Annotated in this window: 51 protein-coding genes, 1 tRNA gene and 2 riboswitches (2 of these 54 only partly in view); of the genes, 26 read left to right on the plus strand and 26 right to left on the minus strand. The window is 51.5% G+C overall.

Annotation, left to right across the window (positions count from 1 at the left end):
- The 5 genes from B152_RS22360 to B152_RS0103645 form a co-directional block, all read left to right on the plus strand.
- A protein-coding gene (locus B152_RS22360; RefSeq protein WP_020591023.1) for an SURF1 family protein crosses the window boundary here: on the plus strand, positions 1-748 show its 3' portion. 8 nt of this gene lie to the left of the window's left edge; only the last 748 of its 756 coding nucleotides appear in the window; its start codon lies off the left edge, out of view; its stop codon occupies positions 746-748.
- Positions 749-794: 46 nt separating this feature from the next.
- Positions 795-2,288, plus strand: coding sequence for a carboxypeptidase M32 (locus B152_RS0103630; protein ID WP_157230790.1), 1,494 nt, complete (start codon positions 795-797; stop codon positions 2,286-2,288).
- A gap of 101 nt (positions 2,289-2,389) precedes the next feature.
- Positions 2,390-3,787, plus strand: coding sequence for a threonine synthase (gene thrC, locus B152_RS0103635; RefSeq protein ID WP_020591025.1), 1,398 nt, complete (start codon positions 2,390-2,392; stop codon positions 3,785-3,787).
- A 3-nt stretch (positions 3,788-3,790) separates the two neighbouring features.
- Entirely contained in the window at positions 3,791-5,050 is a 1,260-nt protein-coding gene (locus B152_RS0103640; protein WP_020591026.1) for a M16 family metallopeptidase, read from the plus strand.
- 29 nt (positions 5,051-5,079) lie between these two features.
- A complete protein-coding gene (locus B152_RS0103645; protein ID WP_026261252.1) occupies positions 5,080-5,667 on the plus strand; it encodes a GNAT family N-acetyltransferase in 588 nt (195 codons plus the stop codon).
- Positions 5,668-5,695: 28 nt separating this feature from the next.
- On the opposite strand, the gene B152_RS0103650 is transcribed toward B152_RS0103645, so the two are convergent.
- Positions 5,696-6,268, minus strand: coding sequence for a YqgE/AlgH family protein (locus B152_RS0103650; RefSeq protein WP_020591028.1), 573 nt, complete (start codon positions 6,266-6,268; stop codon positions 5,696-5,698).
- Positions 6,269-6,557: 289 nt separating this feature from the next.
- Between B152_RS0103650 and B152_RS0103655 the strand changes: the two genes are divergently transcribed.
- Positions 6,558-8,603, plus strand: a complete 2,046-nt coding sequence (locus B152_RS0103655; RefSeq protein ID WP_033405694.1) for a protein-disulfide reductase DsbD family protein — start codon at positions 6,558-6,560, stop codon at positions 8,601-8,603.
- Positions 8,604-8,657: 54 nt separating this feature from the next.
- The gene (locus tag B152_RS0103660) at positions 8,658-9,140 is read left to right on the plus strand and encodes a peroxiredoxin (RefSeq protein ID WP_020591030.1); all 483 of its coding nucleotides are present in this window, start codon (positions 8,658-8,660) and stop codon (positions 9,138-9,140) included.
- Positions 9,141-9,217: 77 nt separating this feature from the next.
- Here the strand turns inward: B152_RS0103660 and B152_RS22365 are convergent, their stop codons facing one another.
- Complete coding sequence (locus B152_RS22365; RefSeq protein ID WP_020591031.1) at positions 9,218-9,967, minus strand: DUF1194 domain-containing protein; 750 nt, start codon at positions 9,965-9,967, stop codon at positions 9,218-9,220.
- A gap of 348 nt (positions 9,968-10,315) precedes the next feature.
- Here B152_RS22365 and B152_RS0103670 point away from each other — a divergent pair, with 348 nt between their 5' ends.
- A complete protein-coding gene (locus tag B152_RS0103670; protein WP_020591032.1) occupies positions 10,316-11,119 on the plus strand; it encodes a flagellin N-terminal helical domain-containing protein in 804 nt (267 codons plus the stop codon).
- Positions 11,120-11,156: 37 nt separating this feature from the next.
- On the opposite strand, the gene rnhA is transcribed toward B152_RS0103670, so the two are convergent.
- Genes rnhA through ispH form a run of 3 tightly spaced genes read right to left on the minus strand, consistent with a single transcriptional unit; the run spans position 11,157 to position 13,537 of the window.
- Entirely contained in the window at positions 11,157-11,600 is a 444-nt protein-coding gene (gene rnhA / locus B152_RS0103675) for a ribonuclease HI (RefSeq protein WP_020591033.1), read from the minus strand.
- On the minus strand, positions 11,597-12,562 hold the full coding sequence (locus tag B152_RS0103680) for a homoserine kinase (protein WP_020591034.1): 966 nt from the start codon (positions 12,560-12,562) through the stop codon (positions 11,597-11,599). The genes rnhA and B152_RS0103680 overlap by 4 nt, the downstream gene beginning before the upstream one ends.
- A 6-nt stretch (positions 12,563-12,568) precedes the next feature.
- On the minus strand, positions 12,569-13,537 hold the full coding sequence (ispH, locus tag B152_RS0103685; protein WP_020591035.1) for a 4-hydroxy-3-methylbut-2-enyl diphosphate reductase: 969 nt from the start codon (positions 13,535-13,537) through the stop codon (positions 12,569-12,571).
- A gap of 245 nt (positions 13,538-13,782) precedes the next feature.
- On the opposite strand from ispH, the gene B152_RS0103690 reads away from it, so the two are divergent.
- From B152_RS0103690 to B152_RS0103710, 5 genes are all read left to right on the plus strand, one after another.
- Positions 13,783-14,349 carry a hypothetical protein gene (locus tag B152_RS0103690; protein WP_157230791.1) on the plus strand — a complete coding sequence of 189 codons (567 nt, stop codon included), beginning with the start codon at positions 13,783-13,785 and terminating at the stop codon, positions 14,347-14,349.
- Positions 14,350-14,587: 238 nt separating this feature from the next.
- Positions 14,588-14,698, plus strand: a riboswitch (glycine riboswitch).
- A riboswitch (glycine riboswitch) is annotated at positions 14,699-14,810 on the plus strand.
- Between the two features lie 51 nt (positions 14,811-14,861).
- Entirely contained in the window at positions 14,862-15,965 is a 1,104-nt protein-coding gene (gene gcvT, locus B152_RS0103695) for a glycine cleavage system aminomethyltransferase GcvT (protein ID WP_020591037.1), read from the plus strand.
- Between the two features lie 69 nt (positions 15,966-16,034).
- Positions 16,035-16,409 (plus strand): glycine cleavage system protein GcvH, encoded by a 375-nt coding sequence (gene gcvH / locus B152_RS0103700; RefSeq protein ID WP_020591038.1) that lies wholly within the window; start codon positions 16,035-16,037, stop codon positions 16,407-16,409.
- Positions 16,410-16,490: 81 nt separating this feature from the next.
- Positions 16,491-19,379 carry an aminomethyl-transferring glycine dehydrogenase gene (gcvP, locus tag B152_RS0103705; protein WP_020591039.1) on the plus strand — a complete coding sequence of 963 codons (2,889 nt, stop codon included), beginning with the start codon at positions 16,491-16,493 and terminating at the stop codon, positions 19,377-19,379.
- Between the two features lie 348 nt (positions 19,380-19,727).
- The gene (locus B152_RS0103710; RefSeq protein ID WP_020591040.1) at positions 19,728-20,495 is read left to right on the plus strand and encodes a class II glutamine amidotransferase; all 768 of its coding nucleotides are present in this window, start codon (positions 19,728-19,730) and stop codon (positions 20,493-20,495) included.
- Between the two features lie 160 nt (positions 20,496-20,655).
- Here the strand turns inward: B152_RS0103710 and B152_RS24735 are convergent, their stop codons facing one another.
- The 8 genes from B152_RS24735 to B152_RS0103750 all read right to left on the minus strand — a co-directional run bounded on the left by B152_RS24735 (position 20,656) and on the right by B152_RS0103750 (position 28,302).
- The gene (locus B152_RS24735) at positions 20,656-21,144 is read right to left on the minus strand and encodes a F0F1 ATP synthase subunit B family protein (protein ID WP_020591041.1); all 489 of its coding nucleotides are present in this window, start codon (positions 21,142-21,144) and stop codon (positions 20,656-20,658) included.
- 2 nt (positions 21,145-21,146) lie between these two features.
- Positions 21,147-21,638: a F0F1 ATP synthase subunit B family protein gene (locus tag B152_RS0103720; RefSeq protein ID WP_020591042.1), complete on the minus strand. Its 492-nt coding sequence runs from the start codon at positions 21,636-21,638 to the stop codon at positions 21,147-21,149.
- A gap of 117 nt (positions 21,639-21,755) precedes the next feature.
- Positions 21,756-21,983 carry a F0F1 ATP synthase subunit C gene (locus B152_RS0103725; protein ID WP_020591043.1) on the minus strand — a complete coding sequence of 76 codons (228 nt, stop codon included), beginning with the start codon at positions 21,981-21,983 and terminating at the stop codon, positions 21,756-21,758.
- Positions 21,984-22,060: 77 nt separating this feature from the next.
- Positions 22,061-22,771, minus strand: a complete 711-nt coding sequence (locus B152_RS0103730) for a F0F1 ATP synthase subunit A (RefSeq protein WP_020591044.1) — start codon at positions 22,769-22,771, stop codon at positions 22,061-22,063.
- Positions 22,772-22,820: 49 nt separating this feature from the next.
- Positions 22,821-23,270 carry an AtpZ/AtpI family protein gene (locus B152_RS0103735; protein ID WP_083921791.1) on the minus strand — a complete coding sequence of 150 codons (450 nt, stop codon included), beginning with the start codon at positions 23,268-23,270 and terminating at the stop codon, positions 22,821-22,823.
- Between the two features lie 165 nt (positions 23,271-23,435).
- Positions 23,436-26,897, minus strand: a complete 3,462-nt coding sequence (gene smc / locus B152_RS0103740; protein WP_020591046.1) for a chromosome segregation protein SMC — start codon at positions 26,895-26,897, stop codon at positions 23,436-23,438.
- 221 nt (positions 26,898-27,118) lie between these two features.
- The gene (locus B152_RS0103745; RefSeq protein WP_020591047.1) at positions 27,119-27,733 is read right to left on the minus strand and encodes a DsbA family protein; all 615 of its coding nucleotides are present in this window, start codon (positions 27,731-27,733) and stop codon (positions 27,119-27,121) included.
- A gap of 101 nt (positions 27,734-27,834) precedes the next feature.
- Positions 27,835-28,302, minus strand: a complete 468-nt coding sequence (locus tag B152_RS0103750) for a DUF721 domain-containing protein (RefSeq protein ID WP_020591048.1) — start codon at positions 28,300-28,302, stop codon at positions 27,835-27,837.
- On the opposite strand from B152_RS0103750, the gene B152_RS25945 reads away from it, so the two are divergent.
- Positions 28,283-28,543, plus strand: a complete 261-nt coding sequence (locus tag B152_RS25945; RefSeq protein WP_051082929.1) for a hypothetical protein — start codon at positions 28,283-28,285, stop codon at positions 28,541-28,543. The genes B152_RS0103750 and B152_RS25945 overlap by 20 nt on opposite strands.
- 34 nt (positions 28,544-28,577) lie before the next feature.
- Positions 28,578-29,717, plus strand: coding sequence for an A/G-specific adenine glycosylase (gene mutY / locus B152_RS0103760; protein ID WP_020591050.1), 1,140 nt, complete (start codon positions 28,578-28,580; stop codon positions 29,715-29,717).
- Between the two features lie 63 nt (positions 29,718-29,780).
- On the opposite strand, the gene B152_RS0103765 is transcribed toward mutY, so the two are convergent.
- The 6 genes from B152_RS0103765 to B152_RS24925 form a co-directional block, all read right to left on the minus strand.
- Positions 29,781-30,809, minus strand: coding sequence for a site-specific DNA-methyltransferase (locus B152_RS0103765; protein ID WP_085954796.1), 1,029 nt, complete (start codon positions 30,807-30,809; stop codon positions 29,781-29,783).
- 142 nt (positions 30,810-30,951) lie between these two features.
- Positions 30,952-31,599: a ribonuclease HII gene (locus B152_RS0103770; RefSeq protein ID WP_020591052.1), complete on the minus strand. Its 648-nt coding sequence runs from the start codon at positions 31,597-31,599 to the stop codon at positions 30,952-30,954.
- Positions 31,600-31,616: 17 nt separating this feature from the next.
- The gene (locus B152_RS0103775; protein WP_020591053.1) at positions 31,617-33,032 is read right to left on the minus strand and encodes a cation:proton antiporter; all 1,416 of its coding nucleotides are present in this window, start codon (positions 33,030-33,032) and stop codon (positions 31,617-31,619) included.
- Between the two features lie 68 nt (positions 33,033-33,100).
- The gene (moaB, locus tag B152_RS0103780) at positions 33,101-33,637 is read right to left on the minus strand and encodes a molybdenum cofactor biosynthesis protein B (protein ID WP_020591054.1); all 537 of its coding nucleotides are present in this window, start codon (positions 33,635-33,637) and stop codon (positions 33,101-33,103) included.
- The gene (locus B152_RS22370; RefSeq protein WP_020591055.1) at positions 33,621-35,564 is read right to left on the minus strand and encodes a lytic transglycosylase domain-containing protein; all 1,944 of its coding nucleotides are present in this window, start codon (positions 35,562-35,564) and stop codon (positions 33,621-33,623) included. Before B152_RS22370 ends, moaB begins: the two co-directional genes overlap by 17 nt.
- Before the next feature lie 227 nt (positions 35,565-35,791).
- Positions 35,792-36,715 (minus strand): uracil-DNA glycosylase, encoded by a 924-nt coding sequence (locus tag B152_RS24925; RefSeq protein WP_020591056.1) that lies wholly within the window; start codon positions 36,713-36,715, stop codon positions 35,792-35,794.
- A 462-nt stretch (positions 36,716-37,177) separates the two neighbouring features.
- Here B152_RS24925 and B152_RS0103795 point away from each other — a divergent pair, with 462 nt between their 5' ends.
- The 3 genes from B152_RS0103795 (at position 37,178) to B152_RS0103805 (ending at position 41,732) form a co-directional block, all read left to right on the plus strand.
- Positions 37,178-38,836, plus strand: coding sequence for an electron transfer flavoprotein-ubiquinone oxidoreductase (locus B152_RS0103795; RefSeq protein WP_020591057.1), 1,659 nt, complete (start codon positions 37,178-37,180; stop codon positions 38,834-38,836).
- A gap of 171 nt (positions 38,837-39,007) precedes the next feature.
- The gene (locus B152_RS22380) at positions 39,008-40,795 is read left to right on the plus strand and encodes a tetratricopeptide repeat protein (protein WP_020591058.1); all 1,788 of its coding nucleotides are present in this window, start codon (positions 39,008-39,010) and stop codon (positions 40,793-40,795) included.
- Between the two features lie 61 nt (positions 40,796-40,856).
- On the plus strand, positions 40,857-41,732 hold the full coding sequence (locus B152_RS0103805) for a 4-(cytidine 5'-diphospho)-2-C-methyl-D-erythritol kinase (protein ID WP_020591059.1): 876 nt from the start codon (positions 40,857-40,859) through the stop codon (positions 41,730-41,732).
- 13 nt (positions 41,733-41,745) lie between these two features.
- Here B152_RS0103805 and B152_RS0103810 read toward each other — a convergent pair whose 3' ends face one another.
- Positions 41,746-42,453 (minus strand): peptidoglycan-binding domain-containing protein, encoded by a 708-nt coding sequence (locus B152_RS0103810; RefSeq protein WP_020591060.1) that lies wholly within the window; start codon positions 42,451-42,453, stop codon positions 41,746-41,748.
- A gap of 281 nt (positions 42,454-42,734) precedes the next feature.
- On the opposite strand from B152_RS0103810, the gene B152_RS0103815 reads away from it, so the two are divergent.
- Together B152_RS0103815 and B152_RS0103820 are read left to right on the plus strand one after the other, a co-directional pair.
- A tRNA-Gln gene (locus B152_RS0103815) sits at positions 42,735-42,809 on the plus strand.
- 241 nt (positions 42,810-43,050) lie between these two features.
- Complete coding sequence (locus tag B152_RS0103820) at positions 43,051-43,734, plus strand: nitroreductase family protein (RefSeq protein ID WP_020591061.1); 684 nt, start codon at positions 43,051-43,053, stop codon at positions 43,732-43,734.
- An 11-nt stretch (positions 43,735-43,745) separates the two neighbouring features.
- Here the strand turns inward: B152_RS0103820 and B152_RS0103825 are convergent, their stop codons facing one another.
- Positions 43,746-44,510 (minus strand): GNAT family N-acetyltransferase, encoded by a 765-nt coding sequence (locus B152_RS0103825; RefSeq protein WP_020591062.1) that lies wholly within the window; start codon positions 44,508-44,510, stop codon positions 43,746-43,748.
- A 278-nt stretch (positions 44,511-44,788) separates the two neighbouring features.
- Between B152_RS0103825 and B152_RS0103830 the strand changes: the two genes are divergently transcribed.
- The 5 genes from B152_RS0103830 to B152_RS0103850 all read left to right on the plus strand — a co-directional run bounded on the left by B152_RS0103830 (position 44,789) and on the right by B152_RS0103850 (position 51,590).
- Positions 44,789-45,685 (plus strand): spermine/spermidine synthase domain-containing protein, encoded by an 897-nt coding sequence (locus B152_RS0103830; protein ID WP_020591063.1) that lies wholly within the window; start codon positions 44,789-44,791, stop codon positions 45,683-45,685.
- A gap of 51 nt (positions 45,686-45,736) precedes the next feature.
- Positions 45,737-46,174 carry a YaiI/YqxD family protein gene (locus B152_RS0103835; RefSeq protein WP_020591064.1) on the plus strand — a complete coding sequence of 146 codons (438 nt, stop codon included), beginning with the start codon at positions 45,737-45,739 and terminating at the stop codon, positions 46,172-46,174.
- A 26-nt stretch (positions 46,175-46,200) separates the two neighbouring features.
- A complete protein-coding gene (locus B152_RS0103840) occupies positions 46,201-48,009 on the plus strand; it encodes a sensor histidine kinase (RefSeq protein WP_020591065.1) in 1,809 nt (602 codons plus the stop codon).
- A 358-nt stretch (positions 48,010-48,367) separates the two neighbouring features.
- A complete protein-coding gene (locus B152_RS0103845; protein WP_020591066.1) occupies positions 48,368-49,387 on the plus strand; it encodes a TAXI family TRAP transporter solute-binding subunit in 1,020 nt (339 codons plus the stop codon).
- A gap of 85 nt (positions 49,388-49,472) precedes the next feature.
- A complete protein-coding gene (locus B152_RS0103850; RefSeq protein ID WP_026261262.1) occupies positions 49,473-51,590 on the plus strand; it encodes a TRAP transporter permease in 2,118 nt (705 codons plus the stop codon).
- A gap of 71 nt (positions 51,591-51,661) precedes the next feature.
- Here B152_RS0103850 and B152_RS0103855 read toward each other — a convergent pair whose 3' ends face one another.
- The 5 genes from B152_RS0103855 to B152_RS0103885 all read right to left on the minus strand — a co-directional run bounded on the left by B152_RS0103855 (position 51,662) and on the right by B152_RS0103885 (position 55,920).
- A complete protein-coding gene (locus B152_RS0103855; RefSeq protein ID WP_020591068.1) occupies positions 51,662-52,318 on the minus strand; it encodes a hypothetical protein in 657 nt (218 codons plus the stop codon).
- Between the two features lie 1,414 nt (positions 52,319-53,732).
- Positions 53,733-54,221, minus strand: coding sequence for a copper chaperone PCu(A)C (locus tag B152_RS0103870; protein WP_020591071.1), 489 nt, complete (start codon positions 54,219-54,221; stop codon positions 53,733-53,735).
- A gap of 82 nt (positions 54,222-54,303) precedes the next feature.
- Positions 54,304-54,780 (minus strand): hypothetical protein, encoded by a 477-nt coding sequence (locus B152_RS0103875; protein ID WP_020591072.1) that lies wholly within the window; start codon positions 54,778-54,780, stop codon positions 54,304-54,306.
- A 56-nt stretch (positions 54,781-54,836) separates the two neighbouring features.
- Positions 54,837-55,523 (minus strand): tetratricopeptide repeat protein, encoded by a 687-nt coding sequence (locus B152_RS22385; RefSeq protein ID WP_020591073.1) that lies wholly within the window; start codon positions 55,521-55,523, stop codon positions 54,837-54,839.
- 127 nt (positions 55,524-55,650) lie between these two features.
- The gene (locus B152_RS0103885) at positions 55,651-55,920 is read right to left on the minus strand and encodes a hypothetical protein (RefSeq protein ID WP_020591074.1); all 270 of its coding nucleotides are present in this window, start codon (positions 55,918-55,920) and stop codon (positions 55,651-55,653) included.
- 488 nt (positions 55,921-56,408) lie between these two features.
- Here B152_RS0103885 and B152_RS0103890 point away from each other — a divergent pair, with 488 nt between their 5' ends.
- Positions 56,409-57,671: the beginning of a phosphoenolpyruvate carboxylase gene (locus B152_RS0103890; RefSeq protein WP_020591075.1), read on the plus strand. 1,725 nt of this gene lie beyond the right edge of the window; the window shows 1,263 of its 2,988 coding nt (coding positions 1-1,263); it begins with the start codon at positions 56,409-56,411; its stop codon lies off the right edge, out of view.

Here is a 57,671-nt window from a genome sequence, read left to right on the forward strand (position 1 = left end):
GGGCACAACACGCCGCTTCCAGCCTACTTTTTGGCCGACCGTTTTTTCCATTCCCGTATTTCTATTGGCCCTTGCCTTGGGCACTTGGCAACTTCAACGAATGGAGTGGAAGAAAGAGCAAATTGCCCTTAGACATGAACGCTCTGCGGCGGAAGCCGTTTCTTTTGACGAGATAAATTTAACCAGTATTACAACTCTGGCAGAAGAAGAGTTCCGGCATGTGTGGGTTGAGGGAGAGTTCCTGCATGACCAGGAGCTGCTTCTGGGGGCGAGATCTCTTGATCGCCGTCTCGGTGTCCAGGTTGTGACGCCTTTTGTGCTTGGCAATGGAAAAGAGATTCTGGTGAACCGGGGCTTCGTGCCATCAGAACTCAAGGATGCCGCTACGCGCCCTGCGGGACAAGTTGAGGGGATTGTCCGGATCGAAGGTCTGCTGAGAATTCCGGGCTGGAAGGGATATGACTTTGTAAAGCCGGCGAATGATCCTGTAAAAAATTTCTGGTTTTACGTTGATATTCCTGCAATGGCCCAACATGCGGGTCTGAAAAATCCCGTACAGGATATTTATCTTGATGCAGGACCTGCTGCCAATCCCGGTGATTATCCCCTGGGTGGGCAGACACGGATCGAGCTGGTTAATAATCACCTGGAGTATGTCATCACCTGGTATGCGATGGCCTTGATCCTTGCGGTGATCTATTTTGTTTTTCATTATCGTCCTGTGGGGAAACCAGAAGACGAAGTCTAAGCCAGTCTCCCCCTGTTCCCTGTAATGTCGAATGAACGAGAAGAAAATGTCTGCCTATTCCACACTTGAAAAAAGATTTCGCCGGATGAATGCCCTTACCGAAGCCAGTGGTGTATTGGGCTGGGACATGTCGACAGTCATGCCTTCTGGCGGTGCGGAAGCAAGAATGGAACAGCTGGCTGTTCTTAGTGGCGTATGTCACGAAATTCTGACAGGGGCCGAAGTAGGAGAGCTGTTTGATAAAGCGGTTGAGGCCAAGGGCGAGCTTAATGGCTGGCAGCTTGCGAATCTGAGAGAGATGCAACGGATCTGGCGCCATGCAACGGCACTTGAAGGCGACTTTGTTGAAGCGAAGATCAAGGCCTGCAAACGCTGTGAAATGGTCTGGCGCTCTGCAAGACCTGAGGGGGATTTTGCAGCAGTACTTCCTACTTTGAAAGAAGTACTCAATCTGACCCAGCAGGAAGCCAGGGTTAAATCAGAAATCTTTGGCTGTAACAGCTATGATGCTCTGCTGGATCACTATGAGCCGGGCGGGAAATCAGCCCGTATCGATGCAATTTTTGATGATTTTTCCAGCTTCTTCCCTGATTTTCTGCAAAACGTGCTGGATAAACAGGCTACCCGGTCAAAGCCTGTTATGCCGGATGGCCCTTTTCCTGTTGCGGTTCAGGAAAAACTCGGACGTGAAATGGTACAAGCTGTCGGGTTTGATTTTAATCATGGCCGGCTGGATGTCAGTCTGCACCCTTTCTGTGGCGGTGTGCCGGATGACGTACGTATCACCACCCGCTATGACGAAGCTGATTTCATGATCTCGCTGATGGGCGTACTGCATGAAACGGGTCATGCTATGTATGAAAGAAATCTTCCGCCTGACTGGCGCTTACAGCCCGTTGGTGCAGCACGTGGCATGACCATGCACGAGAGCCAGTCACTTATTATCGAGATGCAGGCCAGTCGTAGTCCGGAATTTATTTCTTACATGGCCGGAAAGGCCCAGCACGCCTTTGGGGCTAGTGGAACTGCCTGGTCGGTGGATAACATGCGCGGAATTTATAATCAGGTTCAGCCTGATTTTATCCGCGTAGATGCCGATGAAGTTACCTACCCTGCGCATGTAATTCTCCGGTACCGTCTGGAGAAAGAGCTGATCAGCGGCAACATGCAGGTGGAAGACCTGCCGCAAGCCTGGGGGGATGGTCTGGAAGGTCTTCTTGGTATCCGCCCACCGAATAACAGACTTGGCTGCTTGCAGGATATTCACTGGTACGATGGTGCCTGGGGCTATTTCCCGACCTACACACTGGGAGCGATGGCCGCGGCACAGCTCTTTGAAGCTGCAAAAAAAGCAAACCCTGAAATTCCACAAGCCCTGACCAGAGGGGATTTCTCTCCCCTGATGTCCTGGCTCAATGTCAACGTTCATAACTGGGGTTCCTTCCTGAGTACAGACGAGCTCTTGACGCGGGTTACAGGACATCCGCTTGATCCCCAGATTTTCAAGAAACATCTGAAAGCGCGCTATCTGGATTCTTGAGAAGCTTCGCAGCGTTAAAATCTGTAACTGGCTTGCCGCCTCGGGTAGGGAGCAGTAAGGTTGCGGGAAATTTTGTTAAACGAGTGTCGGTCTAGGAAATCATGAAATATATCAGCACCCGCGGTCGGGCTGAGAGCCTCAGTTTTGATGACGTTCTTCTGGCTGGATTGGCTCGGGATGGCGGTCTTTACCTGCCCGAGAGCTGGCCGGAGTTTTCGGCAGGGGAAATCCGCGAGATGGCGGGGAAACCTTACAGTGAAGTCGTCTTCAGGGTGGTTAAACCATTTGTTGCCGGGGTGATTCCTGATGCAGCTCTCAGGTCCATTGTGGAAGAGAGCTATGCCAGTTTCCGTCACCGGGCTGTTGCGCCGCTCAAGCAGATGAACGAACGGCTCTGGGTGATGGAGCTGTTTCATGGGCCGACCCTGGCTTTCAAGGACTTTGCGCTTCAGATGCTTGGCCGTCTGTTTGACTACGTGCTGCGCGAACGCGGTGAGCGGATCACCATTGTCGGGGCGACCTCGGGGGATACAGGGTCTGCGGCCATCGAAGCCTGTCGGGACAGGGATCAGATTGATATCTTCATCCTCCATCCCCACGGGCGGGTTTCCGAGGTTCAGCGCCGCCAGATGACCACTGTGAAATCTGCCAATGTTGTCAATGTTGCTCTCGAAGGCACGTTTGATGACTGTCAGGATCATGTGAAGGCAATGTTCAATGATCAGGCCTTCCGTGACAATGTGAAGCTTTCTGCCGTGAACTCGATCAACTGGGCGCGTATCATGTCCCAGATTGCCTATTATTTCGCAGCTGGTGTTGCCCTTGGCGCACCAGACCGTCCAATCGGATTTTCCGTACCCACCGGAAATTTTGGCAATGTGTTTGCGGGTTATGCAGCCGGACGTATGGGCTTGCCAGTTTCTCAGCTGGTAATTGGCTCAAACCGCAACGATATTCTGACCCGTTTCTTCGAGACCGGGGCCATGACCATGCTGCCGGTTGAGCCCAGCCTCTCTCCCTCAATGGATATCCAGATATCCAGCAATTTTGAGCGACTGCTTTTTGATCTGCTTGATCGTGACGGTACAGCTGTTGAAGCAACACTGACCAGCTTCAGGGAGACCGGGAATTTCGCTCTTTCTCCTGATCGTCATCAACGTGCCTTGCGTCTGTTCGATGCTTTCCGGCTTGATGATGACCAGACCCTGTCAGAGATACGCAAATATCATCAACAGACGGGTGAGCTACTGGATCCCCATTCGGTTATTGCCGTGGCTGCGGCCGATGCCATGATCCGGGATGATGTCCCGGCAATGGTCTGCATGGCGACAGCGCATCCGGCGAAATTTCCAGATGCGGTCCATAGAGCCTCTGGTGTGACGCCTGAGCTGCCGGAACATATGGCAGATCTTTTCGAACGCGAAGAGCACTGTACAGTTATGGCAAATGATCTGGGCAAGCTGAAAGATCTGGTTCTGTCGCGGCGGAGAAACAGTTAATTCATGACCATCGAAATTTCTACACTGCCCAACGGACTCAGGGTTGCTACCGACAGGCTCGATAGTGTTGAATCCGTTTCTCTGGGGGCCTGGATCGGCGTGGGAACGCGGAATGAAGAGGCAAAGGTCAACGGCGTTGCACATCTGCTGGAACATATGGTCTTTAAAGGTACCGAGAAACGCACGGCCTATGATATTGCCGAGGAAATCGAGGCTGTCGGGGGCCAGTTGAACGCCTATACTTCCCGTGAAAATACGGCCTTCTATGCCAAGGTGCTCAAGGATGATGTGCCTCTTGCTCTGGATACGGTCGCGGACATTTTGCAACGTCCCCTGTTTGATGCTTCCGAACTGAAGCGTGAACGACAGGTCGTTTTACAGGAACTGGGGCAAGCCAATGATACCCCGGATGATATCATTTTTGATCATTTTCAGGAAACAGCCTACCAAAATCAGGCTCTGGGGCGTCCGGTTCTGGGGAAGAGCGAGATTATCAGCCGTCTCTCGACAAAAGACCTGAGACACTACATGGGAAGTAACTATGGCAGTAACTCCATGGTTGTCTGTGCATCTGGCAAGATTGACCACGCCGAGTTTGTAACGCTGGCTGAAGAGCAGTTTGGGGGCTTGTCTGCTGTTGTTGAACAGAAGCTGACACCCTCAATTTATTCTGGTGGCAGTTATCGTGAAGAGCGGGTCCTGGAACAGGCCCATTTTCTGATCGGTTTCGAGGGCGCTGATTATCTAAGTCCGGACTATTATGCTGCAAATGTTCTGGCGACGCTGTTTGGGGGCGGGATGTCCTCGCGACTGTTTCAGGAAATCCGTGAAAAACGCGGTCTGGTCTATACGGTTTATGCTTTTGCATCCAGCTTCATGGATAGTGGGTTATTTGGTGTCTATGCCGGGACGGGGGAAAAAGAAGCAGGTGAGCTGGTTCCGGTGGTCGCAGATATGTTGGGTGATTTGACCAGCACGATAACCGAGGAAGAACTGGTCCGGGCCAGAAGCCAGCTCAAGGCATCTATTCTAATGGGACTTGAGAGCACAGGTGTGAGGTGTGAACAGCTGGCTCAGCAGCTGTTGATCTTTAACCGCTCGATTCCTGTTGAGGAAACTGTTGCGATGATCGAGGCCGTTGACGTGGCTGCGGTACAGAATTTTGCTCAGAAAATCCTGTCCAGTCCTGTGACCCTGGCGGCACTTGGGCCTATTGGTCAACTGGAAAGCCAGGAGCTGCTTGAGAAGAGGTTTGCGTCCTGATGTTGTTCAGCGGGCTGACACAATGGGAGATGCGGCGGCTTCGTTTGGTGAATAAACGGGTTTATCTCCGGGTGCCACAGATGGGAGACTGGAGAGAGTGGGCCGAGTTAAGGCACATCAGCCGCGAGTTTCTCACCCCCTGGGAGCCAACCTGGTCAAGTGATAGCCTGGATAAATCGTCCTTTCGCGACAAACTCAGGGTTTACTGGCTCGATTGGCGTCAGGGAATGAGCTATTCGTTTTATGCTTTTTCGCGTGAAACTGATGAACTGTTGGGCGGTATCACGATTGGCAATGTCCGCCGAGGGGCTGCCCATATGGGCACGATCGGTTACTGGATGGGAGAACCCTATTCGGGCAAGGGATATATGACGGAAATCCTGTCGTCTGCCCTGGATTATGCTTTTGAGGAACTGGCGTTACACCGGCTTGAAGCGGCTTGTCTTGAACACAATGAAGCCAGCAAGACAGTCTTGCGTAAAGTCGGTTTTGTTGAAGAAGGCAGGGCGCGGGGATATTTGCGGATCAATGCCCTCTGGCAGGATCACATTACCTTTGGGTTATTACGCAATGATTCCCGTCTTTCTGCCAAGGGCTGGATCGAGAGTAAACACTGATTGACGGGCAACAGGGAAGACGCATCATCTAAGCGTGTCCAGCCTCGCCAGAAAGTAATCCGGGATCGACACCTAGTTTTGACATTGCCTTCTCCCATTTTTCCATAAGATTTTCACCAAACAGAATATCTTCATCAGGATCAACCACAAGCCAACCATTGTTCTGGAGTTCATCGTCGAGTTGTCCGGGGCCCCAACCGGCGTAGCCCAGGGCAAGCAGACTGCTTTGTGGCCCGGCGTTATTGGCTATATCGTTGAGAATGTCGACTGTCGCAGTCATCGCCACTGAATTGGCGACGTTCATGGTACCGTCTTGCTGATATTCGCTGCTGTGCAGAACAAAGCCTCTGCTGCATTCCACCGGACCGCCGAAATGAACCCGAATTTGCCCGGCTGTTTCTGTCTCGGGAATTTCCAACTGTTGAAGAAGATCAACAAAAGAGAAGCTTTTTATGAGCTGATTGATGACAAGTCCCATTGCGCCGTCTTCGTTGTGTGCACAAAGATAGATGACGGATTTGGCAAAACGGGGATCACTCATTTGCGGCATGGATACCAGAAGTTTTCCGGTCAAATAACCGTTACTCTGAAAGCCAGTCATTGCAATCTTAAACCTCCTGGGCAGATATAGAAGAAATCAGTATAGCGCCTGGAGAGGAATTTGACTCGGATCATTCCCTAAACACGCCATATTTACTATATAGGTGATGATCCTCGTAAGTTCAAAATATGCTGTGGGCAGGTTTTTAAGTTATCTCCTGGCAGCAGGATCTCTTGGCGCTATCAGACGTAGCAAGGTGAAAAACGAAAGAAACGGGTATTACGTGAGAGTGTTTCAAAATTTAGGCGTTTTCTTTTCAAGACCGCGGGCATTGCTTCCGCTGGTCTTTATGCTCCAATGCGTTTGGGTCTCAGCAGCCTTTTCTTCAGCCACTCCCTGGGTCGAGACAGACTACTCCCGTGTACGTTTGATTTCTGCTCAGGAAACGCTGGGGGAACAGGGCAGCTTGATGATGGGCCTTGAGTTCAAACTGGAAGAGGGGTGGAAAACTTATTGGCGCACACCGGGAGACGCGGGTTATCCGGTTTCTCTTGGCCTTGAAGGAAGCGATAACCTGTCAGAATCAGAGTTTTTCTGGCCTGTACCTCATCGGTTCACTCTTTTTGGTCTGGAGACTTTTGGCTATAGCGAATCTGTTATATTTCCTTTTGAGGTCAAGGCAGCTGATCCCGAGCGAGACCTTCTGCTGAAGGGGCAGGTAAGTTATCTCTTGTGCAAGGAAATCTGTATCCCCTTTGATGCTGAAATTTCTATAGGGATACCTGCTGGAGACGCTTTCCCGTCGCTTGAAACTTCCTTGATCGATGCTGCAGTTGGGCTGGTGCCGGGCAAAGGGGCAGAAGCAGGGCTGGCTGTTGATCAGGTTTTTCTGCAGGGATCGAAAAATTCGCTTGAGTTACGAGCAGTTGTCTCTTCGACCAAAGAAGGATTTGTTGCGCCGGATCTTGTTGTTGAAGGCCCCCCTGAGTTTTCCTTTTCGAAGCCTGAAGTGGTGGTTGGCGATGATGGCACAACGGCTGTTCTGACCCTTGCTGTTGCGGTTGATCCACAAAGTGAAACCGTGGTGGAGGGGAAGCAGCTTCGCCTGTTGCTGATGGATGGTGCCCGAGGACTCGAGGTTGAAAATATAGCGCGGTTTGATCCTGCTGCTGTTGCAGATACATCTTTTTACGAATTTTCTGTGATCTTGGCTGTTGCCTTGCTGGGAGGCTTTATTCTGAACCTGATGCCCTGCGTTCTTCCCGTTCTGTCGCTCAAGATGCTTTCGGTTGTGAAGCACGGGGGACGTGAAGGATCTGCTTTGCGCCGCAGTTTCCTGATGACCAGCGCGGGCATTGTCAGCTCTTTTCTACTGCTTGCCAGCCTGGCAATCGGGGTAAAGGCCCTCGGCGTTTCGGTCGGTTGGGGGATACAGTTTCAGCAACCGCTGTTCCTGATTATCATGGCAGTTGTTGTTACACTCTTTGCGGCCAATCTTTTTGGCTGGTTCGAAGTCCTGGCACCTTCTGCCCTGAATGACAGGGCGGTAGCGGCATCGGGTTCTCCCAGCCTTAGGGGGGATTTTTTTACCGGAGTGTTCGCAACCCTTCTGGCCACGCCTTGTTCTGCACCTTTTCTCGGGACGGCCGTCGGCTTTGCTCTGGCAAGGGGGAGTTTCGAGATCCTGGTGATCTTTACCTTTCTTGGTCTGGGGATGGCTATCCCCTATCTTCTTGTCGCCTTAAAACCCGGCTTTGCAACCCTGCTGCCAAGACCAGGGGCCTGGATGGTTCGCCTGAAGGTCTTTCTGGGACTTCTGTTGCTTGGAACCGGGGGCTGGTTACTTGCCGTACTGCAGGTCCAGATCGGTACTCTTGCTGCCCTGCTTGTTGCTGGCCTGCTACTGGCAGGTCTCTGCGTGATGGCATTCCAGTCTCAGCGACTGCTTCGCAGAGGAATGGTGATGACTGTTCTGGGGGTTATGGCCCTTGTGGTGCCAATGGGTTTTGCAGAGGTACCAAAGGCCGAAATCAAAGATGATCTTTGGCAAAATTTTGATGTTAAAAGTATTCCGCAAATTGTGGCTGATGGCCGTATTGTTTTTGTTGATGTGACAGCAGACTGGTGCCTGACCTGTCAGGTTAACAAGAAGCTGGTGCTGGAGCGGGAAGAAATACGCGATTTTCTTGCCACCGAGCAGGTGGTGCCGATGTTGGCTGACTGGACTCTGCCAAGCGAAGAGATTACGGCTTATCTGAAAAGTTATGGTCGCTACGGTATCCCCTTTAATATTGTTTACGGCCCGGGGGCGCCTGATGGAATAGTTCTGTCTGAACTTTTGACCATGGAAGAAACACTTGAAGCTTTTAAAAAGGCATCTGCTCGGCAAGAATGATCAAGAGTAACATTACAACATGGCCCAAAGCAGGGCTCAAAACGGGGAAATAAAATGACAATTACTGTTGGAGCGAAGGTCCCTTCGGCGACCATCTGGAATAAAGATGCCGAGGGAATGAACAAGATTGATTTTGCAGAGTTCTGCGCTGGTAAAACGGTTGCTCTTTTTGCCGTTCCAGGCGCATTTACGCCGACGTGCCAGGACAACCATTTCCCGAGCTTTAAAAAGAATGTTCAGTCTTTTAAAGACAAAGGCGTTGATACCATTGCCTGTCTTTCCGTGAATGATGCCTTTGTCATGCGTGCCTGGGGCCAGAAGCTTGATGCCGAGGGCGAGATCCTGATGCTGGCTGACGGCAATGGTGATCTGGCAAAAGCACTGGGGCTCACACTGGATGGCACTGGTTTTGGACTGGGTTTGCGTTCTGCCCGTTTTTCCATGCTGATCAAGGACGGCACTGTAACCGCCCTGAATGTTGATGAAGCAGGCGGCTTCGAAGTTTCTGATGGAGATACCTTGTTAAAGGCATTGTAATCCAGAGATAACAAGGGGAGGGAGGGTTCTCTTTCCGGCCCGGATTTTTGTCCGGTCCTTTTGTTACGGGTACAGGTTTAAGGGCGGGCCGGAAGAGACGGCCCGCCAGCCACCGGGAGATTGCCAATTTCGCGGACAAGCTTCTGTACGATTGCCTGCCTGTAATCATCATAAGAATTTGCCTTGATAACAAAGCTGTTGAAACCGCCCGTGACCTGGCTTCGAAAATAGCTGTCAAGGGTCGGAATATCATTCACAATAGCCAGCCCATTGATTGTAATATTGTTTTTAACAGCAACATCCCGCAGATAGTGAACCGGAATGCCGTCGTTGTTCCTGCCATCCCCGGAAATATCAAGCGTGCGCCTGGAAGAGCGGAAGGGGCTGCTGTTGAAAATATGGATCGACTGAGCAATGACTGCCGAGAGAGATGTCGAGCCGATTGCCACGGAGCGCGGCAAGCGGGAGATCCGGGTGGCCACGGTTTCGAAGCTTCCCGGAGGTCCGATCAGAGTCCAGGGCAGTACCACTTCCTGATTGCTGCTGCTTGACCACTGAATAAGGGTGAGGGCGATCTGTTGGTGATGGCCGAGCTGAACCGCTTCTTTTATTTCCCGCGAGTTCAGGGCATGAGCAATTCCCTGCATCTGCTGAATATATTCGTACTGGTCGACGCTATAGGAGCAATCGATGGCAAGGATAAGCTGGAGATCTACTTCTGGAGGGAGAGCAAGGTTCGTTTGTGCCTGGGCTGAAGTGCTCATCAAGCTGAAGAAAAGCAGCAAGTACTGCCGGGTAGCCCGGAGGGAGAACGTGAAGTGAACCATAGGTGCTCCAGTATTATCCCCGTCTTCAGGTGGGGCAGGCGTTTGGATTGTAGCCGATTTTACTGAAAAGGATAAACTGCTCTGATCCCCGTCCGAGTCTCCTGGTTTGCCATGAGCATAAAGAGCAGGATAAAAAATACCGGTTCTCGAATGATTATCTTTTCCAACGGTTTGTTTTTAATGGTGGAATGGTGCTTGGCACAATTTAGCTAAAATTTTATTAAAATTAGCCACTATTTGGAATCGTAACTCGTTGATTTTTTTCGGAATCAGGCAGAGAATATAAGGTGAGTACTGGTGCATTGCGCAGGTATGCGTGTAACATTCTCTAAGTATGGAGACGGTCAAATGCCTACCGTTAATGGCTCGTCGTATAACGCGACTACGCTTAAGAATTCACTTATACAGCAGAATAACGTCAGCAAGCTGGCAAGCGGCTCGAACTTTCCAAAGGCATCCGATGCGGCTGCTTCTCTGGCGATTTCAGCCGTGCTTCAGGCTGATACTGTTGTTCTGAACCAGAATGCAGCGACTGCTGCACAAGGGGCAAGTATTGGCCAGATTGCCGATGGTGGCCTCGCCCGGATCTCAGATGGCCTTGTTCGCCTGAAAGAACTTGCGGGTCAGGCCCTGGGAGCCTCGCAGGATCCAAACAGCCTTAATGCGATCAATACCGAGTTTGTGCAGATAAGAGACGAAATTTCGGCCATTGCCGGACAAACTTCGTTTAATGGACAAAGTTTGCTAAATAACACTGGTAGCCAGAGCTTTCTGATCGGTACAGATGTCGGTGACACGATCAATCTGGATAATGTTGATGCCACGGGCGCAGCGCTTGGGATTTCAGGTTTAACTGTCGATACAGTTGGAAATGCATCGACGGCTCTGGCCAGCATTGATAATGCAATCAACGTTGTCAGTGGCTATCGTGCGGGCGTTGGTGCTGCTGTATCCCGGTTTGAAGTGGCGGGCGAAAATATTGCCAGTCAGGTCGAGAACGTCAAAGCGGCCAATTCAGCCTTGGCTGATTCAGATATCGCTGCCCAGGTGACAAGCCTGGTAACCTCGAAAGTTCTGAATGAAGTCGGCTTGTCTGCCCGGGCGCAGGCGAATAACAATCCTCAAGCTCTGCTGAGGCTTCTGGAAAGATAGTTTATCCAGATAATGGAACACTGTCGGGCATGGTCACCTATTTATAGGAAGCCATGCCTTGGCGTGCGAGTTCGTCAGCGCGTTCATTTTCGGGATGTCCTGCGTGTCCCTTGACCCATCGCCATTCTACGTCATGAGGTTTCAGTGCAGTCTCCAGACGTTGCCAGAGCTCTGCATTCTTGACCGGTTTTTTGCTGGCCGTCTTCCAGCCGTTCCGCCGCCAGTTATGAATCCACTTGGTAATGCCGTCTTTTACATAGACGCTGTCCGTTGTCAGGATGACGTAGGTCGGTTTTTTCAGGGCTTCCAGAGCAAAGATGGCTCCCTGAAGCTCCATGCGGTTGTTGGTTGTTTCCGCTTCACCCCCGCAAAGCTCTTTCTCTGTTTCCTTGTAACGCAACAGGGCACCCCAGCCTCCGGGGCCTGGGTTACCAGAACAGGCGCCATCCGTGAAGATCTCAACCGGTGTTTTACTGCTCATAAGACAATACCGTAATCGCGGACTGATTTGACGGATTGGTGGAACCGCAGCTTGTTGAGGTATTCGAGGGGATCTTTGGGTTTGACGAAAGCTCCTGCAGGATGATTGATCCAGTCATAAAGGCGGGTCAGCAGAAAACGGAAGGCTGCGCCGCGGGCCAGTATGGGTAGGGCTTCCAGTTCTTCACGAGTCAGCGGCCTGGTTTCCTGATAGGCCCGGGTCATAAGCTGGGCCTTGGTGACGTTGAAGCTGTTGTCCGGTTCGAAACACCAGGCGTTAAGACAGATGGCAATCTCGTAGGCGAGCAGGTCGTTACAGGCGAAATAAAAATCAATGACGCCGGAGAGATTCTCGTGAATAAAAAAGACATTGTCCTGGAACATATCCGCATGGATAACCCCTTTGGGCAGGCTGTCCGGCCAGTTGGATGACAGAAACGCGAGTTCCTGTTCCAGTTCTCTGGTGAGGCCTGGTTTTACCTGATCTCCTTTGCTCTCGCAGGATTCCAGTAACTGCTGCCAGCCTGAAACCGAGAGGGAGTTCGGCCTTTCAAGGGTGAAATCTGCCCCGGCGAGATGCATTTCAGCCATGGTCTTGCCCAGAGCGCGACAATGGAACGGCTGTATCCGGCGAGGCCACATGCCATCGAGAAAAGCCGTGATAGCTGCCGGGCGTCCGCAAAGCGTCCGCAGGTAATCCCCGTCCTTGCCCGCGATTGGTATGGGACAGGAAATACCCTTGGCGGCGAGGTGCTGCATAAAGCCGAGGAAAAAAGGTAGATCCTCTTTTTTTACCCGCTTCTCATAGAGGGTGAGAATATAGTTCCCGACTGTGGTGTGCAGAATATAGTTGGAGTTTTCTACCCCCTCGGCAATTCCCTTGAGAGAAAGCACTTCTCCGATATCGTATTCGGTAAGAAAGGATTCGACTTCGTCGTCGGGAACTTCGGTGTAAACGGCCATGGGATCTCAGTGAATTTCTTTGTTGGCTGTCGTGTCAGACAGGGTTTTGGGGACTTTGAAAACAACGTCTTCGTCCCGAATGTTAACCTCCTCAATGCGCACATCAAAGTGCTCCCGAAAAGCATCAATAACTTCTTCGACCAGAATCTCCGGGGCAGAAGCGCCAGCGGTAATGCCAAGAGTTTTGATGCCTGCCAACCGGTCCCACTGGATGTCGGTGGCGCGTTGTACCAGTGCAGCCTTTTCACAGCCCTGTTTGAAGGCGACCTCGACCAGGCGTTTGGAGTTTGACGAGTTGGGCGCGCCGATAACCAGAAGCGCATCACACTTTGCAGAAATTGCCTTTACCGCTTCTTGCCGGTTGGTCGTGGCGTAGCAAATATCTTCCTGTTTCGGTCCCATCATGTTGGGGAAGCGTCGCAGCAGAATCTTGATAATTGAAGCAGTGTCATCGACAGAAAGAGTCGTCTGGGTTACATAGGCGAGATTCTCGGGATCTGGTACAAGCAGGTCTTCAGCGTCCTGTTCGGTTTCGACGAGGACGATTGAGCTATCGTTTAGTTGTCCCATCGTTCCAATGACTTCGGGATGTCCAGCGTGACCGATCAAGATCACTTGCCGCCCGTCTTTTTCATGCCGCTCGGCTTCGCGGTGTACCTTACTAACCAAGGGGCAGGTCGCATCGAAATAGAGCAGATTTCTGGCCTTGGCAGCCTCAGGGACGGATTTGGGAACACCATGGGCCGAGAAAATAACTGGAACGCCTTCGGGGACTTCATCCAGTTCCTGTACAAAAATAGCTCCTTTTTGTTCCAGACTCTCCACGACAAAGCGGTTGTGAACGATCTCATGGCGTACGTAAACCGGAGCGCCATGTTTTACGAGCGCGCGTTCGACGATTTCGATCGCACGGTCCACGCCGGCACAGAAACCTCTGGGGCTTGCAAGCAAAATTGTCAAAGCGGGTTTGGTCATAAGGTCTGGTCCGTATATTTTTACAGAGGATAGCCTAACTGGAATCTGGGGCAAACCTAATACAGAGGGACTGTCGAGAAAAGCCTTAAAGGTGCTGCAAAATTCGGAATAGACAGGCAAGGGCCGCGATGAGACTTTGCAACCACTTGATTAGACGTTAAAGTTGCCGCGAGCTACTGACATGGTTCCGAATATCATCTTTTATGGGTGTCAGCCCGGTGTTTGAATATGGGAAAAATTGTTTCATGGGTCGCGTTTTGAATTGGTCAGCGGTATGTTGTTTCTCTTTGCCGTCCCAGGTTTCTTTTGCCCTGCTTGTGCTGGCTGGTGTTCTGGTCACGGGCTGTGGATTGATTGAACCGGAAAAGGCGCCCCCGGCCTGTCCTGAACTGATCGTTCTCAAGGAAGCCAAAGAAATGACCCGTTTCGAAGGAAATGGTCGTGACCTTACCGATGTAAGCTTTGAGGCTGACATTAACAATTTTGTCTCTGGTTGTATCCTGGACGAGGAAACGAATAATCTGGAAAACCAGGTTGTCGTCAGATTCGAGCTGACCCAGGGCCCTGCGAGCAAGGGTGTCGCCGAGTTCCGTTATTTTGTTGCTGTGGCGACCCTGGACAGAAAAATCCTGACCCGCGAATCCTTTGGCCTGAGTACACCTTTTGAAGGAAACCAGACTTCGCTTGCCGTTGTAGACAATATCTTCCCGACCATACCTCTGCGGGATGGCAAAACGGGGGAGGATTATATCATCTTCGTCGGTTTTGAACTGTCGCGCAGTGAGCTCTATTACAACAGAACTAAGCTCTGACATGCAAATCTTGAGGGTTCTACAAGCGGACAGATAGCCCTCTCTACTGCTGTGTTGCGATAGAATCGAATAGTTTCCTATCATAAACTTTTGGGTGGGTGCGAGAGCTAACTCCCTGTCTTTACAACGGGCTTGTCGCGATCATCCTGTTTCTTGTCGTATGTGGTTGACTTTTGCCGGGAAGAGGGTAAACCTCTATACAAGCTGTTGTAGCGATACAACAGGCAACGCTGCCGTATGATCTCTCGCGGGAGAGACTGTCGCTGGGTTTCTTAAGGGAAACACAGTAGATGGCGCCGAAGGAGCAACCGCCCCGGAAACTCTCAGGCAAAAGGACCGCATGGGGTAGGCAACTCTGGAAAGCTTTGAAATAAATCACAAAGCACCGACGGAGTAAGCAGGAATATCGGATCTTTCCGGTTTTCTGTGAATCTCTCAGGTCCGCAGACAGAGGGGGACGCAAGAGCCAGTGGGCTATTGTGTTCTATACCTTTTTGTTCTGGAGCCAGTGAATGTCGGATGCCCTCAAGAAAACACCTCTCTATGATTTGCACGTAGAACTGGGCGCCAAGATGGTTCCTTTCGCAGGCTACTCCATGCCTGTGCAATATCCTGCCGGGATCATGACCGAGCACAAACACACGCGTGCTGCTGCGGCAATTTTCGATGTTTCGCATATGGGGATTGTTCGCCTGATGGGCGAGAACGCGATCCCTGCATTGGAAAGTCTCTTGCCGGCAGACCTTGAAAACCTTGCTGATAATTCCATCCGCTACAGTTTTTTCACCAATGAGTCCGGCGGAATTCTTGATGATCTGATGATTACCAAAATTCCCGGCGGGCTAAGCCTCGTGATCAATGCTGCCTGTAAAGACGCTGACGTGGCGCATATTAAAGCCAAGATTGGCGACCAGGTTGAGGTCGAAGTTGAGTATGACAACGCGCTTATCGCTCTTCAGGGGCCAAAGGCAGCTGAAGTCCTTGCCCGTTTTGCTCCGGCTTGTCTCGACATGAAATTTATGACTTTCCAGCAACTTGAGATCGACGGTGTCAGCTGTCAGGTAAGCCGGTCCGGCTATACCGGGGAAGATGGCTATGAAATTGCTATTCCTGCAGCCAAGGCCGAACAGCTGGTGCGTCGTCTGCTGGAAGAAAGTGAAGTGGAAGTTACCGGATTGGGGGCACGTGATTCTCTGCGTATGGAAGCCGGATTGTGCCTCTATGGTAATGATATCGATACGACAACCACCCCGATTGAAGCCGGGCTGCTCTGGGCAATCCAGAAGCGTCGTCGCAATGAAGGTGGATTCCCGGGAGCTGATGTTATTCTGAAGCAGATTGCCGATGGTGCACCTCGCCGTCTTGTCGGCATTCTCCCCGAGGGTCGCGCACCTTTGCGTCCGGGTGTCGAGATCGCCAATGAGCAGGGCGAAGTTGTTGGCAGTGTCACCAGTGGTGGTTTTGGTCCAAGTGTTGGCGGCCCCATTGCGATTGCCTATGTAGCGACAGCAAGCAAGGAACCGGGAACAGTCTTGAATGCACTGGTGCGTGGCAAGGAACTTCCCTGCAAAGTTGTCAAAATGCCGTTTGAGCAAAAAAGTTACTACCGGGGATAACCCCCGCAATACAGGGCAACGTCCCAATAATGACCCCTAGAAAAAGAACGTGATTAAAGGATCAGGATTATGAGCGAACTGAAATTCAGCGAAGAGCACGAGTGGATTCTTGTCGAAGGTGATATCGGAACCGTCGGAATTACCGAATTCGCACAGGAACAGCTGGGTGATGTGGTGTTCGTGGAAGTTCCCGAAGAAGGCAAGGAACTGGAAAAAGGCGGTGAAGCAGCCGTAGTTGAATCGGTTAAAGCAGCCAGTGAAGTCTATGCCATCTGTGATGGTGAAGTGACAGAAGGTAACGAAGCATTGGCTGATGAGCCAAGCCTTGTGAACTCTGACCCAATGGGCAAAGGCTGGTTCTACAAAGCCAAGATTTCTGATCCGTCCCAGCTCGACGATCTGATGGATGCAGCTGCGTACAAGGCCTTTGTCGAAGGCCTCTAATCCGCTCAGCCTTGTTTTTGCGTTAAATGTTCCAGCCCCATAAACCGGGCTGGAACGGTCATCATCTGATGAGGAAACTCCATGTCTGATACAAAATTGTCTCTCCAGGACCTTGAGCAAAAAACAGACTTCATTCGCCGCCACATCGGCCCGCGAGAAGCTGAAATGACAGAAATGCTGTCTCTGCTCGGTCTTGAATCCCTGGATGATCTGTCCGAAAAAACAGTTCCAAAATCCATTCGTGAGACTGATCCGCTAGCTCTGGCCGAAAGCCGGACCGAGAGCGATGTTCTGGCTTATGCGCGCTCGGTCGCAAAAAAGAACAAGGTTTTCAAATCTTATATCGGCATGGGGTATTACGGCACCAAGGTGCCGAGTGTGATCCTGCGTAACGTTCTGGAAAACCCGGGCTGGTATACGGCCTATACTCCCTATCAGGCAGAGATTTCCCAGGGGCGTCTGGAGGCAATCCTCAACTATCAGACAATGATTTCTGATTTGAGCGGTATGGAGATGGCGAATTCTTCCATGCTTGATGAGGGAACTGCCGCAGCCGAGGCGATGACATTCTGTCGCCGGGTTGCCAAGAGCAAGGCAGAAGTCTTTTTTGTCGATCAGGATCTCCTGCCACAAAGCATTGATGTGATCAAAACCCGGGCTGAGGCTCTGGATTATGAAATCCAGATTGGCGATCCTCGCAAGGATCTTGACCCGTCAAAGGTTTATGGGGCGCTGTTCCAGTACCCCGGTACTTCCGGTCGCATCGATGATTACAGTGATCTGATTGCTGCAGTTCAGGAGCATAAAGGCCTTGCAGGTCTGGCTGCTGATATTCTGGCTCTGACACTGCTGAAAAGCCCAGGTGAACTCGGTGCTGACTTTGCGCTCGGATCTGCCCAGAGGTTTGGTGTTCCCATGGGTTTCGGCGGTCCACACGCGGGTTATTTCGCAACAAAGGATGCTTACAAGCGCTCTATTCCGGCCAGACTGGTCGGCATGTCGGTTGATGCACATGGAGCGCCTGCCCTGCGCATGGCTTTGCAGACACGTGAGCAGCATATCCGCCGCGAAAAAGCCAACAGCAACATCTGTACCGCGCAGGCGCTATTGGCCAACATGGCCGGATTCTATGCAACCTATCACGGACCAAAGGGGCTGAAGCTGATTGCCCGCCGTGTTGCTCGTCTGGCATCAATTCTGGCCGCTGGTCTGAAAGCGGGTGGTGTTGAGGTTGTTCATGAGGCTTTCTTTGATACGCTGACGGTCAAGGTCCCGGGCAAGGCCAAGGACATTGCGGCCAAAGCGCGTAAAGAAGAGATGAACCTGCGTCTGGTTGATGGGGATACGCTGGGGATTTCTCTGGATGAAACAACCCTGCGCGAAGACATCGCAACGCTTTGGTCTGTTTTTGGCGTGGCTGGACAGTCGGTCGAGAAACTGGATCAGTCTGTTGACAGCAATCTGCCAGCAGGGCTTGCCCGTCAAACCAGCTTCCTGACCCATCCGGTGTTCAACAGCTATCACTCCGAAACAGAGATGATGCGATATCTGCGCAAGCTTTCTGACAAGGATATCGGCCTGGATCGTGCGATGATTCCTCTGGGCTCCTGTACCATGAAACTCAACGCCGCTACCGAGATGATCCCGGTGACCTGGCCAGAGTTTTCAAATATCCACCCCTTTGTTCCGCTGGACCAGGCCGAAGGTTACATCGAGCTGATCAAGGATCTCGAAGCCATGCTGGTCGAGATCACGGGGTATGATGCGATTTCCCTGCAGCCAAATTCGGGTTCCCAGGGCGAATATGCGGGGCTTCTCGCCATCCGCAAGTATCATGAAAGCCGTGGAGATATGGAGCGCGACATCTGTCTGATTCCTGCGTCTGCCCATGGAACGAACCCTGCCTCTGCTGCTTTGGCTGGCATGAAGGTTGTCGTGGTTAACTGTGACGAAGAAGGCTATGTCGATAACGAGGATCTTCGCCTTAAAGCCGAAAAGCACAAAGACAACCTTGCCGCGGTGATGATTACCTATCCCTCGACACATGGTGTGTTCGAGGAAGAGGTTCGCACAACCTGCAAAATTGTTCACGACTTCGGTGGTCAGGTCTATATTGACGGCGCGAATATGAATGCGATGGTCGGCCTGGCAAAGCCGGGCAAGTTTGGCGGGGATGTCTCGCATCTTAACCTGCACAAGACCTTCTGCATTCCCCATGGCGGTGGCGGACCAGGTGTTGGTCCAATCGGTGTTGGTAAGCATCTGGCTCCTTTCCTGCCCAACCATTCTGTAGTTGCAGAGGCTGGCCCGGCGACGGGGCAGGGGGCGATTACTTCGGCGCCCTGGGGTTCTGCCAGTATTCTTCCGATCACATGGGTCTATTTGAAGCTGATGGGAGCGGCAGGGCTGCGCAAAGCAACCCAGGCGGCAATCCTTAATGCCAACTATCTGGCGAAACGGCTGTCTGATCACTATCCGATCCTCTATGCCTCGCGTAACGGCATGGTGGCACACGAATGTATTGTTGATGTCCGTCCGCTAAAAGAGACTGCAGGAATTACGGTAGATGATATTGCCAAACGTCTGATTGACTATGGTTTCCACGCGCCAACCATGTCGTTCCCGGTTGCTGGTACCCTGATGATCGAGCCGACGGAATCCGAGTCCAAATACGAGGTGGATCGTCTGGCTGATGCTCTGATTTCCATTCGTAAGGAAATTGCGCGTGTCGAGCGGGGCGAACTGCCCGGGGATGACAACATGCTGTGTAATGCACCGCACACTGCAGCCTCGCTTTTGGCCGAGGAGTGGAAACACCCCTATAGCCGTGATGAAGCTGCCTATCCGGTGGAAAACCTGCGGGATGGAAAATATTGGGCACCAGTCGGACGGGTTGATAACGTCTATGGTGACCGGAATCTTGTTTGCTCTTGCCCTTCGATCGAGAGCTATCGGGATGCGGCTGAGTAAGCCGCTGAAACGGAGAGATCAGATGGGACCAAAAGCTGGGAGTTCCATATGTCTGATCCCTCCGTCCTCATAGGGTGTGTATGTCGGGCAAGGGACGGTTCGACACACTTGGAACGGGGCCGCACCCTGTTCCCGCCCATTGCTGGGACTGGAGTCCGCGTTACAAGCGCGGACTCCTTTTTTTATTTTATTGGCATCAAGAAGTCTATTGCTGATCTTCGGCACAAGAGTAGGATGTCGCAAACTTCCCTGATCGTGCCGTAAAGTGTTAACCAGATCATGTTAATCTGGCCTTGCTTAACTTCAGGGGAATATTGTTTTTCGCCCTGGACTGCGTTGGAGTGACTTATGTGCCGTTGGCTTGCCTACTCCGGAGAAGAAATTTTTCTGGAAGATTTACTGTTTAAACCTGAACACTCTCTTGTTGAGCAGTCGCAGCATGCAACAGAGGCCAAGGTGGCAACCAACGGCGACGGATTTGGGGTCGGTTGGTACGGGCAACAGGAGGTCCCGGGTCTTTACCGGGAAATCATGCCGGCCTGGAACGACTGTAACCTGAGACATCTGGCAAGACAGATCAAATCATCCCATTTTTTTGCCCATGTCCGGGCTTCAACTGGAACCGCGACATCGCGGGCGAACTGCCACCCCTTTGCCTATGGTAACTGGATGGGAATGCATAATGGCCAGGTTGGGGGCTATGAACAGCTGAGGCGTCCTCTGGAAGCCTTTATATCTGATTGTCATTACCTCAACAGAATGGGAACAACCGACAGTGAGGCGCTGTTTTATATGCTCTTCTGTCTCGGGCTTGAGGAAAACCCCGTTCAGGCGATCTGCCGGATGGTTTCTACCGTCGAAACCCTTCAGAAAGAAAAAGAGATAACGGCCCCCTTCCGCTGTACCATGGCCATTACCGACGGCAAGAGGCTTTTTAGCCTCAGGCATGCGAGTGACAACTATGCGCCCTCATTGTACTGGCAAAAACAGGAAGGGCGTCTGGTGGTGGTTTCTGAGCCTTTGAGCGTTGACCGGACAGGCTGGAACAAGGTGCCTGAATCTCATGTTCTGATATCAGAGGGTTCTGAAGTGCTGGATATTGTCTCAATCCAGTGACGTCCTTGCCTCAGGCAGGGAAATGTCTGACATGGGCCTCAGCAAGGAAGTATCTATCTATCCAGGTCAGGTAGGGCTTTGTTCTTTCTTTGAGGACCTTAAAAACAAAAAACCGGCTCAGAAGAAGCCGGTTTTTTGTTTTTGTTCTGAAGTAACAGGATCAGTGAAACTTGCCATCCAGGGCGCTGATGGAATCATCAAGAAGCGCCTTGGCTTTGGGTTTTGTGATACTGCTGCTCAGAATAGCTTTCGTCGCAGAAATCGCAACATCAACAGCCTGGTTACGGACTTCATTCAGGGCAGCAGCTTCTGCCTGATTGATTTTATCCATGGCCTGCTGTTCACGGCGTTTCAGGGATGCTTCTAGTTCCTTGGCAGATTCTTCGCCGACACGGATAGCTTCTGCCTTCGCATGTTCAACAATTTCCTCTGCTTCTTTCAAAGCATCGCGCTGCTTGCGCTTGTATTCTGCCAGTGTCTTCTGGGCTTCTTCGCGAAGGTTCTGGGCTTCTTCAAGAGTCTTGCGGATGGCTTCGCCACGTGCATCAAGGCTGGCGAGGATACCTTTGCCGCCTTTAGCGATAACAAGAAACACAAAGATGAAGAAAGAAACACCGACCCAGAAACCGGGATTGTGTAAGAATTCCATGATTAGCCTCTGCCTCCCAGTGCTTCGTCAACAGCTTTGCTGACTTTGGACTCGGTTACATCGGCCCCAAGGAGTTTCCCGGCTGCAGCACTGGCAACTTCTGTGGCCACATCTTTGATATGGCTCAGGGCTTCAGTGCGAGCAGCAGAGATTTTGTCTTCGGCAATCTGAACCTTCTCTTTGAGCTGGGCATCAAACTCAGCCTGGCGCTTGGCACCGGTGGCTGCGATCTTGTCCGCAGATTCTTTGAGAGCGGCAAGAGCAGAGGTTCGTGCATCGGCAATGGCTTTCTGATAGTCGGCGAGGACTTCTTCAGCTTCTTGCTTCAGGCGTTCTGCTTTTTCCAGATCACCGGAAACTCTGTTTTCACGCTCTTCCAGAATGGAGGCCAGTCTCGGCAATGCGAGCTTGGACAACAGAAAGTAAAGCACGCCGAAGGTAATAATCAGCCAGAAAATCTGGCTTACCCACGTGGAAGGATCAAATTGTGGCATCGTGCTACGCGCCCTGTTCAGTTAACAAAGTCGGTCCAGATAAAAGTCTGATAGGCCGACACACTCAGATATCCCGGTTAGGGGTCCTGGCGATATCGGCCTAGAGAACTGTTCCGATTAGGCTACGAACAGAAGGATCAGAGCAACCAGCAGGGAGAACAGTGCGATAGCTTCGGTAACAGCAAAGCCAATCCAGATGTTCGCGCCGATTTCGTCTTTAGACGCCGGGTTGCGAGCGATTGCCTGGAAATAACTTGCCCAGACATTACCAACACCAACACCTGCACCAATCATTCCGAGAGTAGCCAGACCGGCACCAATCAATTTTGCGGCTTCAGCTTCCATATTTCCAGCTCCTTTAACGCTGAACGTTAGATATATAACGTTAGATAGATAAGTAAGTTACGAGTACCTGAAAAGACCTAGTGCAGATGGATCGCATCGTGCAGATAGATACAAGTCAGGATGGTGAAAACATATGCTTGTAGTGCTCCGACCAAGAGTTCCAGAGCTTGAATGCTAACCAGAACAGGCAGAACAAAAACACCAAACAGACCAAGCATGACCACAAAGCCGCCAAGAACTTTTAACAGTACGTGGCCGACGACCATATTGGCAAAGAGACGAACAGACAGGCTGATCGGTCTTGAAAGATAGGAAACCAGTTCGATCGGAATCAGGATCACAGCTGTCCAGAGCGGTGCTCCATGCGGGAAAAACAGGCGCAGGAAGCCTGCACCGTGCCGGACAAAACCGATAACAGTAACCGCAAGGAAGATGACAATTGCCATGGCAAAGGTCACTGCGATGTGACTGGTGAAGGTAAAGGTCCCGGGGATCAGGCCGATAATATTTCCGAAAAGGATGAACATGAAAAGTGTAAAGACAAACGGGAAGTACTGACGACCCGCTGAACCCACATTGTCACGTAGTAGATTGGCTACCATTTCATAGCTCATCTCTGCCATGCTCTGCCACCGGCCTGGTACAAGTGCCCGCCCGCGGGTGGAATATACCAAGAATACGGTGATCAGAGCAGCTGACAACACCATGAACAGGGCCGAATTGGTAAAGGAGATATCGTAACTACCCAACTTCAAAGCAACGATCGGATTTACCTCGAACTGCTGCATTGGGCCGTGTGAACCACCTGATGCCACGAGACTTCCCCTCTATTCTATTTCACTCTGCGTCATCTTCGCGGGTGTCGCGAAAACGCTTCTTGTTCTCTAACTGTTTAGCGACCCTGATCACATTGATAAAGGCCGCCCCGATACCAAGGAAGAAGAAAATAATCATCAACCAAGGTTTAGTCCCCAACCACAGATCGAGATAATAACCTATCCCGAAGCCCATGATCAGGGCTGCAACTATTTCGACAGCGATGCGAAATCCGACCGCCATCCCGCTTGCCATCTCAGCCTGGTTTCTGGATGCAGGCTTATTAACCTTTTCCTGACGCTCGCGAGCCGCGCGCAGTCTTTTATCCAGATCCGTCAACGACGAATTATCTTCAGGTTCCGGCATATTTTTAGCCCCCTGATGGCTACCAAAATGGCTGAGGCAGCAGCTATTAAACGCGGGCGCAACATACGTGTTGCCCGGTTGTTGTGTCAAGAACGAATCAGTCATGTTTCCGCCCTATTTCGCCGATGTCTGGCGATGGTTTTCTGGGGGAGCTGTTACAGAGCGTGTCGGTATTGGGATATTTAGCGTGATAACAATATGAAATGTAATAAAAATACTGAGAAAACAGGCCTTAAACAGAGCCGTTGAAACCACAATTTTGCAGTGAGTTTACTCTTCTATTAAAGCATCAGCTGCTTCAAGGTTAACGGAGACAAGTTGACTGACGCCGCGTTCACTCATGGTTACGCCATACAATCGATGGACCCGCGCCATGGTCATACGGTGGTGAGAAATAATCAGAAACCTGGTTGAAGTACTGTGCACGAGTTCTTCAACCAGTTTGCAAAAGCGGTCGACGTTGGCATCGTCAAGTGGCGCATCGACCTCATCAAGAACACAAATTGGGGCCGGATTGGTCAGGAAAACGGCAAAAAGCAGGGCGAGAGCGGTCAGGGCCTGTTCTCCACCTGACAGCAGGGACATTACCTGTAGCCGTTTGCCAGGAGGGCTGGCCATGATTTCCAGGCCTGCTTGCAGCGGGTCTTCGGCATCAACCAGGCTGAGATGAGCCTGCCCGCCCCCAAAAAGCCTGACAAAGAGATCCGAGAAATGAGCATTTACCCGGGCAAAGGCCTTGAGCAGACGGTCGCGGCCTTCCCTGTTCAGATTGGAGATGCCCTGGCGCAGTTTGCTGATTGCCTGTAACAGATCTTCCTTGTCCCCGAGCATGGCCTTGATCTGTGCTTCAAGTTCCTCAGCCTCTTTTTCGGCGCGGAGGTTTACCGGGCCCATATTGTCACGTTCGGCTGTCAGGCGATTATGTTTCCTGACGACCTCTTCACGAAGTGGAAGGTCATCGCCCAACTTTATATCGGCTATGGAAAGAGCTTTTTCCAGGGAACAGCCTAGACGCTCCCGGACCCGTTCAATCAGAATTGCCATAGCCTGTTTGGCCTGAGTCACTTCAGATTCAGCCCTGATCATGGATTCCCTTGCCTGAGAAAGATCCTGTTCGGATTCACGTAATTGTCGATCTGCTTCTGCCTGCTGAAGTTCTGCAGCCCGAAGGTTTTCTGCGGCGCTTTTGCGCTCTGTTTCTGCTGCGGCAATCAGCTTTGCCATTGCATCGTGCTGTTTTTGCAAAAGGGTTGGCTTTTCCTGCCAAACAGAAATTTCAGATTCAGTACGTTTTATCCTGTTGCTGATTTCTCCAAGGTACTGGTCTGATTCCCGGGTGCGCCTTAACCAGGAGTCCAGTTCACCCGCAATGGTGCTCAGGCGCTGCTTGCGGGCGTCTGCATCTCGTTTGTGTTGCTCAAGCTTGCCGCGATCGGACGAGAGTATCTGGCGGCTGCTTGATAAGTCGCCTCTTAACTTGGCAACCTTCTCTTTTTCGCTCTCGAGATCAGGAAGTTGCCGAAGCTCGCCGTTCAGAGATTCGTAATCCGTGGTTACGGTCTGTTTTTCCAACTGTAGCCGCTGCAGGTTTTCTTCTGCGGTTTCGAGCCGGGTCAGCAAGCGGGAATCTTTTTGCGTCAGTTCTATTTGTCTGTTGCGTTCATTGGTCAGGCTTGTGAAGGCGTTGTTTAACCGGTCCCGGGTTTCCTTTTCTTTCTGGGCGAGTGTTTCCCGCACTTCTTTTTCAGAAAGGTAGGCCGCTCGGGCTGTTGCACTGACCTCTTCTGTAATCTTCTGCTGTTTTTCGAGAGCGCGCAGACGATTTTTTTGGGCAAGGCGTATGGCAGTAGGAGAGGGGGCGTCTTCTCTGACGGTCAAACCATCCCAGCGCCACAAGGTTCCTTCCCGGGATACCAGTCGTTGTCCCGGAGCAAGTCGGGCATAGAGGGCATCCGTCACGGTTCTGGACTCAATGACACCAATCTGAGAGAGGCGGTTGTGCATCCGTTCAGGGCTGTCGACAAAATCGATGAGCGGAGTGACCCCTTCTGGCAGGTCCGGGAGATTTTGACGGCGTGGAATATTATGCCAATGGGCTACCGCATTTTCTTCCGAGCCGGCATTCAGATCTTCACCCAAGGCGGCACCAAGCGCTTTTTCATATCCGGGGGTTACGGAAAGTTCTTCCAGAATAGGATGGGTTATGGCGCCGGTTTCATCCCGGAGCATTTCTTTCAGGGCGTTAACCTCTGCCGTGACCTGCTGATGGTTGTTCCGGGCTGTTTGCATCTGTTCAAGAAGAAGCTCTTCCTGCTGCCGTGCCTTGAGCAGCTGTTTTTCCAGTTCCTCTGATGCGGTTTTGGCCTCTTGCAGCGAGGCTTCAGCTGTTTGTACTTTTGTTGTAGCTTCCTTCAACGTTGTGGCGCTGATTCGCTGGTCTTGCAGTTGTTTGTTCAGAGCTATCTGTTGATCAATCAGGCTTGCCTGGCGGGTTATCTGATTTTTAAGTTCAGAAAGACGCCGGGTCATGACCGTCGCGCGGGCTTCGTTTGCGGCGATCCGGTTCGTTATTTCGCTCAGGGCATGATCGGTTTCGGTGACTTTTTTTGTCCCGTCAGTGCAGAGTTGTTCGAGCTGTTGTCGCCTGTCATGTGCGGTCAGCTCGAGCCGGGTGATATCGACCTTTTCCTTGTTCAGGCGCTGTTCAGCTTCCTGGGCATCCTTGTGAATCCCCGCAGCGCGTTCGCGGTCTTTTGTCAGCTGCTGCAGGAGTTCTGTTGCCTGTGTCAGGGCAGAGGCAGCTTGCTGTTCTTCTCGTTGCAGGTTCTCCTGGTCCAGTAACAGGCGTTGCAGCTTGGTTGATAATGTTGTTTCAGCTTCGCGAAGGCTGGGTAATTTTGCCGTTACTTCCAGCTGGGCGGTTGATTTTTGGGCAACGACGGCGGTTTTTTCAGAAACGATTTTCTGGTTTGTGGCGAGGTTCTCTGTTGCTCTGTTCAGGAGGGCCTGGGCGTCCACTGATTCGTAGTGCAGCAGGATGGCTTCATGTTGGCGAATCAGTTCGGCGAGATTGCGGTAACGGCTGGCCTGACGGGCCTGTTTCTTAAGCCCCTGAAGCTGAGCTTCGAGTGTTGTGACGACGTCTTCAAGCCGTTCAAGATTGCTTTCGGCCGCCTTGAGGCGCAGCTCTGCTTCGTGTCTTCGTGAATGAAGACCGGTGATTCCCGCTGCTTCTTCGAGAAGGAGGCGGCGGTTGGCCGGGCGGGCATTGATGATTTCGCCTATCCGTCCCTGGCTGACCAGGGCGGTCGATTGTGAGCCGCTGGCCGCATCGGCAAAGAGCAGCTGGACGTCCCGTGCTCTCACATCCTTGCCGTTTACCTTGTAATTCGATCCGCTTCCCCGAGCGATTCGCCGTACCACCTCTATTTCCTGATACTCGTTAAAAGCCGCAGGCGCTGTCCGATCTTCATTGTTAAGGACCAGACAGACCTCGGCGAGATTACGGGGAGGGCGGTTTGATGAACCGGCAAAGATGACGTCGTCCATCTCGCTTCCCCGCATGCGCTTGGCAGAGGTTTCCCCCATGACCCAGCGCAGGGCTTCAACCAGATTGGATTTTCCACAGCCATTCGGGCCGACAATGCCGGTCATGCCGGATTCGATCAGCAGCTCTGTCTGATCAACAAAGGATTTGAACCCGCTAAGGCGTAGTTTGTTAAACTGAACCAAAGTGGCTGGGCTCCGGCTTGTGGATGGCGGTTCTCTCGACGAGGTTATCTCGATAGAGCGGGAAGATATCAGGCATGATCAAGTAAAAAGAGTAGCTTGCTCATGGGGAATCTGCAACGTGCGTTCTATTCCGCAGCCGGAAACCAGACACAGAGAATCAGACAAGAGAAAAGGCCCCTGATTGTCAGAGGCCTTTTAGGGGGGAGCGCATTTAGCTGAAATCAGCTGGCATCTTCCAGCAATTCATTCATAGCGTCATAGTCCCGGCCACCGGGGTACAGTTCCTCGTTCAGAATGAAACTTGGTGTTGAATTAACCCCCAGTCTCTTTCCTTCCTGAGCCTGGGTCACGACCCGTTTCTGGAGTTCTTCATCAGCAAGGCATTTTTCAAGCTGTTCTTTGCTGACACCGGCCAGTGAAGCAATCTTGGTCAACTCTCCCTTGGGGTCTCCGCCAAAAGCCCAGACCTGTTGCTGTTTGAACAGGAAATCAAGGAAGGTGAAATAGCGGTCGCCTTCAAAGCATTCAGCTGCGAGGGCGCCGATAAAGGCCACGCCATCCAGAGGCATGTGGCGGTAAACGAGTCTTGCTCGTCCGGTTTCGAGCCAGTTGGTCTTAATTTGTGGCAAGACGTCCTTGTGGAAGTTGGCGCAGTGCGAACAGGTGAGAGAGGCATACTCGATCAGAGTTACCGGTGCGTTCTTGTCCCCAAGAATGTGATCCTGTTCAGTTACCTCGCCCAAGGCATAGGCCGAAGAAAAGGGAGCAAGGCTCGCAGCCAGTGGCAAACCAGCTGCAAGAGTTGCTGCATTGCGGATGAAAAGCCGTCTGTTCATTGTCATTATAGTCCTGGATGTGCGTACAAAAGCTGATTCGAATTGTTCCTAACCTAGTCTAGGGGGAACTGTGGCGGCAATAGGGCGGATGACCAGATGAGTCATTTAGGTGTTTTTTGTTTGGCTTTGAGGGTTGTGGCAAGCTCTTCCAGGGCAGCGCGCAGGGACTCATTCTGGATATTTGAAAATTCCCGGGCAATGGATTGGCGTTCAGTGGGAGAAAGCTTGGGCAGTTGAGGTTTCTGCGGGGTCTTTTTCTGTGGCAGGGGAGCCTGCTGTAAGGACAGGCGAGCAACGGCCCGATAGCCAAAATGGCTGTTGATCCGTTCGATGATCTGGGGGGCCTGTTGCTGGATGGTCAGAGCAAAAGCAGGATCTGCCTTGAGCAAAAGAGTGCCGTCGTTCCGTATGCCTTGGGGAGGGTAGCTCAGTTTGACCGGAATGCACTGGGCGGAGAGTTCCTGGCCGACGATGTTTGTCCAGTCTTCCAGCAAACCTCCCTCGGCAAATCCGCGTTTGCCAATCATTTTACGGGTGAGGCGCGGCAAGGTGGCCGAAATCGGCGCCATTGTCTTGAAGCGCCGGGATGAGACCTCGAACTCAGTGGATTCTGTGGTTTTTGTTGCTTTTGACTTTGTCGAAGCTTTTGAAGCTGTGCGCGGTTTCCGTGGAGGAGGCATCGGTTCTTGTCTGTCTTTGCTTGTGTTTTGGTTCCGGTTGGGCTTTGGTCCAGAGGCTTTATTATCGCTCCTTAGTATTACAGGTCATTTTGTCCTGTATGACAGTATCATGCTGCAACCAAAAGAGTAACAGGATCTATTCGTCAGGGTGTAACGACAAGGTAATGCTGGAAACCAAACTTCCCACTTCAGAACACGCTGCTTCTCAGGACGCTGCTCTTGTGATCGCCCCCAGGTTACTGCCCTGGTACGACCGCCATGCCAGAGAATTGCCATGGCGCAAGGGGCCACAACATATGAAAGGGGACGGGGGGCGAAGAGAGCTTGCCGACCCTTATCACGTGTGGCTCAGCGAGATCATGCTGCAGCAAACAACCGTTGCAACGGTGAGAGCATATTTTCTCAAGTTTCTGGAGCTTTGGCCTGCTGTTGAAGATCTTGCTCAGGCGGAGCTGGATCAGGTTCTGACGGCCTGGGCCGGCTTGGGGTATTATGCCAGAGCGCGCAATCTGCACCGCTGTGCCAAAGTTGTTGCAGAGGAACTGAACGGTATTTTTCCCGATAACGAAGAGGCTTTGCTCAGGCTGCCCGGTGTGGGGCCCTATACGGCGGCGGCAATTGCCGCGATCGCCTTTGATCGTCCGGCTGCAGTGGTTGATGGAAATGTCGAACGAGTCATCGCCCGGTTTTATGCCCTGCGGGAGCCCCTGCCCGGTGTGAAGACCACAATCAGAGCTCTGACAGCAGAACAAACCCCGCAAGAACGGCCAGGGGACTATGCACAGGCTATGATGGATCTGGGGGCGACAATCTGCACCCCGCGCAATCCGGCCTGCGTTCTCTGTCCAATACAGAAGGGCTGCCAGGGTCTGGAACAGGGAATTGCCGCAGAACTGCCGGGAAAAGCTCCGAAAAAACTCAAGCCGACCCGCCGGGCTTTTGCCTATCTCTTCCGGGATGAGGCCGGGGCTGTGCTGTTGCGCCGCCGGGCGGAAAGCGGGCTGCTGGGTGGAATGGTTGAGGTGCCGAGCGGTAATTGGGAAGAGGCGCCTGAGCCGGAACGGGATTCCTTGATGGATACTCTCGGGCATTGGGAGCTGCTGGAAGGTCAGGTGAAGCATACCTTCACCCATTTTCATTTCGAGATTTCCCTGCTGCAAGCTTGTGTGGGCAAGGATGGGAAAGAACCGATTGCCAAGGCACTGGGTGGAAGCTGGTATAGGACAGAGGAGTTCTCAGGACTTGCCTTGCCAACCGTCATGAAAAAGATTTTGCGTCAGGCTCAGCTACTTCAAAGGGGTTGAGGGGAACAGTGATCACCGCACAAAAAAGGCCCGTCAGATCAGGCCTTTTTTGTGATATCGGATTTAGTTGGCCATTTCGGCTCTGACCTGCTGGCGCAGCAGATCAATGGAAACTTCATTGCCTTCAGCGTCAAGGTGCCAGAAGGACCAGCCATTACAGGCGGCGGCCCCCTGAACCATTGCGCCAACCTTGTGGATCGAGCCCTGGAATTTATCGGCGATCAGCGTGCCGTCTGCCCGAACTTTGGCGGAGAATTTTTTCTTGGGGCTGTAGAGTGTCGTTCCCGGCTCCAGCAGGCCGCGTTCAATCAAGGTGCCAAAGGGGATGCGGGGCTGTTCACGTTTTTGTTCAATAGCAACAAGATCGATATCATCCAGTTGTTTGACTTTGGATAATCGACTTTCTGCGAGTTCAACGTAGTCCGGATCCTGTTCGATCCCGATATACTGGCGGCCAAGGCGTTTGGCTACTGCGCCAGTTGTGCCCGTACCAAAGAAGGGATCGAGAATGACATCGCCGGGTTTGGTGGATGCGAGAATAACGCGGTGCAACAGAGGTTCAGGTTTTTGGGTCGGGTGAGCCTTGTCACCGTCTTTATTTTTCAGGCGCTCTCCGCCGTTACAGATCGGCAGAAGCCAGTCACTTCGCATCTGTACGTCGTCGTTCAGGGCCTTCATGGATTCATAGTTGAAAGTGTATTTTGAATCCTTGGATTTGGCGGCCCAAATCATGGTCTCATGGGCATTGGTAAAGCGCCGTCCCCGGAAATTCGGCATGGGGTTCGACTTGCGCCAGATCACATCATTGAGCATCCAGTAATCCAGATTCTGGAGTAACGTACCGACGCGGTAGATGTTGTGATAGCTGCCGATAACCCAGAGAGTACCGTTGTCTTTGAGGACACGGCGGGCAGCCTGGAGCCATTTCCAGGTGAATTCGTCGTAAGCACGGAAGCTGTCAAACTTGTCCCAGTCATTGTTGACCGCATCAACCTTGGAATTGTCCGGACGAGTTAGCTCGCCAGCCAATTGCAGGTTATAGGGAGGGTCAGCAAAGATCACATCAACGGACTTTTCAGGCAGACCGTTCATGATCTCAACGCATTCGCCGAGATGGACAACATTTTTCTTCACTAAAGCAGACTCCCCTTGACTCGAGTCCCCTATCCTGAGTCACGATGGAGTCGCGGTCAAGTATTTTTTACAGGAAGAGTCAAGTAAAGAGTCATAAGAGTCAGTTGCTTAGCTCGAGTCGTTCACGAACAGGACGAAATGTGCGACGATGAGCAGGGGTAACCCCAAGATCTAGTAGTGCCGCACGATGTTCGGCTGTTCCGTACCCCTGGTTTCTTTCCCAGCCATATCCCGGATAATGAATCGAGAGTTGTTGCATCTGTCTGTCTCTTTCGACCTTTGCAACGACAGAAGCGGCGGCGATTGAGAGGCTGAGACTGTCTCCCTTGATCACTGTTTGACCAGGGCAGGGCAGCAGGGGTAGACGGTTGCCATCGATCAGGGCGCCGTCGGGTTTGATCTTCAGGTTTTGAAAAGCCCGCTGCATTGCAAGCAGTGATGCCTGCAGAATATTGAGCTCATCTATCTCTTCAACGGATGCCTGCCCAAGGGCAATTCTGACAACACCGATCATGTTCAGCTGTGTCAGTTCCGCTGCAAGCTGTTCTCTCCTTATCGCGGTCAGCTTTTTTGAATCATCCAGTTTCCTGAGCAGAGACAAGGGAGTTCTGAACTGGTCAAGCCAGGCGGCAGCGGCAACAACCGGCCCAGCCCAGGGGCCGCGCCCTACCTCATCCAGTCCGACAATAATTGCCGGATCAATAGCCAGCTGCTGCTGGAGTTCGATCTCTTTTTGAAAGTCAGGCATAAGCGGAATGAAACGAGCTAAGATTTGACTGCGCTGTCGATCGCATCGTCTGTTTCTGGAGTATCATCCGGGGCAGAGGAATCCTGATGGTCTGCAGCTACGCCACCCTTTGATGGTTCTTCAGCAGTTGTTTCTGGCTCTTGAGGGGGCTTTCCCAGTTTTGCCAGCACTGTGGCGACAAAAACCTGAAGAGTCAGGCTGGCGCGTCTGATGGCATTGACTTCGGGGCCATAGGTCAAGCGCATTGTTTCCCGCCCGGAGGTAACACCCAGCTGGGCGATCTGATGCAATCTGCGGGCACTGAAAAGCCAGAAGGGGCTGGTAAAGAGCGAGATAACTGTCACGGAAACCACCAGGCGATAGTTATCGTCACTCAGTACACCTGCGCCAATCCCCAGTGCGGCAAGAATAAAGGAGAACTCGCCAAGCTGGGCCAGCAGAGCGCCGGAGATAAAGGCTCTGGGCCAGCTCTCGCCGAGAAACCGCAGCAGAACAATGTTGAAGGCGGTCTTAAAAAGGGCAACAAAAAGAACCAGAAGGAAGACCAGCCCAAAGTTTTCCCAGATGTAACCTGCATCAAGCAGCAGGCCGATGGAGAGGAAAAAGACCATCAGCAAGATGCTCTGGATTGGGGCGACCTGGCGAATCATGACCTTGTGGCTGGCCGAGTTGCCCAGAACCAGCCCGGCAAGGAAAGCTCCGTATGCAGCAGAAAGTCCCATGATCCCGGAGAGTGCTGCGGCACCAAAACAGAATGCCATGCCGGCAAGAGGGGTGAGATCCTCGTTATCGCCGATCGAACGGGCTAAAGGAATTTGCAGCCCACGTCTTTTACTGAGAAAGGCGAGCAACAAGGCAAGAAAGGCGATCGAGAAGCCAACCTTGATGATGGCTTCGCTGCCGGTGCCGCCCTCGCTGCCAAAGGAGCCAACCAGCAGCATCATGGGAACAACGGCGAGATCCTGCGCAATGAGGATGCCAATTGTGACCTGTCCGACGCGGGTGTTCTGCTCGTTGATTTCCTTGAGCATTTTGACGGCGACGGCCGTGCTGGAAAGGGCAAAGACAAAGCCGAAAAAGAGGCTTAATTCGATGCTCCAGTCCAGGGCATAGCCAAGGGCAAGCATGCCGCCGACGCCGACGCCGATCTGCAGCGCAGTGGTGACCAGCGCGATCTTCCAGACTTCTTTAATCCCGCGCAGAGAAAGCTCCATACCGATGACAAAGAGCAGCATCAAGACACCGAGTTCAGCAAGGGTAGAGATGTTGTCACGATTGTCTACGAGGCCGAGACCTGTCGGGCCAAGCAGGACACCGGCGAGGATATAGCCGAGCACAGGGGGCTGTTTGAAATGCCGCATGGCTATCCCGCAGGCCAGGGCTCCCAAAATGACGATTGCCAGACCTGTTAGGCTACCACTGTGATCGTGCATCGGTGTTTTCTGTCCTGCTGTGTTCTGGGTTTATCATGAAGGAAAGGTTTTCCCCCGGCTTGCCTGATTCAGGAAAGGTGTTCCTGCAGGCGTGGCATCAATTCTACCAGATTACAGGGGCGATGGCGATTATCCAGCTGTGATTTGAGAATCTCTCCCCAGCCATCTTTGCAAGCGGAAGGTGAGCCGGGCAGGGCAAAGAGATAGGTTCCTTTTGCGACGCCGCCGATGGCTCTGCTCTGCATGGTCGAAGTGCCGATTTTGGCAAAGCTGATCCAGCGGAAGAGCTCGCCAAATCCTTCAATCTCTTTTTCCATTACGGTCTTCAGGGCTTCGGGAGTAGTGTCCCGTCCTGTTACTCCGGTGCCTCCGGTAGAGATAACAACATCAATGGCCGGATCATTCACGTGGGCTGTGAAAATGGAGACAATCTTGTCCAGATCATCCTTGACGATAGATCTGGCGCGAACTTTGTGCCCATCTTCGAGAATCATCTTTTCCAGTATATCTCCGGAGCGATCATCTGCAGCGGTTCTGGAATCGGAAACTGTGACGATTGCGATGTTTACGGGTAGAAAAGGGCGCGTTTCATCGAGCTTTGGCATTGTTGGCGATATCCGATCCAGTGCTGGGAGTATTTCTGTCCTGTGCTTCGTATCGCGGCCAGCGTCCCGCGGCAAGGGCATCAAGAGAGGGAGAGGCCTGATTGAGGCGTGCACGGTAGATCCAGAGGTTGGTCAGGACTCGCTCGATGAAAAGGCGGGTTTCATGGGACGGTATACTTTCGATGAAGAGCAGGGGATCGTCATTGTGATTGGTGTTGCGCTCCCACTTGCCCAGATTTCCCGGTCCGCCGTTATAGGCGGTAGCCAATTTGAACAAATCGCCCTGGACATAAGAGTGAGTGAGGAGGTAGCTGAGATACTTCTGTCCAAGCTCGAGGTTGAGTGATGGGTCGTAGAGTTCGTTTCTATCTGCCCCGCGAAAACTGCGTTTCTCGTCAATGAAGGTCGCGGTCTGTGGCATGAGCTGAAGTAACCCTCGTGCGCCGTCCGGGCTTTTGGCATTCGGGTTGAAAGAAGATTCCTGACGCATGAAGGCATAGACCAGGGCACGGTCAATCTCATACCCTCCCGTGGGTTCCCATTGAGGAATGGGGTAGAGGGCTGTGTCGATAATGCCCCAGCTGTCCGAGGGGAGTTGGCGTTCCTGTTTTTCTTCCGCGGCCATCCGCGCCCCAAGCCTGAAAGCCAGTCTGGGCATGCCGATCTGTTCCGTCAGCTCAAGAAAAGCATAGATCTCGTCACCTTCGATGCTGCCGATGACCTGCGAAAGTTCCTCTCTGGCTTCATCGGTTTTATCGAGTTGTAACAGAGCCAGTGCCCGGCGGCTGGTAGGGTAACTCTCGAGAATTTCAACAGTATCCAGGCCAAGAGCCAGAGGGGAGGTTTCGAAAACAAGGTCCAGCCCAAGCGCCCGCCGCGCCAGCACTCCGTAAAAAGTTCTGGGGTATTCAGCAGCCTGATAGAGGCGCTTGCTGACATCCTGGGGGGCCTTCAGTTTCAAATTGGTTCTGGCGGTCCAGTAGGCTCCGGCTGAGCGCATCCAGCTGTTTGCTCTTGTCGCGTCGGCCAAAGTAGAAAAGTGTTTTCTGGCGAGGTCAATCTGGCCCATGCGCCAGGCAGCCAGTCCGGCAATCCAGTCGGACGAAGGGACATATTTTCTGGATTTTGTGGCTTCCACTGCCAGATCATAGGCTTTCTGGTCCTTGCCATAGTAGTACCAGGCGGCAGCCAGTTTGGCGTAAGTCTGGTCTATCTCAACCTTGTCGAGAAGATGTTTGGCTTTGGCGGACTGCAGGGCTTCTTCTGTTACCGACAGGCGGGTGTTCAGGATATTCCGTCGGAGCTGGCTCTTGAGTTGACGTGCCTTTTTCTGGTCAGCGCTGGAGAGCTTTTTGCCAGAGCGATAATTATAGTTTTTTCCATAGGCCCGATAGGAAGCGCTCTTATGTTGGACAGGTTTGTCCGGCATGGCGTAATTCTTCGGACGTCTCTGCAAAGCCAGCTTGTAGATTGTATCGGCCTGGGGGTGGTCTGCATACTCACCCAGCCACTCTTTGAGTTCTTTGTATTTCGATCTGTAGGCCGTTGGATGCAGAAATTTTTGCGCCAGCACATGTCCCATAAGGGTCTTGTCTTGCAGTTTGGCAATCTGTTTCTCGGCTTCCGGCCAGCGTCCCTGTTCCTGAAGAGCAAAAATCTTGGTGTAAATCTTGATGTCATCTTCTTGCAGAATAACCGGGAGCTCACCAGGCTTTAGCGCTTCGGTCTGATCTGCAAGGGGGGCGATCTGTTCAGGAACAGGTGTAGAGGCCTGGGCATTCCAAGACGTTGTGCCAAAGCTGCCACTAAAAACCAGCGTAAGAGTAATGGTGGTGGCATATATAAATGGCCGCCACTGAGCGAATGTTGTCATAACGAGCTGGTTTTCCCCCATCTTGCGCGCGAGTGTCATAAATCCAAATTTCATCTGATCTCGGATTATGACTTCTGTTCCTGTTTGCGATTTCCCCCGGAAAACGGGAACAGGGTAGTAAATTCAGGCCTTGATCGCAACCGCCCAAAGAAAGCTATCTATGGAACGTTCGTGTTCTTTGTATAAAATTTTATATACCCGGGATTTTAAGAATAGGTGAAGATTGTCAAAGCAGCAGTGAATATAGCGAAGAGGTATAATTGGCGTTAATATGGTTTTTATTATGCTGGTCCAGATAAAAGGGCTGTCCTGACGAGGCGCAAGTCATGCCATGCCAGAGCTTTCTGACGGGGGGTGTTTAAAAGCATATGCGGGGCGAAGGTGGCGAGGGTTTTGATCTCGCGTTTCCCGGGCAGAGTATAGCTGCCCCACTTGCCTCTCTGGCGCAGGAGGCTGGCATCGGGGTCGATGAGGCTCCGCAAGGCAGTCTCGCCCATGATCAGCAAAATTTCCGGCTGGATCAATTCGATTTGTTTTTCGATAAAAGGTTTGCAACAGGCAAGATCGTTTGCTGTAGGCTTTTTATCACCGGGTGGGCGCCAGAAGACTGAAGAAGTCAGGTAAACTTCTTCGAGCGACAGGCCTATACTCTTTAACATGTTAATCAGCAGAGCCCGATTTTGCCCGGCCACGGTCGTTCCCTCGCGGTCTTCTTCTGCCCTGGGGGCGCCGAGGACAATCATAAGTCTGGCCGAAACAGCTTTTGCTTCAAAAACGGTACTGATCGCCGTTTTTTGCAACGAGCAACCCTCGAATTTCCCCAAGGCCTCTGCAAGAGCGGGAATAGAGGTTGCCGATTTTGCCAGTTGATCCGCTTCTGTCAGGGTGCGCTGGAATGACTGCAAGGCACGCCCGGCCGTTGTTATCGGTTTTATTGGGGGGGCTGCTGCGGTGGCTGTGTTTGAGGGGGCGTTATCGCCAGTGCCTGAAGTCTGCTTGGAGGGCTCTCCGGGAACACTCCGGCTGGTCAGAGCATGGGCATAGCTGTCGATAGCGGCTGATCCTGTTGTTTCATCGACCCCAAAATCATGTTGCCATTCGAGAGCCGCGAGCAGTTCATCCCGGGACCAGTCATCCAGAGACCCGACATAGCCGTACTCCCTGCCTTCTGAAGATTCGTCTTGATTGGGGATTTCGCTGCTCATCGTACTCACTTGTTACATCACGGGGCCGCAATTTAAACTACAGCCCGTACCCAGTCCTGTTTAAAATTAAATCGGGAACAAACCAATCATTATCTCTGTTTTTTTATGAAAGAGCAGGCTTGCTCTCGCGATAAATCCTGTAAGCGGTTCCGGAAGAGAACGAAAAATTTCGAAGCTAAAAAGGTCGTGATATTATGCAGTCAGGAAAGAAAATGATTATTGCCAGCTATTATTTGGTTCTTCTGTGTCGTTATTGTTAAATTGCTGCAACGCGAAAATCATTATAAATTAGCATTGAGTTTTGTGAAAAAAATAGGCAAGTTTTTCACGTAATATTTTGGGGTTGCTGTTCTCGCCACAATAATGATGACGAGGATAGCTGGCTTTACACGGGTTTAGATGCTCTTGGGACAGAAGTGACAGGATAGTCACAATGCCCACGAACTCAGATGGAGAGAGTTTATGGAACGCGAGTTTATGGAATATGACGTCGTCATCGTGGGGGCGGGACCTGCAGGGCTCGCGGCGGCGATCAAACTGCGACAGATGTCGATTGAAAGTGGTAAAGAAGTCTCTGTCTGTGTGCTTGAGAAGGGCTCGGAAGTCGGCGCGCACATTTTTTCCGGGGCGGTATTTGAGCCTCGCGCTCTAAACGAGCTGATTCCCGACTGGAAAGAAAAAGGAGCGCCGCTGAACGCACCTGTTTCGGATGAGAAATTCCTTCTGTTGAGTGAAAAAGGCTCAATCAAATTTCCCGTAAGTCTTTTGCCAGCTGAAATGCACAACGATGGGAACTATGTCATTTCCCTCGGAAACCTGTGCCGTTGGCTCGGCGAACGCGCAGAAGAACTTGGTGTGGAAATCTACCCGGGCTTTGCTGCCTCTGAAGTGGTCTATCACGAAGATGGCCGGGTCAAGGGCGTTGCAACCGGCGATATGGGCGTGAGCAAGTCTGGCGATCAGAAAGACTCCTTCATGCCGGGGATGGAACTGCATGGTAAATACACCTTCTTTGCCGAAGGGTGCCGCGGTTCTCTCAGTAAAGGCCTGATGGAAAAATTCAATCTGCGTGAAAACTGTGATCCGCAGACCTATGGCCTTGGTATGAAAGAGCTTTGGGAGCTGGATCCCGCCAAACACAAGCCGGGAACTGTCGTACATACTGCGGGTTGGCCCATGAACAGTTCGACCTGGGGTGGATCTTTCATCTATCACCTGGAAAATGGGCAGGCCTATGTGGGGTATGTGGTTGGTCTTGACTATGAGAATCCGCATCTATTCCCCTTTGGCGAGTTCCAGCGCTTTAAGATGCACCCCGCGATCGCAGAAATGCTCGAAGGTGGGAAGCGTATTTCCTACGGCGCCCGTGCTCTGAATGAAGGGGGCCTGCAATCCATACCCGATCTGGCATTCCCTGGTGGGGCTCTGATCGGTTGTTCTGCCGGGTTCCTGAATGTTGCCAAGATCAAAGGCAGTCACAACGCGATGAAGACGGGGATGCTGGCTGCGGAAAGTGCCTTTGCAGCAATCACGGAAAATGCTGAAGGAACAGTGCCCGCGATTCTGTCGAGTTACCCGGAAGCCTACAAAAATTCCTGGGTTTATGAAGAGCTTTATACCTCGCGCAACTTCCGGCCAGCTTTTAACAAGTTTGGGCTGTGGGGATCAATGCTGTATTCCGGGATTGATCTCAAGGTTCTCCGCGGCAAGCTGCCCTGGACTTTCCGTCATAAACACTCTGATCATGAAACCCTGAAGCCTGCCTCGAGTATGCCGCGGATTGAATATCCGAAGGCAGATGGCAAGCTCTCGTTTGATCGTTTGTCATCTGTATTTATCTCGGGGACAAACCACGAAGAAGACCAACCCTGTCATTTGCAATTGAAAGACAGCTCAGTCCCTATTGCCCATAATCTGGCTGTGTTTGATGCACCGGAACAGCGGTTTTGTCCTGCAGGAGTATATGAAATCGTCCGGGATGATGATGGCGGAAACCCTCAATTGCAAATCAATGCCCAGAACTGTCTGCATTGCAAAACCTGTGACATCAAGGACCCGACCCAGAATATCAACTGGGTTACCCCTGAAGGCTCAGGTGGTCCGAACTATCCGAACATGTAGGGTGTGAGAGAATCACTGTTGATTCAAACGGCCTGATATAAACGAACGGCGGATAGTGAAAAAAAACGGGAAGATTCCATATGAATCTTCCCGTTTTCTTATTAAGTAACCGTAACTTGAGCAGCGCGTGCTTGGCGCGGCAGTTGTAGAAGGGTAGACTGCTTTCAATTCATGTCCGGCGAAGAGGAGGATGATTTGCCTCGCCACGGCTTTTTGTTTGTAAATCCACGTTTCCGGCGTTTTCTGCTTGTTGCAGGAACGGCATTTCTTCTGAGTGCCTGCAGCTCATCGCAAGACCGGCCTGGTGGCGCGCTCAATCCGGCTGGAACGGAAGCAGATACCGCTTATTTTGCCGAAAATATTTCACCTTCAGGCACCTATCTGGCTGGTCTGATCGCTGGACAAAATCGCGACTATAGCATTGCAGCAGATCTGATGCTGGAAGCTCTTGAAACATCGCCTGATGATCCCAGACTGCTTGCCCGTGCCTTTCTTTTAAGTGCAAGTGCCGGCAATAATGACGATGCTCTGGCATTGGCGTCCCGGATTCTGGTTGTATCCCCCGACCAGTCTCTTGCTCATCTGGTATTGTTGGTTGATGCGGTTAAAAACGAAGACTGGGATCTGGCTGGGGAGAGAATCGAGGCATCGCCTGATACCGGGGTGAACACAATCCTGAAGCCCATGTTCCTCGCCTGGACTGATTTAGCCAAAGGTAATCTGGACAAGGCAGTGACAACTCTGGAACCTCTTTCCGAAAAAGAAGGCTTTCAGACTCTCTACGGCATTCAACTGGCTTTGCTAAATGATCTGGGGGGGCGCCCCAAAGAAGCCCGTGCAGCCTATATGAATATACTGGAGATCTCCAATCCGCCGAGCTTGCGGCAACTCAACATTATTGCTGATTTTCTAAGCCGCCAGGGAGATGATATAGGGGCAAAAGACTTGCTCTGGACCTACCTTCAGAGCGATCCCGATAGTACGATTGCCTCCAAGGCGTTAAAAAGGATTGAAGAGGGAAATGGTGTTGAACGGGTGATTGGAAGCCCTGGCGATGCCTTTGCCGAAATTCTTTTTGGTTTTGCCAGTTTGCATGCTCAGGAAAAGGCCTATGATGCGGGCCTTGTCTATGCCATGCAGGCGTTGAGACTGCGGCCGGAATACGAAGAAGCGAAAATCCTTGTCGGCGAAATCATGCAGACCCAGGAACGCAGTCGTGATGCTATTGCGCTTTATCGCACAATTCCCGAGAGCTCTCCTTATGCCTGGACTGTGGGCTTGAGAATTGCTGACGAACTTGTTTCTCTAGACCGGAAGGAAGAGGCTCTGGATGAGCTAAGATCCATGAGCAAGCTGCGTCCGGAACGCTTTGAGCCACACTTGCGTCGGGGCAATATTCTGCGGGCGTCAGAAAAATTCAAAGAGGCCTCATCAGCCTATGATCAGGCGATTGAACGGATTGATAGTGCGGATAGTCGCTTCTGGTCTGTCTATTACTTTCGCGGTATCACTCACGAACGCACAGATCAGTGGGCCAAAGCAGAAGTTGATTTTCTCAAGGCACTGGAGCTTTCTCCTGATCAGCCGCATGTCCTGAATTATCTTGCCTATTCCTGGGTCGAATTAAGGAAAAACCTGGTTCAGGCCGAAGACATGTTGATCAAGGCAGTCGAACTCAGGCCGGAGGATGGCTATATTGTGGATAGTCTGGGATGGGTCTATTACCAGCTGGGTAAATACGACAATGCGGTCAACTATCTGGAGCAGGCAATCGAGTTGAAGGCTGAAGACCCTGTGATCAACGACCATTTGGGCGATGCATACTGGCAGGTGGGGCGGTATCACGAGGCGCGGTTTCAGTGGAAACGAGCTCTCAGCTTCAAGCCGGAAGATAAACAAATCGAGGTTATCCGGGCCAAGATCGAACAGGGGCTGATCTCTGTCGCTAATGGAAATTAGAGGGGGAGATGAAGCTGGTCTGTAGTGATCGCGGTCAGGTCGAGCGATAGAGAACTGCTGTATGGAACAGATTACCGAGTTTGCGGCAGCGAAGATCAATCTTACGCTCCAGGTAACAGGCAAGCGCCCTGATGGATATCATCTGTTGCAGAGTCTTGTGGTCTTTGCCGGGGTTGGGGATTGCCTGCGCTTTTCCCCGGCGGACGACCTGAGCCTAGATATCTCCGGACCTTTTGCATCCCATCTGACGGCTGATTCTGATAATTTGGTTCTTGCTGCTGCTCGCAAGCTGCAAGAACAGCTTGGCAGTGCCTTCCGAGGGAAGGCACTTCCGGGTGCTGCTATTCAGCTTGAGAAAAATCTTCCTGTCGCTTCAGGTATCGGGGGGGGATCGGCTGATGCAGCTGCGGCATTACGAGGGTTGCAGCGATTGTGGAAGGCCGAAATTCCTGAAAATGAGCTGATGTCACTGGCTCTTGATCTGGGGGCTGACGTACCGGTGTGCCTGACCAGCAGTGGCAGCTGGATGGAAGGTATCGGGGAGGTTATCGCACCAGGACCCGAGTTGCCGAAACTTTATGCTGTACTGATCAATCCGGCTGTCCCGGTATCCACACCAGAGATTTTTAAGGCCCTCAAAGGCACTTTCAGCCCGGTGTCAGAGAAACCTGCTGTGATGGTCTCTTTGACAGATCTTACCTGCTATCTCGAAAGTACCCCGAATGATTTGCAGGCTCCGGCGATCTCTCAAGCAGGCATTGTGAGTGAAGTGCTTAGTGGATTGCGCGGCAGCCGGGAGTGCTCTTTTGCGGCCATGTCAGGCAGTGGGGCGACTTGTTATGGGCTTTTCCCCACGGCAAAAGCCGCAGAAAGTTCAGCAGAAACTTTATCTGCAGAGAGACCCGGCTGGTGGGTTGTTCCTACTTTTTTACGATAAGATCAGGGGCTGATTATTGCGAGTTAAGAAGAGTATTAACTGCCTTGAGCTCTTCAAGCAGGGCTGGGCTGGGCTGTCCATCGACAGTTAAGCCGGACATCTCCTGAAACTGACTGATTGCCCCGACCGTTTCGTGATCAATCTTTCCGTCAATCGCCCCTGTATTGATATCCATTACAGCAAGAAGCTCTTCTATCTCCTTTAGCTGCTCTACCCGCATTCCATAAGGTGAACTGGCATTGAGGTTTGGAGACTCTGTGGCGGCAAGTGGCCGGGCTGGAGCCTTTTCCTTGGCGACCTGGACATCCTGAGCGTAGAGATAGACAAAGAGCACCGCAAAAAACAAAATCGCAGCAAAAGCGGCCATCTTGGTNAAAGTTCTGATTTTACTTGAGCCCTGGGCAGTCGGAATCTGTTTTTTGTCTGCGCTATCTGCCTTCAGGTCGTTCTTCTTTTCTTCGGTTTTGACGGGCGAAGCTGTCACGTCTTTATCTGCTGATTTCACCGAGGAAACAGCTTTCTCCTTAGATGACGCAGTCGCTTTTTTCTCCAGGGTTGTCTCTGGGGTTTTCTCCGGGGTCTCTTTTGATACCTTTGTTGCAGCAACCTTTTTGGTTGCGGAGCCGGCTTTCGTGGTTCCCGTTGTTTTGCGCTTTGCCGGCTGGCGCGATTTGCGGCTTGTTGGCTTTTCGTCCGTTGACTTAAGCTTATCGTCGCTCATCAATTCCAGTTCCCTGTTGGCTTTGGTAAGACCCAGTGAAAGTTGGATATCTTTCTTTGAAGGGCCATGATTGGCAGAGTTAATGTCGATAATCCAGAATGTACGTTGACCTGTTGTACTTAAGGATAATCGTTATGAGGGCAATGGGTAAAGCATTCTGGTTTAAAAGAGGTAAAGATCTGTTAAATCCCATCAAAATATAACAGAGAACGATTCGCTTGAAATTGATATAAATCCATTGACTTCCTCGGTTGGCTGAGTATCTTCCCTTTCACGTCTGATGGGGCGTGGCCAAGCGGTAAGGCATCGCTTTTTGGTAGCGACATGCGCAGGTTCGAATCCTGCCGCCCCAGCCAACGAAAAAGACTCCTTCGGGGGTCTTTTTCTGTTTGGACCAGATAACTTCCCCCTTTCGTCAATAGTTTCGCGGATGTACTCTGTTAGAGGGTAAAGACCTTTCCCCGTGCTCTTTTTTGTAGTGGCTCGACATGTCTCGTTAATTAGACTGGCCAGCTTTTGTACTATTCCGATGACCTGACCGAGTTTTCAGGAATCTCCTGTTGACCGGGCTTCCCCTAAACAGGAGTAACCACTCAAATGTCGGCTCTCTTCAAATTTGTTCCTTTTGCCGGACTACCGGAGTATTCCCCCACAGAAATGCAAAGGCGGGCCGAGGCCTTCAAAGAATTGATGGATGGGCGGCGTACGATTCGGGACTTCTGTTCCAAACCAGTTGATCGGGCTGTCATTGAAACGGCGGTTGCGACTGCCGGACTTGCGCCGTCTGGGGCGAACAAACAGCCCTGGCATTTTGCTGTAGTTAGCAATCCTGAGATGAAGCGCAAGATTAGAGAAGCCGCAGAGATAGAGGAACGAGAGTTCTATAGCGGCAAGGCCAGTGAACAATGGCTGAAAGATCTGGAGCCGCTGGGTACTGATCCTCACAAACCTTTTCTTGAAATCGCGCCCTATCTGATCGTTGTATTTCAACAGAACTACGACCTGGATCCCGAGACCGGTGACAAGATCAAACATTATTATATTCAGGAATCTGTGGGCCTGGCCTGTGGCTTCCTTATCACAGCCCTGCATAATGCGGGCCTTGCTACCCTGACACACACGCCAAGCCCGATGGGGTTTCTCCGGGAGCTTCTGGGGCGCCCAAAGCATGAAAAGCCGGTAATGATCATTGTCACGGGGCACCCTGCCGAGGATGCCACCGTTCCCCTGGAGGCGCTGAACAAGAAAGATCTGGAAAGAACATCAAGCTGGTTTGAATAGCAGCAAAAAACTTACACTTTAAGTTCGTCCAGGGCTTTTTCTGTTAAAGCTGAAAGGCTGATTTTCTGTTTTGCATCAGTGTCAAAATTGTCAGCTGCAAGCCATTGCTGAAAGGCCTGATCCAGCGCAGGCCATTCCTTGTCGAGCATGGAGAACCAGGCGGTATCCCTGTTGCGCCCTTTATAGACTGTGGCCTGCCGGAAAATCCCTTCAAATGTGAAACCCAAGCGTTTTGCTGCAGCCATTGATCCTGCATTCAAAGCGTCACATTTCCACTCGTAACGGCGATAGCCCAGTTCAGAAAAAACCCGTTTCATCATCAGATACATGGCTTCTGTTGCCAGTCGATGACGTTGTAGAGCGGGAGAGAAATTGATGTGCCCGACTTCAAGGCTGCCAACAGAAGGGGTGATGCGCAAATAGCTGGCAACACCCAAAGCTTTCCCGCTGTTCTGGTCAATTATCGCATGGAACAACGGGTCATTGCCTGAAGCTGTTGCTTTGATCCAGTCCAGATAGCTTGCGAGAGTAGCAAAAGGGCCATAGGCGAGGTAACTCCAGTTCTTTCCCGACGGGTCCAGAGCATTTGCCTGAAACAGATCCTCGCCATGCTTGTCGGCTGAAAGTATTTCCAGACGGCAATAGGCGCCTTCCATTGAGGTCTGCGGAGGAGGGGGACAGGGAATCCAGGTGTCCAGTGCATCACCGATAGCTTGTCCATGAACATTCAGGCGGGAGGAGGGGGCAGAGGAATCTTTGGGAATGATTGTAGACATCAATGAAAACCTTTATGAGCATGGTTCGCTACATGAAACATGAATTGGTTCTGAGCATAAGGGCCATTTGTATTTATTATTTGGGGCCGATTTGTGGGGGTGGCAGCCGACGACAGATGCAGATTTATTAGAGAAATTTTTCAGGGTTTTCGAAGCGAGCAATCGTAACGAGACAGTGTGTAGCAGCAAGGCTATAGTAGACGCGGCATGTTTCTGGTGCCGATTGGATGCAGAGTACCGGTTAAGGCAATCGGTCCGTGGAATGTGAGGGATTTGTAATGGGGCAAGGTAAAAACGATTATGGCAGCTGGTGGCATGAAGAGGCCGGCGAAATGGATTTCACCCATGCCCTGAAGATGGAGCTTCTCCACAGCGAGCAGAGCCCTTTTCAGAAAATCGACATCTATGATCATAAAAAATTCGGCCGGGTGCTGGTTCTGGATGATCTGATCCAGGCTTCGCAAGCTGACGAGTTTATCTATCACGAGATGGCGGTGCATGTTCCGGTACTGGGACGGAAGAAAGACAAACTCAGTGCACTGATCATTGGTGGTGGAGATGGCGGCCTGTTGCGGGAACTGCTGGTGCACCAGTCTGTCGAAAAAATCGTGATGGCCGAAATTGACCGCCGGGTCATTGAGTTGAGCAACGAATATCTTGGGGTTAACGGGGACTATGACGATCCCCGTGTTGAACTGGTCTGCCAGGATGCGGCGCTCTATGTGGATGCAGCACTGGAACGGGGTGAACAGTTCGATCTTATTTTTATGGATATCACCGAGCCGGTAGGCCCCTCGGCCAGTCTTTTTACCGAGCTGTTCCTCGACAAGCTTGTTGCTGTACTAAAGGACGATGGTGTCTGTGTTGATTCTGACAGTGTGTTTATCGGCAAGGACCGGATCAGTTTCCTGCAGGAAGTCTCAAGCGATGAAGAGCAAAGCCTGCTCGAGATCATGCGCAGTGGTCGTTTCTTTCCTCACATCAACGTTTACCGCTCGATTGTTCCGATGTATCCGGGGGCTGAATTTGGTTTCTTTCTCTATACCAAGGATGGCCACAGCTATGGTGAGCCTTATCGGGAACATGATGGAAAACATTATAACTCTGCCGTTCACAAAGGAGCCTTTGCCTTGCCGAACTGGTGGAAACATGAACTGGGCTTTGGTAAGAAGTAACCTGATTTCCGGGTGATCAACCCGGTTTTAGGGCAGAGGAGCTATGTGCGGATGGAAATTTATGTGGATGGTGATGCCTGTCCGGTGAAGGATGAAGTTATCCGTGTTGCCGAACGGCATGGTCTGCAGATCCATCTGGTGAGCAACAGCTGGTTACGTTACGGGCGCCACCCGCTGGTAAACTCTGTGGTGGTGCCTGAGGGGCTGGATGTTGCTGACGACTGGATCGCTGATAATATCAAGGCGGGGGATATTGCTGTTACGGCGGATATCCCTCTCGCATCGCGTTGTGTGAAGCAGGGGGCGAAAGTCCTTGATCCCAAGGGGAAAATTTTTACAGAAGAAAGCATGGGGATGACGCTTGCTGTTCGTGATCTCATGACCAATTTACGCGAGAGCGGAGAAATCAAGAGCTATTCTCCGGCTTTCACCAAACAGGACCGTTCCCGTTTTCTTTCCGCGCTGGACCAGATTATTCACAAGAAATAGCCTGGCGGCGCATTTCTGGAGCTTTTATGTTTCTGCCTAACAGACATATCTCTCTGAAAATGCTTGCCCCCTGGCTGGGGGCTCTCGCGGTTGGAGCTGTTCTGGTTATCAGTATGGTTCAATGGGTGGGACAGACCTCGGCCAGAGAACTTTCGGAAGTGGCTGTCGACCGGCTAAAACTTTACCATGGTACGTTGCATAGCGCTTTGGAGAAACACCGTTATCTGCCTTTTGTTCTTTCAAGAGATGACGATATCCAGGAACTTTTGACAGCCGGGGATGGGCGGGCTGGACTGGCGGTTTCAGTCAGTCGTTCCCTGAGTGCGACCAACCAGAAAGCTGAGTCCGATGTGCTCTATGTTCTTAATAGTCAGGGCACGACCCTGGCCGCCTCCAACTGGCTGGAAGATCGGAGTTTTGTCGGGCACAACTATGCTTTTCGTCCCTACTACAAGGATGCGATAGAAGGGAGAGAGTCCGGTTTTTTTGCCGTCGGAGCAACAACAGGTGTACCCGGATTTTTTATGTCCCACGCTGTTCCGGATGACGACAAGGGTGTTCGGGGCGTGATCGTGGTCAAGGTAGATTTACGGCCCCTCCAACAGCAATGGCACGACGGGGGAGAGCATGTCATTGTAACGGATCAGAACGGGGTTATCTTTCTGTCCAGCCGGGATGAATGGCGGTATCGGTCGCTTTCACCGATTGATCATGATGCAATGCAGCGGATCAGGTCTGAGCGGCAGTTTGCCGGGGCAGATCTGGCCCCGCTTGGCCTGAAAAGACTTAAGGTGTTCGGTGAAGAGGTGTTCGAGATCGACGGGCAGCGCTTTCTTGTACAGAAAGGTCCCGGAGGCAAGCCGGGCTGGGAAATCCTTTATCTGGCTCCTTTCAGCTATATTACCGAACGTCAGCACACAGTCTTTCTGATTGGAAGCGTGCTGCTTTTTCTCTTCCTGACCGGAGGGCTTTTTATTCGGGAGCGCCGACAAAAGCTCTTTTCAGCCCAACGTGCACGTGAAGCTGACAGAATTGAGGCGATTAACGAAATGCTGCGGGTCGAAGTTGAAGAAAGAAAGCGCACGGAAACCCGGTTGTTGAAGATACAGAGTGATTTGGTCCAGACGGGTAAACTGGCCGCCTTGGGGCAAATGTCTGCGGCGATAGCACATGAGATCAATCAGCCCATGGCCGCCATAAGGACCTTCACAGCAAGCGCCCGAGTATTGCTGGGCAAGGGTAAGCGCGAACAGCTGGGAGAATCTCTGGCTGAAATTTCGTCGCTGACCGAACGAATGTCAAAGATAACCGGCGAGCTGAAAACCTTTGCCCGTAAGGCTCCGGTTGAACTTCAGGAAGTGGATCTGCGCGTTGCCTTGAGCAAGGCTATCCAGCTTATGCAAGCTGTGTGCGAGCAGGATGGTGTTGTGATCTATTTTGAGGATACAGGGCCAATTACGCGCGTAAAAGGGGACGTGGTTCGCCTTGAACAGGTGTTTGTGAACCTGTTGCGTAATGCTGCAGATGCTTTGCGCTTTTCATCTGAAAAGCAGATCAAGGTTATTTTGGCCGGGGATGAAAAATTTGCCCTAGTTCGGATTGAGGACAGTGGTCCCGGGATTGATGTGGCCAATATGGACCAGCTTTTTGATCCTTTCTTTACCACCAAGGATGTTGGGGAAGGAATGGGGCTGGGTTTATCCATCAGCTATGGGATTGTTCAAGATCTTGGTGGGGATATTCGAGCAGAGAACATAAAAGACAGCGGGGCCTGTTTTGTCGTGGAATTTCCCCTGGTCAACTTTGTTGAACAGCCCTTTGCTTATTCAGCCTGATTGTTCGAACGATATTTTCTGTCTGTGATCGGATGGATAGGTTATTTCCGAGTAGAATAGGCGGTTTTTTGCCTGCTGTATCATTGTCTCTCGGCGGAACTTTGCCACGTCAATATGTAAAGAGATATATATGTATTATATTTCAGATGGTTAATGATGGAATGAGTTGGCGCAAGCCTTGCAATGGTTCCTGGTGAAGCGACTGGACTTTCTGTTTGTATGTCTGTTTTCAGCTTGTAGACTAACTAAAGATTTTCAACGGAACGTTCAGGGCGGATGGCGGACTTTGTATTCGATTCTGTTCGGTTGGATCCAGTCGTCATTGCGGTTAAAAAAATAATGCCAAGGGAGGCTTTAAATGAATATGTTAAAGACACTTAAATCAGCTGTGGCCGTTGCTGCAATCTGTGGCGCTTTTTCTGCAGGGGCGAATGCCCAGGAAGAGCGTGATTATTTAATGGCGACAGCCAGCACGGGTGGAACCTATTACCCTGTCGGTGTGGCGATTTCCACATTGGTCAAGGTTAAACTACAGCCGACACAGAAAATCGGACTGTCAGCAATCAGCTCTGCAGGTTCCGGCGAGAACGTGAAGTTGCTCCGGGAAAACGAGGTGCAGTTCGGTATCTTGCAAGGCCTTTACGGGTATTATGCCTGGAAAGGCAAAGGACCGGTTGAGCAGGACGGCCCTCAGACAAAAATGCGTTCAGTAACCATGCTGTGGCAGAACGTTGAGCAGTTCACTGTTCTTTCCGAGCATGCCAAAACAGGTACGATTGATGATCTCGTCGCCATGAAGGGGCAGAGCATGTCTCTCGGCACAAAAAATTCAGGAACAATCGGTTCAAACCAGGTTTTGCTCGAAAATCTGGGCCTGAATATCGAGACTGACTACAACCTTGTCTATGTTGGCTACGGCCCAAGTGCTGATGCTCTGCAGAACGGTCAAATCGCCGGAATGGGCACACCAGCAGGGGTTCCAGCTGGAGCTATTACAAAGGTAATGGCGGCCATGGGGGACAAGGTTACTCTCTTGGGATTTACTCCTGAGCAAGCTGCGAAGGCAGATGGCGGTCTGGAACTCTGGACACCCTATACTATTGCAGCAGGAACCTATCCTGGTCAGGAAAAAGATGTCACGACCATTGCCCAGCCAAACTTTCTGGCGGTGCGGGATGATGTGGATGAAGAGGCTGTCTACGAGATCACCAAAACGATCTACGAAAACCTGCCTTTCCTGAATGCAATCCATAAAGCGACCGAGGGGATGAGCCTGGAGACCGCTCTTGCTGGTCTGCCAGTACCGCTGCATCCGGGTGCTGCACGTTATTTCAAGGAAGCCGGTATTGAAATTCCTGCGCGTCTTATCGCTCAGTAATTAAAATATCCTTACTTCAATAGGTTACAGGCGTTCGAGAAATCGGACGCCTGTTGCATAACTGTTGCTTGCATTCGGGGCTGCCATGTCACAAGACGCCATAAAATCTGAAAACGAAGAGCCGGAAACCGAGCTTGGCGAACAGACAATCGCCATTCGGGGGAACGGGAAATGGACCAGACAGGTACTTTTTGTCCTTGGGGTTCTGATCTCTCTTGGACACATTTATTTTAACATCTTTACGCTTCTCCCCAGTCTTTGGCAAAACGCGTTACACTTTAGCGGCTTTATCCTGATGGCGGCCCTGATTTATCCCGCGTCGTCAACCGCGAATGGTAGGGTGAGCCTGGTTTTTGACGTCCTTCTGGGAGTGGTCGGGGCCTTTTCTGCGCTCTATATGATCGCGATGGAGGACATAATCTATGAGCGCGGGGTGCGGCTGGAAACCGAAGAGTGGGTTGCTGGGATATTGCTGATCCTGATTGCAATCGAGTTTACCCGCCGGACGACTGGCTGGATCATTCCCTTTCTTATTGTTCTTGCTCTTAGTTATGTCTGCTGGTGGGGGGGGCTCATCGATGGCGTTTTCAAGTTCAGAGGCCTGACGACGGAAACGGTACTGTTCCGCAGTATATACGGAGATGACGGACTTTTTGGCGGTATTGCTCTGATTTCTTCTTCCTTTGTTTTCATGTTTATTCTTTTTGGCGCCTTTCTGGTGCGCTCTGGTGCTGGAGAGTTTATTATTGATCTTGCCCGTGTGGTGGCTGGGCGGACCGTTGGTGGGCCTGGGCTTGTAGCTGTTCTGGCATCAGGGTTGATGGGAACAATTTCCGGCTCTGCAGTGGCCAATACGGCCTCGACAGGTGTCATTACCATACCCTTGATGAAAAAGGCTGGTTTTCCGGCAAAATTCGCGGCAGGTGTTGAAGCTGCAGCTTCAACCGGGGGGCAGCTTATGCCGCCGATCATGGGCGCGGGTGCTTTTGTGATCGCCAGTACAACCCAGATCTCTTATGGTATTATTGTTGCCGTCTCTATTTTGCCTGCCATTCTCTATTTTGCGACGGTGGGCTTTTTTGTTCGCATTGAAGCAAAACGGAACAACATCGCAGTTGTTGACGAGCAAACGGAGAGTGCCCTGAGCGTGATCAAACGTGGGGGTATGACGTTTCTTGTTCCCATTGCGCTCTTGATCGGGTTGCTGATGTTTGGCTTTACCCCGACCTATGCGGCAGGCATATCGATTATCGGTGTTATTGCGGCTTCCTGGCTCAGTTCGAATAAAATGGGCTGGCGCGAGATACTGGAGGCCCTGAGCCTTGGCGCGCGGAATATGGTGATGACGGCGATCTTGCTGTGTGCTGTTGGCCTGTTGGTGAATGTCATCACCACAACCGGGATCGGGAATACTCTTTCCCTGATGATTTCAAACTGGGCCGGGGACAGTCTTGTTATTGCCATGATCCTGATCGGGTTGGCGTCTCTTGTTCTGGGAATGGGGTTACCAGTTACAGCTGCTTATATCGTCTTGGGGACTCTTTCAGCACCAGCGCTCTATGCTCTGATCACCAATGGTCTGCTGGTTGATGCGATTGCGTCCGGCACTCTGAGTGAAGAAGTTCGGGCAATCTTTATGTTGGCAGCACCAGAGCGTTTGGCTGAGATCGGATTACCCATGTCGACGGAGGCTGCCAAAGAAATATTGTCTTTGGTGCCAGATGATCTGGTGCATACGCTGCGTGATATGGCCCTCGACAAGGAAAAGCTTACCTATGCTCTCTTGTCGTCACATCTGATTATTTTCTGGCTGTCACAGGATAGTAACGTCACGCCGCCAGTGTGTCTGACGGCTTCGGTTGCATCGGCGATTGCTCATNCCCCGCCAATGGCAACGGGATTGCAATCCTGGAAAATTGCCAAGGGACTTTATATCGTTCCCCTTCTCTTTGCCTACACCCCGTTTATTGGTGGAGAGTGGCATGAAGTTTTGATGATCTTTGGGTTCTCTCTGGTCGGGCTCTATGCTTTCACCGGGGCGCTCCAGGGGTATATGGAGCAGAGACTTGGCTGGATTGAGCGGGCGATGGCCCTGATCTTTGCGGCAGTACTGCTCTGGCCATTGGGCTGGATGATCCATCTGGGAGCGCTGGTGTTGTTTGGGCTGTTCTTTATCCGGAATGTGAATAAAAAAGCGGCCTGAGAAGGCAAGGACCGCTGAAAAAAACTGAAACCGTCGGGAATTATCCCGGCGGTTTCGTTTATTCAGCGGTTTTACCGGTGCTGTTCAGCTGTAATGATTTCTATTTGGGTGCTGGCGACAGCAAGTCCACCTTCCATGTGATACCAGACAATTTTGCCATCTCTGTTAAGATCTTCGCCGCTAATGATGGCGTTGGTGAGGCTTTGCAATTCAGCGGCATAGGGAGCGGCGGCCTCTGCATCTCCGGCTTCGATTACCAGCTGTGCCAACTCTTTTGCCTTTAGGGCGCGGGCAGCCGTGTTTCGTCCAACTGAAGAAATCATAATACCTGAAACCCGAATAACATCTGTGGCGCTTTCAATTTCGGTGGCCAACTGTGCGTGCAGGGCAACCCCCTCTGCTGCCCTGATCAAACCGTAGCCCATGCCCGGTCCTTTGGGCAGAGCGCCTGGATCAAGGGCGTGGAGGACATGTCCGGCATGGAGCTGCATGCCTCCAAGGTTTTGCAGATCGGCAGCAGCATAGCTTGCATGTGTGCGTGCGATCTCGGCTTCTCCAAGCGCAACGGTGAGCAAGCCCTGTTGCTGAGGGGTGTCTTCCCAGTGTTTTATCAGGTGCTCAATATGCGGCTGATCTTCTGCGGCCTGAAGCGGCAGTGAGCTCAGTCCGACTAGAAACAAAGAAAAGGAGGCGAGGCCACTCAGAAACTGTTTTTTCTTCCTGCACATGCCTTTTTCCTCTTTTTTGAAAATGGGGATGGATCAGGAGATGATACCTCTTTTGTTAAATGGGGGAGACAAAAACGAGGTCACAAGCCTGTGATGACAGCTTTACAGATAAACTTTCGGCTGGCAGACCTTCTGGTTTGATCCTGACATAATTTGTCAGCAGGGCTGTTATAGAAGAGTCCCGTCAGTTTGATGAAATCTGTAGTATAAGGAAGAAGATGGAAGCCTTTAAGGATGTCTTTTTTAATCCCGGGAATATTGGGTTTCTTGCAGATAATCTCAAAAGAAGCTTCATGCCTTTTGATCGAGAGGGATTTCTGTCAGAGGTTCTGGAAAATCTGCAGGTGCTGGAATTGAAGCAGCGGTCAGAACATATAACCAGAACACTTAAACGCTATCTGCCTGGAGACTTCCTTCAGGCGACGGCAATTCTTCTGGACTGCCTCCATCCCGAGACAGAACAGGAACTAGCGGATCAGAGATCAGGTGAAAAGGGTGTCGCGGGCTGGATGGTGATGCCACTGTGCGATTATGTGGCTTGGTATGGCAAGGAGCATCTCGAGATATCGCTGGCTGCCCTGAAGGAAATGACAAAGCGGTCCAGTGCCGAGTTTGCCATNCGACATTTCCTGGTTTCCCATCCGGAAGTGACCCTCGAAGCACTGACCAGCTGGATTGGTGACCCCAATTATCATGTCCGCAGACTGGTCTCTGAGGGCTCGCGTCCTCGTTTGCCCTGGGGCATGCGATTGTCAGCTTTCGTCTCTGACCCTGCGCCGTTGGTTCCTCTGCTGGAAGGACTTAAGGATGATTCCGAAGAATATGTCCGTCGTTCTGTTGCCAACAACCTGAATGATATTGCCAAGGATCACCCGGATCTCGTTGCCGAACTGGCACGCCGCTGGATGAAGGGGGCGGATGAAGACCGTAAAAAACTGGTTCGCCATGCCTGTCGCAGTCTGGTCAAGGAGGGGCATAAGGGGGCTTTGATGGCATTGGGTTTTGGCGAACCCGAGGTCTGTCTGGAGAGTTTTCGGGTCCTGACGCCACAGGTTGTTCTTGGGCAGGCGCTGGAATTCGAAGCTGCAATAACCTCGACAGGAAAACAGTCACAAAATCTGATGATCGACTTTGCCATTCACCATCAGAAAGCCAATGGAACAACAAGTCCGAAGGTTTTCAAGTGGCAGTCTTTTGCTTTGGCTGGTGGTGCAGGAAAAATTGCCAGGAAACGTCACGCAATCAAACCGATCACAACCAGAAAATACTATCCTGGACAGCATTCTGTTGAGCTTTTCGCCAATGGGAGATCCCTGGGGATTCTCGATTTTGAGCTGGTTATAGGGAGCCTCTAGTTTTTAATAAGAATGCCCCGGGACAGGGGTGTAATTCTGTCCCGGGAAGAAATTTGGGATTAATGGGAGGAGTGGTCACCTTCGCTTTTTTTATCCATATCTCCTGCTTTTTGAACCGTTACGTCGATATCAACCTTGCCAGCTTTTTCAAAAGTAAGAGTCAGAGGGAAGGTATCGCCTTCCTTGAGCGGGGCAGCCAGTCCCATCATCATGATATGAAAGCTGCCTGGCTTGAGTTCGACTGTTTCTTTGCTCTTTACGGTGATTCCTCCTTCAACCTGACGCATTTTCATCACGCCGTCTGTCATGATGTGCGTGTGAAGCTCAACGCGTTTTGCGACGTCACCTTCTGCTGAAATCAAGGTGTCATCCTCAGCACCCATGTTGTGGAGATTGAGGAAAGCTGCACCATTTTTTACCTGACCGATAGTTGCGCGGGCCCAGGGGTGTTCGATCATAATGTCACCAGCACGATAATCCTGGGCGGAGACAAGGGAGGACAGAGACAGAATTGCCAAAGCAAAAAAGCCGGAGAGAAGTTTTTTCATCGGAATCTCACATATATTAATCCAGGCAGGAAGCTGCACTGGTCGTTAAGGGATCAAGACTTGAGATAATTAAAAGCTGTATTCAGCCAACCGGAGGGGCACGAGGAGCCGAGAGAAAGTCTGCAACGGGCTGTAAAAAGAGCTGGTGGTGATTTTTCCAGACGACGGCTTCGGGCTTGTCCCAACGGGGAGGTGACAGGAATGAAGTTGTCGTGAGGCCAAGGTAACCGGCAGTGATACAATGATCGCAGTGGTTATGGACAGAGCCGGGATCGCTATGATCTGTTTCGGGTGCTGTTGTGGCCGTAACAGGTTTGAGACCAGCAGGGGTACAGATAAACTGAAGCGCAGTTTCTATAGAAGCTTCACTTTCAAAAGCTTCCGTTGTGGGGAGTGCTGGGTTGGAGAATTGTAACAGCGACGGAGATGCGGCAACGGTCTGGCTGAACAGCACAGCTGTTAATAAAGGCAACAGGCTTTTGAAACAGATGATGCCCAGGGCGAGAAAAGCTGTCCTCCGCTGGTTTTGACCTGTTGGCGTGTTGCAATTCTTGCTCATAAAGAAATAATCATTGTTGTCAGAGGGCTGTCCACTTCTGATTCCTGCCTGTTTGCTTAATACCTGGGCAGGGTCTTGGCAAGTTCTTCGGCAGACTGGATCTGTACTTCTGTCAATTTCGCGCGCAAATGCCGCAGGTCTGCGGCAGCCTTGGTATTTCCCTGATCCGCCGAGACACGATACCAGGCGTAAGCCTTGATGTTGTTGGTGATAACACCGCGGCCTCTTTCATAGAAACGCCCGATATTGCGTTGTGCGATCGGATGCCCCTGATTTGCTGCGGCTTCATACCATCGGGCAGCCTTGTCATAATCACGAGGCTGTCCGAGGGCATTGCGGTACATGCTGGCCAGGCTGTTTTGCGCCGCAGGATCACCGGCCTGGGCTGCGAGTTCCAACCAATAGGCAGCCAGTTGGAAATCCTGTTTTACCCCGATGCCATCGACATAATAGAGGCCCATGTAGCTCTGAGCTTCCCGATCACCCTGTTTCGCTGCGAGAAGGTACCAGTAAGCAGATTGTTGATAATCAAGCTTTGTGGCAAGGCCCTGTCGATACAGGTGTCCCATGTAACGTTGAGCCGAGACATCTCCAGCTTTGGCTGCAGGAGGTAGCTCTTTGGCGGCGGTTTCGAAATCGCCTTTTTGATAGGCCGTAATTCCTGAAGAACTGTCTGCTGTCGCGCTTGAAAGAGCACAGGAAAAACTGATCGTTATGGCCAAAAGAAATGCTGAAAACTGCACAGGTTTACCTTCCCTCCTGAATATCAAGAACAAGATAAGGTATGGAGCCGTTTTGGGAAAGTGGGGTAAAGAAAATCATCGGCTCGATTTTAAAAAAGAGCTCGTGCTTCGAATAAATAAGCGAAATTTAGATGTCTGGTGCGATAATCAGAATGTGATCATTATCGTGGTACAGCGTCATACCATTGGCAAACTGGCTGAAACTCAAGCCACTGACATCTGTGCCGGAAGCTGTAATATGGGCGTCTTCCACGATACCGCTATGAATGAGGGGGGTATCAGATTCGATCTTCAGAGGCTCGTCACGTGCGAACAGCACAACTTCTCCCGCGTCATCGGGAAGAAGATCTGCGAGGTGCAGCACCAGTTCGTCATCTGAATCGTTAAAATCTGTCATACCTTAAGATTTAGTCCTTTCTGAATCCCGTTGCAATGTTTTTCTCTATTGATTCCAGTGGCTTTTCTGTGATCAGAAGGAAAAAACAGGACTTTCCTGAGTAAAAACATCACTTAAATGTAATTTGGGGATTATTTTTAAATTTAAGTGGCAAATTATTTGTGCACTTATTTTTTAACCCGAGACATGGTTCCCGAGAGCACCGGAAAAAGCAGACTGTTTCAACCGACTGAAAAGTATACGATATAATTGGCTGTTTTAGGGCGTTTTCGGATAATTTTTTTTGCGTCGCCTGTGGCTTTCTTCTATAAGAAAACGATATCGAAGATGGTCACCATAACAAGCCCCAGCGCGACAGGCCCGAGAACAATCGGCATAAAAATCTAACGATAAGTGACCAGCTTTTTCGTGATTTCAGTAAGAGACAGGGACAGAAATTCTTCTGTTGTCTTGTCATGAGTTCTGTCGTGGTGGGAGGCTAAAAGCCAATGGCGAAATTAGATGTTCTGGATGGTCGCGCTCTTGATGAGCTGCGGAACCGACTAAAAGGTGAAGACAGATTCTCCCCGGCTAGAGCCCTGAGAGATGATCTGGAAACCCGCCTTGTTGCCATGCGGCAGGATACTGTGAAGCATCCCCTTGATAATCCGGTGCTGGAGCTGGCGCATGACCTGTCGGAGAAGCTTTCTGCGGGGCAGATCTCGATAGCAAACCTGCAGGAGCTGATCCAGCTTCTCTCTGCCGAGGCTTTTGCTGATCGGGCCGAACGGGTGGGGCAGTATATCAATCTTGCTGACCAGGATGAAAACCGGACACGTCTGGCGTCTCTTTTCAAATCGCTTGCCTGCCAGGACGAAGATAACCTGGTCTCCTTTGGAGAGTTCAGCCGTCGTGTTGAACGCGAAGCCTTTGGTATTGTTATTACGGCACATCCGACTTTCGGTCTTTCTCAGGAACATTATCAGGCCTTGGCACAGTTTGCAGCTGATGAGACTCTGGGCGGACAGGCACTCGAAGCCTCTGATCTGGAGCGCCTGAGCAAACTTGTTATCGAGCAGAGCCATGAACCGGATCAGCAAATTAACTTGCTTGCCGAGCACGGGCAGGCACAGAAGGCGATTGAATCAATCCAGCAAGCGATGAGGGAGGTCTATGATGTCGTCCTCAGCGTTGCTGCCGAGCTATATCCCGAGAATTGGACAGAACTGACGCCAAGGGTTCTGACAATCGCCAGCTGGGTCGGATATGATCTGGATGGCCGGACAGATATTACCTGGGCCGATACGCTGCACACCAGGATGAAGGTCCAGGTCGCCCAGCTGAAATATTATGTTGCTGCTCTGAACACTATCTCCGGCGCTCTGGACAATGACCATGATGAGCTGGCAACAACACTGGCTCTGGTCAAAAGCCGGGTTACGCTTGCCTTGCATGTGGCGGAAAAGGAAACTGATTTTTTCAGCAGTGAATATGCGACCGGAGATGAATTAAGTGAGGTATCCCGCCGGATTGTCGAAGATGACGGTTCACGACTGGTTCACACAGTAGAACTGATCGAAGCCTTAAACCGCTCGGTTGCGTTGACCAATGATCTGGCGGTCAAGCGTGCTCTGATTATTCTCAGATCAGAAGTGGCGAACTATGGTCTGGCAACGTCGCATATGCATGTCCGTCTGAATGCGGCCCAGCTGCATAATGCGGTGCGTAAAAGTATCGCGATGGAAGGGGAGCCTGACGACCCGGGACGTCGG

The sequence above is a fragment of the Kiloniella laminariae DSM 19542 genome (assembly GCF_000374005.1).
Lineage (GTDB): Bacteria > Pseudomonadota > Alphaproteobacteria > Kiloniellales > Kiloniellaceae > Kiloniella > Kiloniella laminariae.

Bases quoted from the DNA above. Each gene is read 5' to 3' on its own strand.
- B152_RS0103630 (WP_157230790.1), top strand. From the start codon at position 795: ATGTCTGCCTATTCCACACTTGAAAAAAGATTTCGCCGGATGAATGCC.
- thrC (WP_020591025.1), top strand. From the start codon at position 2,390: ATGAAATATATCAGCACCCGCGGTCGGGCTGAGAGCCTCAGTTTTGAT.
- B152_RS0103640 (WP_020591026.1), top strand. From the start codon at position 3,791: ATGACCATCGAAATTTCTACACTGCCCAACGGACTCAGGGTTGCTACC.
- B152_RS0103645 (WP_026261252.1), top strand. From the start codon at position 5,080: ATGCGGCGGCTTCGTTTGGTGAATAAACGGGTTTATCTCCGGGTGCCA.
- B152_RS0103650 (WP_020591028.1), bottom strand. From the start codon at position 6,268: ATGACTGGCTTTCAGAGTAACGGTTATTTGACCGGAAAACTTCTGGTA.
- B152_RS0103655 (WP_033405694.1), top strand. From the start codon at position 6,558: ATGCTCCAATGCGTTTGGGTCTCAGCAGCCTTTTCTTCAGCCACTCCC.
- B152_RS0103660 (WP_020591030.1), top strand. From the start codon at position 8,658: ATGACAATTACTGTTGGAGCGAAGGTCCCTTCGGCGACCATCTGGAAT.
- B152_RS22365 (WP_020591031.1), bottom strand. From the start codon at position 9,967: ATGGTTCACTTCACGTTCTCCCTCCGGGCTACCCGGCAGTACTTGCTG.
- B152_RS0103670 (WP_020591032.1), top strand. From the start codon at position 10,316: ATGCCTACCGTTAATGGCTCGTCGTATAACGCGACTACGCTTAAGAAT.
- rnhA (WP_020591033.1), bottom strand. From the start codon at position 11,600: ATGAGCAGTAAAACACCGGTTGAGATCTTCACGGATGGCGCCTGTTCT.
- B152_RS0103680 (WP_020591034.1), bottom strand. From the start codon at position 12,562: ATGGCCGTTTACACCGAAGTTCCCGACGACGAAGTCGAATCCTTTCTT.
- ispH (WP_020591035.1), bottom strand. From the start codon at position 13,537: ATGACCAAACCCGCTTTGACAATTTTGCTTGCAAGCCCCAGAGGTTTC.
- B152_RS0103690 (WP_157230791.1), top strand. From the start codon at position 13,783: ATGGGTCGCGTTTTGAATTGGTCAGCGGTATGTTGTTTCTCTTTGCCG.
- gcvT (WP_020591037.1), top strand. From the start codon at position 14,862: ATGTCGGATGCCCTCAAGAAAACACCTCTCTATGATTTGCACGTAGAA.
- gcvH (WP_020591038.1), top strand. From the start codon at position 16,035: ATGAGCGAACTGAAATTCAGCGAAGAGCACGAGTGGATTCTTGTCGAA.
- gcvP (WP_020591039.1), top strand. From the start codon at position 16,491: ATGTCTGATACAAAATTGTCTCTCCAGGACCTTGAGCAAAAAACAGAC.
- B152_RS0103710 (WP_020591040.1), top strand. From the start codon at position 19,728: ATGTGCCGTTGGCTTGCCTACTCCGGAGAAGAAATTTTTCTGGAAGAT.
- B152_RS24735 (WP_020591041.1), bottom strand. From the start codon at position 21,144: ATGGAATTCTTACACAATCCCGGTTTCTGGGTCGGTGTTTCTTTCTTC.
- B152_RS0103720 (WP_020591042.1), bottom strand. From the start codon at position 21,638: ATGCCACAATTTGATCCTTCCACGTGGGTAAGCCAGATTTTCTGGCTG.
- B152_RS0103725 (WP_020591043.1), bottom strand. From the start codon at position 21,983: ATGGAAGCTGAAGCCGCAAAATTGATTGGTGCCGGTCTGGCTACTCTC.
- B152_RS0103730 (WP_020591044.1), bottom strand. From the start codon at position 22,771: ATGCAGCAGTTCGAGGTAAATCCGATCGTTGCTTTGAAGTTGGGTAGT.
- B152_RS0103735 (WP_083921791.1), bottom strand. From the start codon at position 23,270: ATGACTGATTCGTTCTTGACACAACAACCGGGCAACACGTATGTTGCG.
- B152_RS0103745 (WP_020591047.1), bottom strand. From the start codon at position 27,733: ATGAACAGACGGCTTTTCATCCGCAATGCAGCAACTCTTGCAGCTGGT.
- B152_RS0103750 (WP_020591048.1), bottom strand. From the start codon at position 28,302: ATGGCGCCGATTTCGGCCACCTTGCCGCGCCTCACCCGTAAAATGATT.
- mutY (WP_020591050.1), top strand. From the start codon at position 28,578: ATGCTGGAAACCAAACTTCCCACTTCAGAACACGCTGCTTCTCAGGAC.
- B152_RS0103765 (WP_085954796.1), bottom strand. From the start codon at position 30,809: ATGAACGGTCTGCCTGAAAAGTCCGTTGATGTGATCTTTGCTGACCCT.
- B152_RS0103770 (WP_020591052.1), bottom strand. From the start codon at position 31,599: ATGCCTGACTTTCAAAAAGAGATCGAACTCCAGCAGCAGCTGGCTATT.
- B152_RS0103775 (WP_020591053.1), bottom strand. From the start codon at position 33,032: ATGCACGATCACAGTGGTAGCCTAACAGGTCTGGCAATCGTCATTTTG.
- moaB (WP_020591054.1), bottom strand. From the start codon at position 33,637: ATGCCAAAGCTCGATGAAACGCGCCCTTTTCTACCCGTAAACATCGCA.
- B152_RS22370 (WP_020591055.1), bottom strand. From the start codon at position 35,564: ATGAAATTTGGATTTATGACACTCGCGCGCAAGATGGGGGAAAACCAG.
- B152_RS24925 (WP_020591056.1), bottom strand. From the start codon at position 36,715: ATGAGCAGCGAAATCCCCAATCAAGACGAATCTTCAGAAGGCAGGGAG.
- B152_RS0103795 (WP_020591057.1), top strand. From the start codon at position 37,178: ATGGAACGCGAGTTTATGGAATATGACGTCGTCATCGTGGGGGCGGGA.
- B152_RS22380 (WP_020591058.1), top strand. From the start codon at position 39,008: ATGTCCGGCGAAGAGGAGGATGATTTGCCTCGCCACGGCTTTTTGTTT.
- B152_RS0103805 (WP_020591059.1), top strand. From the start codon at position 40,857: ATGGAACAGATTACCGAGTTTGCGGCAGCGAAGATCAATCTTACGCTC.
- B152_RS0103820 (WP_020591061.1), top strand. From the start codon at position 43,051: ATGTCGGCTCTCTTCAAATTTGTTCCTTTTGCCGGACTACCGGAGTAT.
- B152_RS0103825 (WP_020591062.1), bottom strand. From the start codon at position 44,510: ATGTCTACAATCATTCCCAAAGATTCCTCTGCCCCCTCCTCCCGCCTG.
- B152_RS0103830 (WP_020591063.1), top strand. From the start codon at position 44,789: ATGGGGCAAGGTAAAAACGATTATGGCAGCTGGTGGCATGAAGAGGCC.
- B152_RS0103835 (WP_020591064.1), top strand. From the start codon at position 45,737: ATGGAAATTTATGTGGATGGTGATGCCTGTCCGGTGAAGGATGAAGTT.
- B152_RS0103840 (WP_020591065.1), top strand. From the start codon at position 46,201: ATGTTTCTGCCTAACAGACATATCTCTCTGAAAATGCTTGCCCCCTGG.
- B152_RS0103845 (WP_020591066.1), top strand. From the start codon at position 48,368: ATGAATATGTTAAAGACACTTAAATCAGCTGTGGCCGTTGCTGCAATC.
- B152_RS0103855 (WP_020591068.1), bottom strand. From the start codon at position 52,318: ATGTGCAGGAAGAAAAAACAGTTTCTGAGTGGCCTCGCCTCCTTTTCT.
- B152_RS0103870 (WP_020591071.1), bottom strand. From the start codon at position 54,221: ATGAAAAAACTTCTCTCCGGCTTTTTTGCTTTGGCAATTCTGTCTCTG.
- B152_RS0103875 (WP_020591072.1), bottom strand. From the start codon at position 54,780: ATGAGCAAGAATTGCAACACGCCAACAGGTCAAAACCAGCGGAGGACA.
- B152_RS0103885 (WP_020591074.1), bottom strand. From the start codon at position 55,920: ATGACAGATTTTAACGATTCAGATGACGAACTGGTGCTGCACCTCGCA.